Source organism: Roseinatronobacter ekhonensis, from assembly GCF_900499075.1.
GTDB classification, from domain to species: Bacteria; Pseudomonadota; Alphaproteobacteria; order Rhodobacterales; family Rhodobacteraceae; genus Roseinatronobacter; species Roseinatronobacter ekhonensis.
Map to the genome: position 1 here is coordinate 1 of NZ_UIHC01000020.1, position 54574 is coordinate 54574.

Annotated in this window: 58 protein-coding genes, 1 tRNA gene and 1 other annotated feature; of the genes, 33 read left to right on the top strand and 26 right to left on the bottom strand. The window is 61.9% G+C overall.

What is annotated here, in order from left to right; all coding sequences use genetic code 11:
* Positions 1 to 142 precede the first annotated feature (142 nt).
* Entirely contained in the window at positions 143 to 430 is a 288-nt protein-coding gene (locus ROE7235_RS10570) for a universal stress protein (protein ID WP_245963934.1), read from the top strand.
* Here ROE7235_RS10570 and ROE7235_RS10575 read toward each other — a convergent pair.
* Both ROE7235_RS10575 and fnrL read right to left on the bottom strand, forming a co-directional pair.
* Complete coding sequence (locus ROE7235_RS10575; protein WP_121095421.1) at positions 417 to 866, bottom strand: hypothetical protein; 450 nt, start codon at positions 864 to 866, stop codon at positions 417 to 419. The two genes, ROE7235_RS10570 and ROE7235_RS10575, sit on opposite strands and share 14 nt — an antisense overlap.
* Positions 867 to 953: 87 nt before the next feature.
* A complete protein-coding gene (gene fnrL / locus ROE7235_RS10580; protein WP_121095423.1) occupies positions 954 to 1706 on the bottom strand; it encodes a transcriptional regulator FnrL in 753 nt (250 codons plus the stop codon).
* Between the two features lie 52 nt (positions 1707 to 1758).
* Between fnrL and hemN the strand changes: the two genes are divergently transcribed.
* Positions 1759 to 3114 carry an oxygen-independent coproporphyrinogen III oxidase gene (gene hemN, locus ROE7235_RS10585; protein ID WP_121095425.1) on the top strand — a complete coding sequence of 452 codons (1356 nt, stop codon included), beginning with the start codon at positions 1759 to 1761 and terminating at the stop codon, positions 3112 to 3114.
* A 32-nt stretch (positions 3115 to 3146) separates the two neighbouring features.
* On the opposite strand, the gene ROE7235_RS10590 is transcribed toward hemN, so the two are convergent.
* Positions 3147 to 5324 (bottom strand): response regulator, encoded by a 2178-nt coding sequence (locus ROE7235_RS10590; RefSeq protein WP_245963935.1) that lies wholly within the window; start codon positions 5322 to 5324, stop codon positions 3147 to 3149.
* A 228-nt stretch (positions 5325 to 5552) separates the two neighbouring features.
* Positions 5553 to 7508 carry a polysaccharide biosynthesis protein gene (locus ROE7235_RS10595; protein ID WP_245963936.1) on the bottom strand — a complete coding sequence of 652 codons (1956 nt, stop codon included), beginning with the start codon at positions 7506 to 7508 and terminating at the stop codon, positions 5553 to 5555.
* Between the two features lie 301 nt (positions 7509 to 7809).
* On the opposite strand from ROE7235_RS10595, the gene galU reads away from it, so the two are divergent.
* The 4 genes from galU (at position 7810) to ROE7235_RS10615 (ending at position 11898) form a co-directional block, all read left to right on the top strand.
* Complete coding sequence (gene galU / locus ROE7235_RS10600) at positions 7810 to 8694, top strand: UTP--glucose-1-phosphate uridylyltransferase GalU (RefSeq protein WP_121095429.1); 885 nt, start codon at positions 7810 to 7812, stop codon at positions 8692 to 8694.
* Positions 8695 to 8712: 18 nt separating this feature from the next.
* Positions 8713 to 9726, top strand: coding sequence for a UDP-glucose 4-epimerase GalE (gene galE / locus ROE7235_RS10605; protein WP_121095431.1), 1014 nt, complete (start codon positions 8713 to 8715; stop codon positions 9724 to 9726).
* A gap of 61 nt (positions 9727 to 9787) precedes the next feature.
* The gene (glf, locus tag ROE7235_RS10610; protein WP_121095433.1) at positions 9788 to 10939 is read left to right on the top strand and encodes a UDP-galactopyranose mutase; all 1152 of its coding nucleotides are present in this window, start codon (positions 9788 to 9790) and stop codon (positions 10937 to 10939) included.
* Positions 10936 to 11898 (top strand): glycosyltransferase, encoded by a 963-nt coding sequence (locus ROE7235_RS10615; protein ID WP_121095435.1) that lies wholly within the window; start codon positions 10936 to 10938, stop codon positions 11896 to 11898. The genes glf and ROE7235_RS10615 overlap by 4 nt, the downstream gene beginning before the upstream one ends.
* On the opposite strand, the gene ROE7235_RS10620 is transcribed toward ROE7235_RS10615, so the two are convergent.
* The 3 genes from ROE7235_RS10620 to ROE7235_RS10630 are packed head-to-tail and all read right to left on the bottom strand — an operon-like array spanning position 11895 to position 14647.
* On the bottom strand, positions 11895 to 12557 hold the full coding sequence (locus ROE7235_RS10620) for a sugar transferase (RefSeq protein ID WP_121095437.1): 663 nt from the start codon (positions 12555 to 12557) through the stop codon (positions 11895 to 11897). The genes ROE7235_RS10615 and ROE7235_RS10620 overlap by 4 nt on opposite strands.
* The gene (locus ROE7235_RS10625) at positions 12554 to 13384 is read right to left on the bottom strand and encodes an NAD-dependent epimerase/dehydratase family protein (RefSeq protein ID WP_121095439.1); all 831 of its coding nucleotides are present in this window, start codon (positions 13382 to 13384) and stop codon (positions 12554 to 12556) included. The genes ROE7235_RS10620 and ROE7235_RS10625 overlap by 4 nt, the downstream gene beginning before the upstream one ends.
* 9 nt (positions 13385 to 13393) lie before the next feature.
* On the bottom strand, positions 13394 to 14647 hold the full coding sequence (locus tag ROE7235_RS10630) for a DNA polymerase IV (protein ID WP_121095441.1): 1254 nt from the start codon (positions 14645 to 14647) through the stop codon (positions 13394 to 13396).
* 106 nt (positions 14648 to 14753) lie between these two features.
* Here ROE7235_RS10630 and ROE7235_RS10635 point away from each other — a divergent pair, with 106 nt between their 5' ends.
* Positions 14754 to 15917 carry a mandelate racemase/muconate lactonizing enzyme family protein gene (locus ROE7235_RS10635; RefSeq protein ID WP_121095521.1) on the top strand — a complete coding sequence of 388 codons (1164 nt, stop codon included), beginning with the start codon at positions 14754 to 14756 and terminating at the stop codon, positions 15915 to 15917.
* Positions 15918 to 15926: 9 nt separating this feature from the next.
* Here the strand turns inward: ROE7235_RS10635 and ROE7235_RS10640 are convergent, their stop codons facing one another.
* From ROE7235_RS10640 to ROE7235_RS10650, 3 genes are read right to left on the bottom strand one after another with little or no spacing between them, the layout of a single operon-like run.
* Entirely contained in the window at positions 15927 to 16970 is a 1044-nt protein-coding gene (locus tag ROE7235_RS10640; protein ID WP_121095443.1) for an ABC transporter substrate-binding protein, read from the bottom strand.
* Complete coding sequence (locus tag ROE7235_RS10645; protein ID WP_121095445.1) at positions 16940 to 18307, bottom strand: sensor histidine kinase; 1368 nt, start codon at positions 18305 to 18307, stop codon at positions 16940 to 16942. The genes ROE7235_RS10640 and ROE7235_RS10645 overlap by 31 nt, the downstream gene beginning before the upstream one ends.
* On the bottom strand, positions 18304 to 18972 hold the full coding sequence (locus tag ROE7235_RS10650) for a response regulator transcription factor (RefSeq protein ID WP_121095447.1): 669 nt from the start codon (positions 18970 to 18972) through the stop codon (positions 18304 to 18306). Before ROE7235_RS10650 ends, ROE7235_RS10645 begins: the two co-directional genes overlap by 4 nt.
* A gap of 117 nt (positions 18973 to 19089) precedes the next feature.
* On the opposite strand from ROE7235_RS10650, the gene ROE7235_RS10655 reads away from it, so the two are divergent.
* The 7 genes from ROE7235_RS10655 to aroQ all read left to right on the top strand — a co-directional run bounded on the left by ROE7235_RS10655 (position 19090) and on the right by aroQ (position 25658).
* On the top strand, positions 19090 to 20076 hold the full coding sequence (locus ROE7235_RS10655; protein ID WP_121095449.1) for a tripartite tricarboxylate transporter substrate binding protein: 987 nt from the start codon (positions 19090 to 19092) through the stop codon (positions 20074 to 20076).
* A gap of 85 nt (positions 20077 to 20161) precedes the next feature.
* Positions 20162 to 20650, top strand: a complete 489-nt coding sequence (locus tag ROE7235_RS10660; protein WP_121095451.1) for a tripartite tricarboxylate transporter TctB family protein — start codon at positions 20162 to 20164, stop codon at positions 20648 to 20650.
* A gap of 12 nt (positions 20651 to 20662) precedes the next feature.
* Complete coding sequence (locus tag ROE7235_RS10665) at positions 20663 to 22177, top strand: tripartite tricarboxylate transporter permease (RefSeq protein ID WP_121095453.1); 1515 nt, start codon at positions 20663 to 20665, stop codon at positions 22175 to 22177.
* Positions 22167 to 23363, top strand: coding sequence for a CaiB/BaiF CoA transferase family protein (locus ROE7235_RS10670; RefSeq protein ID WP_121095455.1), 1197 nt, complete (start codon positions 22167 to 22169; stop codon positions 23361 to 23363). Before ROE7235_RS10665 ends, ROE7235_RS10670 begins: the two co-directional genes overlap by 11 nt.
* Positions 23360 to 24139 (top strand): citryl-CoA lyase, encoded by a 780-nt coding sequence (locus tag ROE7235_RS10675; RefSeq protein WP_121095457.1) that lies wholly within the window; start codon positions 23360 to 23362, stop codon positions 24137 to 24139. The genes ROE7235_RS10670 and ROE7235_RS10675 overlap by 4 nt, the downstream gene beginning before the upstream one ends.
* The gene (locus tag ROE7235_RS10680) at positions 24126 to 25148 is read left to right on the top strand and encodes an AbrB family transcriptional regulator (RefSeq protein WP_183073468.1); all 1023 of its coding nucleotides are present in this window, start codon (positions 24126 to 24128) and stop codon (positions 25146 to 25148) included. Before ROE7235_RS10675 ends, ROE7235_RS10680 begins: the two co-directional genes overlap by 14 nt.
* Before the next feature lie 72 nt (positions 25149 to 25220).
* Positions 25221 to 25658, top strand: a complete 438-nt coding sequence (gene aroQ / locus ROE7235_RS10685; RefSeq protein ID WP_121095461.1) for a type II 3-dehydroquinate dehydratase — start codon at positions 25221 to 25223, stop codon at positions 25656 to 25658.
* A gap of 15 nt (positions 25659 to 25673) precedes the next feature.
* Here the strand turns inward: aroQ and ROE7235_RS10690 are convergent, their stop codons facing one another.
* A complete protein-coding gene (locus tag ROE7235_RS10690) occupies positions 25674 to 26591 on the bottom strand; it encodes a calcium/sodium antiporter (protein ID WP_121095464.1) in 918 nt (305 codons plus the stop codon).
* A 270-nt stretch (positions 26592 to 26861) separates the two neighbouring features.
* On the opposite strand from ROE7235_RS10690, the gene cysG reads away from it, so the two are divergent.
* From cysG to ROE7235_RS10730, 8 genes are all read left to right on the top strand, one after another.
* Positions 26862 to 28241 (top strand): siroheme synthase CysG, encoded by a 1380-nt coding sequence (gene cysG, locus ROE7235_RS10695; RefSeq protein WP_121095523.1) that lies wholly within the window; start codon positions 26862 to 26864, stop codon positions 28239 to 28241.
* Complete coding sequence (locus ROE7235_RS10700; RefSeq protein ID WP_121095465.1) at positions 28238 to 28537, top strand: DUF2849 domain-containing protein; 300 nt, start codon at positions 28238 to 28240, stop codon at positions 28535 to 28537. The genes cysG and ROE7235_RS10700 overlap by 4 nt, the downstream gene beginning before the upstream one ends.
* 13 nt (positions 28538 to 28550) lie before the next feature.
* Positions 28551 to 30212 (top strand): nitrite/sulfite reductase, encoded by a 1662-nt coding sequence (locus ROE7235_RS10705; RefSeq protein WP_121095467.1) that lies wholly within the window; start codon positions 28551 to 28553, stop codon positions 30210 to 30212.
* Entirely contained in the window at positions 30190 to 30915 is a 726-nt protein-coding gene (locus ROE7235_RS10710; protein ID WP_183073472.1) for a phosphoadenylyl-sulfate reductase, read from the top strand. The genes ROE7235_RS10705 and ROE7235_RS10710 overlap by 23 nt, the downstream gene beginning before the upstream one ends.
* A complete protein-coding gene (locus tag ROE7235_RS10715) occupies positions 30912 to 31304 on the top strand; it encodes a DUF934 domain-containing protein (RefSeq protein ID WP_121095471.1) in 393 nt (130 codons plus the stop codon). The genes ROE7235_RS10710 and ROE7235_RS10715 overlap by 4 nt, the downstream gene beginning before the upstream one ends.
* 115 nt (positions 31305 to 31419) lie before the next feature.
* Positions 31420 to 31476, top strand: a sequence feature (sul1 is cis-regulatory element that is thought to sense ions involved in sulfur or methionine metabolism; They are found in Alphaproteobacteria).
* 47 nt (positions 31477 to 31523) lie between these two features.
* Positions 31524 to 33014, top strand: a complete 1491-nt coding sequence (locus ROE7235_RS10720; RefSeq protein ID WP_121095525.1) for a SulP family inorganic anion transporter — start codon at positions 31524 to 31526, stop codon at positions 33012 to 33014.
* Positions 33015 to 33028: 14 nt separating this feature from the next.
* Positions 33029 to 33883, top strand: coding sequence for a universal stress protein (locus tag ROE7235_RS10725; protein ID WP_121095473.1), 855 nt, complete (start codon positions 33029 to 33031; stop codon positions 33881 to 33883).
* A 99-nt stretch (positions 33884 to 33982) separates the two neighbouring features.
* Positions 33983 to 35203 (top strand): MFS transporter, encoded by a 1221-nt coding sequence (locus tag ROE7235_RS10730; protein ID WP_121095475.1) that lies wholly within the window; start codon positions 33983 to 33985, stop codon positions 35201 to 35203.
* On the opposite strand, the gene ROE7235_RS10735 is transcribed toward ROE7235_RS10730, so the two are convergent.
* From ROE7235_RS10735 to ROE7235_RS10745, 3 genes are read right to left on the bottom strand one after another with little or no spacing between them, the layout of a single operon-like run.
* Positions 35195 to 35866, bottom strand: coding sequence for a class I SAM-dependent methyltransferase (locus tag ROE7235_RS10735; protein ID WP_220669555.1), 672 nt, complete (start codon positions 35864 to 35866; stop codon positions 35195 to 35197). The two genes, ROE7235_RS10730 and ROE7235_RS10735, sit on opposite strands and share 9 nt — an antisense overlap.
* A 57-nt stretch (positions 35867 to 35923) precedes the next feature.
* A complete protein-coding gene (locus tag ROE7235_RS10740; RefSeq protein ID WP_121095477.1) occupies positions 35924 to 38302 on the bottom strand; it encodes a YbcC family protein in 2379 nt (792 codons plus the stop codon).
* Between the two features lie 22 nt (positions 38303 to 38324).
* Positions 38325 to 39887: a proton-conducting transporter transmembrane domain-containing protein gene (locus tag ROE7235_RS10745; RefSeq protein ID WP_121095479.1), complete on the bottom strand. Its 1563-nt coding sequence runs from the start codon at positions 39885 to 39887 to the stop codon at positions 38325 to 38327.
* Between the two features lie 99 nt (positions 39888 to 39986).
* Between ROE7235_RS10745 and ROE7235_RS10750 the strand changes: the two genes are divergently transcribed.
* Positions 39987 to 40853 (top strand): LysR family transcriptional regulator, encoded by an 867-nt coding sequence (locus tag ROE7235_RS10750; RefSeq protein WP_121095481.1) that lies wholly within the window; start codon positions 39987 to 39989, stop codon positions 40851 to 40853.
* A 54-nt stretch (positions 40854 to 40907) separates the two neighbouring features.
* A tRNA-Val gene (locus ROE7235_RS10755) sits at positions 40908 to 40983 on the top strand.
* Positions 40984 to 41327: 344 nt separating this feature from the next.
* Here the strand turns inward: ROE7235_RS10755 and ROE7235_RS10760 are convergent.
* Both ROE7235_RS10760 and ROE7235_RS10765 read right to left on the bottom strand, forming a co-directional pair.
* Positions 41328 to 41513: a hypothetical protein gene (locus tag ROE7235_RS10760; protein ID WP_121095483.1), complete on the bottom strand. Its 186-nt coding sequence runs from the start codon at positions 41511 to 41513 to the stop codon at positions 41328 to 41330.
* Positions 41514 to 41571: 58 nt separating this feature from the next.
* Positions 41572 to 41970, bottom strand: coding sequence for a helix-turn-helix domain-containing protein (locus ROE7235_RS10765; protein ID WP_121095485.1), 399 nt, complete (start codon positions 41968 to 41970; stop codon positions 41572 to 41574).
* Positions 41971 to 42310: 340 nt separating this feature from the next.
* On the opposite strand from ROE7235_RS10765, the gene ROE7235_RS10770 reads away from it, so the two are divergent.
* Complete coding sequence (locus ROE7235_RS10770) at positions 42311 to 42790, top strand: VOC family protein (protein WP_121095487.1); 480 nt, start codon at positions 42311 to 42313, stop codon at positions 42788 to 42790.
* Positions 42791 to 43073: 283 nt separating this feature from the next.
* Positions 43074 to 43688, top strand: a complete 615-nt coding sequence (locus ROE7235_RS10775) for an isochorismatase family protein (protein ID WP_121095489.1) — start codon at positions 43074 to 43076, stop codon at positions 43686 to 43688.
* Positions 43689 to 43797: 109 nt separating this feature from the next.
* Here the strand turns inward: ROE7235_RS10775 and ROE7235_RS10780 are convergent, their stop codons facing one another.
* Both ROE7235_RS10780 and ROE7235_RS10785 read right to left on the bottom strand, forming a co-directional pair.
* Positions 43798 to 44064 carry a chorismate mutase gene (locus ROE7235_RS10780; RefSeq protein WP_245963938.1) on the bottom strand — a complete coding sequence of 89 codons (267 nt, stop codon included), beginning with the start codon at positions 44062 to 44064 and terminating at the stop codon, positions 43798 to 43800.
* A 73-nt stretch (positions 44065 to 44137) separates the two neighbouring features.
* On the bottom strand, positions 44138 to 44734 hold the full coding sequence (locus ROE7235_RS10785) for a TetR/AcrR family transcriptional regulator (protein WP_121095493.1): 597 nt from the start codon (positions 44732 to 44734) through the stop codon (positions 44138 to 44140).
* 88 nt (positions 44735 to 44822) lie between these two features.
* Here ROE7235_RS10785 and ROE7235_RS10790 point away from each other — a divergent pair, with 88 nt between their 5' ends.
* From ROE7235_RS10790 to ROE7235_RS10800, 4 genes are read left to right on the top strand one after another with little or no spacing between them, the layout of a single operon-like run.
* Complete coding sequence (locus ROE7235_RS10790; RefSeq protein ID WP_121095495.1) at positions 44823 to 45227, top strand: hypothetical protein; 405 nt, start codon at positions 44823 to 44825, stop codon at positions 45225 to 45227.
* A complete protein-coding gene (locus tag ROE7235_RS20385) occupies positions 45224 to 45478 on the top strand; it encodes an anthrone oxygenase family protein (RefSeq protein ID WP_220669556.1) in 255 nt (84 codons plus the stop codon). Before ROE7235_RS10790 ends, ROE7235_RS20385 begins: the two co-directional genes overlap by 4 nt.
* 15 nt (positions 45479 to 45493) lie before the next feature.
* Positions 45494 to 45730 (top strand): anthrone oxygenase family protein, encoded by a 237-nt coding sequence (locus tag ROE7235_RS20390; protein WP_220669557.1) that lies wholly within the window; start codon positions 45494 to 45496, stop codon positions 45728 to 45730.
* On the top strand, positions 45730 to 46362 hold the full coding sequence (locus ROE7235_RS10800; protein ID WP_220669558.1) for a LysE family translocator: 633 nt from the start codon (positions 45730 to 45732) through the stop codon (positions 46360 to 46362). The genes ROE7235_RS20390 and ROE7235_RS10800 overlap by 1 nt, the downstream gene beginning before the upstream one ends.
* Before the next feature lie 405 nt (positions 46363 to 46767).
* Here ROE7235_RS10800 and ROE7235_RS10805 read toward each other — a convergent pair whose 3' ends face one another.
* On the bottom strand, positions 46768 to 47721 hold the full coding sequence (locus ROE7235_RS10805; RefSeq protein ID WP_121095499.1) for a LysR family transcriptional regulator: 954 nt from the start codon (positions 47719 to 47721) through the stop codon (positions 46768 to 46770).
* Between the two features lie 92 nt (positions 47722 to 47813).
* Between ROE7235_RS10805 and ROE7235_RS10810 the strand changes: the two genes are divergently transcribed.
* Both ROE7235_RS10810 and ROE7235_RS10815 read left to right on the top strand, forming a co-directional pair.
* Positions 47814 to 48434, top strand: coding sequence for a glutathione S-transferase family protein (locus ROE7235_RS10810; RefSeq protein ID WP_121095501.1), 621 nt, complete (start codon positions 47814 to 47816; stop codon positions 48432 to 48434).
* Between the two features lie 35 nt (positions 48435 to 48469).
* Positions 48470 to 48838, top strand: a complete 369-nt coding sequence (locus ROE7235_RS10815) for a hypothetical protein (protein ID WP_121095503.1) — start codon at positions 48470 to 48472, stop codon at positions 48836 to 48838.
* A 163-nt stretch (positions 48839 to 49001) separates the two neighbouring features.
* Here the strand turns inward: ROE7235_RS10815 and ROE7235_RS10820 are convergent, their stop codons facing one another.
* From ROE7235_RS10820 to ROE7235_RS10845, 6 genes are all read right to left on the bottom strand, one after another.
* Positions 49002 to 49787: an SDR family oxidoreductase gene (locus tag ROE7235_RS10820; RefSeq protein ID WP_121095505.1), complete on the bottom strand. Its 786-nt coding sequence runs from the start codon at positions 49785 to 49787 to the stop codon at positions 49002 to 49004.
* 264 nt (positions 49788 to 50051) lie between these two features.
* The gene (locus tag ROE7235_RS10825) at positions 50052 to 50744 is read right to left on the bottom strand and encodes a DUF4386 domain-containing protein (protein ID WP_121095507.1); all 693 of its coding nucleotides are present in this window, start codon (positions 50742 to 50744) and stop codon (positions 50052 to 50054) included.
* Positions 50745 to 50844: 100 nt separating this feature from the next.
* On the bottom strand, positions 50845 to 51090 hold the full coding sequence (locus tag ROE7235_RS10830) for a DUF2798 domain-containing protein (protein WP_121095509.1): 246 nt from the start codon (positions 51088 to 51090) through the stop codon (positions 50845 to 50847).
* A gap of 1 nt (position 51091) precedes the next feature.
* Complete coding sequence (locus ROE7235_RS10835; RefSeq protein ID WP_121095511.1) at positions 51092 to 51631, bottom strand: NADPH-dependent FMN reductase; 540 nt, start codon at positions 51629 to 51631, stop codon at positions 51092 to 51094.
* Between the two features lie 104 nt (positions 51632 to 51735).
* Entirely contained in the window at positions 51736 to 52368 is a 633-nt protein-coding gene (locus ROE7235_RS10840; RefSeq protein WP_121095513.1) for an isochorismatase family protein, read from the bottom strand.
* A gap of 61 nt (positions 52369 to 52429) precedes the next feature.
* Positions 52430 to 53224: a pirin family protein gene (locus ROE7235_RS10845; RefSeq protein ID WP_183073470.1), complete on the bottom strand. Its 795-nt coding sequence runs from the start codon at positions 53222 to 53224 to the stop codon at positions 52430 to 52432.
* Positions 53225 to 53414: 190 nt separating this feature from the next.
* On the opposite strand from ROE7235_RS10845, the gene ROE7235_RS10850 reads away from it, so the two are divergent.
* Complete coding sequence (locus ROE7235_RS10850) at positions 53415 to 54329, top strand: LysR substrate-binding domain-containing protein (RefSeq protein WP_121095517.1); 915 nt, start codon at positions 53415 to 53417, stop codon at positions 54327 to 54329.
* Positions 54330 to 54393: 64 nt separating this feature from the next.
* Here the strand turns inward: ROE7235_RS10850 and ROE7235_RS20395 are convergent.
* The coding region (locus tag ROE7235_RS20395; protein ID WP_220669559.1) for a hypothetical protein at positions 54394 to 54574 on the bottom strand (181 nt) is incomplete at its 5' end.

Below are 54574 nucleotides of genomic sequence, written 5' to 3' on the forward strand. Positions count from 1 at the left end.
CAACGCGCTCTCGCAACGCAAGTGGATGTGGTTTGCCCATCTGTTATCTCCATATCTGCTCAAAGACATGGAATCATGGATCATGAAGTAAGGGAATCCTGAATCTGGTCAAACCGGACGCGCTCTAAGTGCCGCCGATCTTGTGAATGTGGTAATCATTGACCCGCCTTCGCACGGACAGGAACGCTCGGACCCGGGCGGCTTGCTGACCACAATGATGGCGCGTCACGGCGTGAAAGCAGAAGTGTCGGTTATCGCCAGCGGCGGAGCGGGCGTTGCCCAGACGCTACAACGCCACGCGCGCGACAAGGCCGCCGATCTGCTGGTTATGGGGGCGTATAGCCATTCGCGACTGCGTCAGGCGATTCTTGGCGGAACAACGCGCAGCCTGCTGGCCGACACGAAAACGCCGATCTTCATGATGCACTAGCGGACCGGCGTGCCATCTCTGCCGTCAAAAGCGCCTGCACATCGCGATAAAAGGGTGCCAGTGCAGGGGTGGCATGGCTCAGGTCAGACTCGGTCCGTGCAATGTAGCTGTGCAGGGTCGTTGCGTCTGCAAACCGTAGGTCGCGCAGAAAGCGGTGGGCCTGCGCATCTTCATAGACCACCAGCCCCTCTGGCAGGGTCGCGACATTGCGGGCGAAAGTGGGCGCATCAAACAAGGTCAGGGTCAGAGCAGATCCGCCGCGCACCTGTGGCAACACGCCTTTTTCATAGGCCAAGCCCAGCGCAACCAGCGTCCCAAGAACGGCCAAACCCATCTTGGCGCGCAGCGCAGCAAAAGTCGCCGCGCGATCAGGCTCGGGCGCAGACTGCGATTGCACTGCCACTAGGCTTTCCTGATCTTCGTCCCAATCGAACATCACACTTCCTCGCACTACCTTGCACTCAAAGGTTGCAATCCAATGCGTCCTCAATATGGCAGTGACAAGGCCGGTTTACGGCATGGATCACATCAGGAAGCCGCCGTCCGAATCATCTCCGGTCTCTTCCAGCAGGCGGTCGAAATCAGGGATCGTAATGTGCCGTTTGCCCTCGGTCACGATCAACCCTTCCTTGCGCAAGCTCGACATCTGGCGGCTGACGGTTTCCAGTGTCAGACCAAGATATTCGGACATCGCTTCGCGGGTCAGGGGCAGGTCGAAGCTAAGTGATCCATCGGTCATGGTCAGTTGCAAGGACGCATCCCGCCGCGCGATAATCGTGAGCAGGCTGGAGATTTTCTCGCGCGCGGTTTTGCGGCCCAGAAGCAGCATCCATTCGCGCGCGGCATCCAGTTCGTCCAGCGTCATTTCCAGCAGGCGCTGTCCAATATGCGGCGTGCGCAACATCATGTCTTCAAAAGGTTTTTTACGGAAACAGCACATCACTGTGTCGGTTGCAGCAGTCACATCATATGCAGAGGTTGACCGCCCCGGCCGCCCGATGAAGTCAGACGGCAAAAGCAGTCCCACCATCTGCCGGCGCCCGTCTTCCATGGTTTGCGACAGGGTTGCTATCCCTGTCACCACAGAGGCGACAAAATCCATCGTATCGCCCGCCCAGACCACGGTTTGGCCCGCTTCGAAACTGCGGTAATACTTGATCTGCTCAAGCTGCTCCAGCTCGTCGCTCTCGCAGCGCGCGCACACGGCACGGTGGCGAATGGGACAATCGGAACAATCCTGATTGTATGTTTTCAATGTCGAAGTCGCGCGTGTCATCGGGATTGATCTACATCAAGGAAGTTGTTGAAGTGTCTTGTATACTAGACACATGAAACATGTTTCGCAACTTTCAAAGCTCGGTCTGTTTGACGCACGTGTGCCACGGTATACGAGCTATCCGACCGCACCCCAGTTCAACGCAGACCTGACCGGCAAGACATTTGCCAACTGGATCGGGCAGATCAAACCCGGATCGCAGATTTCGCTTTATCTGCATGTCCCGTTCTGCCGCCGATTATGCTGGTTTTGCGCCTGCCGGACGCAGGGCACCAGTTCTGACGGGCCTGTCGTGGCCTATGCCCAAACCCTAAAGGCAGAACTAGAGATGCTGCGCCGCACCTTGCCGGACGGGGTTCAACTGTCCCGTTTACACTGGGGTGGCGGCACGCCGACCATGCTGCCCCCCGCCGAAATGCGCGCCATCGCGGCGCTTGTTTTCGACATCGCACCCTTGGCAGAGGGCGGGGAATTCTCGGTAGAGATTGACCCCAATGAAATTGACGAAGCGCGGCTGGACGCACTGGCCGAGGCAGGGCTGACCCGCGCCTCTATCGGGGTGCAGGATTTCGACGCTGAAATCCAATCGGTCATTGGCCGCGATCAAAGCTTCGAAATCACGAAAGCCACGGTTGATGCGATTCGGGCACGCGGAATTGGCAGTCTGAACGCCGACATCCTGTATGGGCTGCCGCACCAGACGCCCAAGCGCATTGCCGATTCGGTGCAAAAGCTGCTGACGCTAAACCCCGACCGCGTGGCGCTTTACGGCTACGCGCATGTGCCATGGATGGCGCGGCGTCAGCAAATGATACCCTCCGACACCCTGCCCCGCCCCGAAGAACGGCTGGACCTGTTCGACACCGCCCGCCGCCTGTTCATGTGGGACGGATATGACGAAATCGGGATAGATCATTTCGCGCGCCCCCATGACGGCATGGCAAAAGCCGCCAAAGCGGGCACGCTGCGGCGGAATTTCCAGGGCTACACCGACGATCTGTCGCCGGTGCTGATCGGGTTGGGCGCGTCTTCGATTTCGCGCTTTCCGCAGGGTTACGCACAAAACGCCCCCGCCACGGCGGCATGGAAGAAATTCGTGCAGGCGGATGAATTCGCGACAGTTCGCGGCCATGCCTTCTCGGGGGATGATATTTGGCGCGGGCGCGCAATCGAAGCGTTGATGTGCGATTTCCGCGTCTCCAGCCGCGAGTTGACCGCCGACTACGGCGCGCCGGCGAAGACTGTCGCGGCCTTGTTCGAAACCGCTTGCGCAAAATTCGGACAGTTTGTGGCCCGCGAAGGGGACGCGCTGGTGATCCCGCCCGAAGGGCGCGCGCTAACCCGCATGATTGTCACAGTGTTCGACGCGTATGCTATGGAAAAGACCGGCCATAGTTCCGCAGTCTAATGCGCGGCGGCGCGGGATTCGTCGCGCCGCTGTCAGACCTTGCCCGTTTTGTCTGTCAGGTCAAAGCCGGGCGGTGCGTGGCTTCGAAGCGCGTCGATCAGGGCCGCCTTTCGCAGCGGTTTGGTCAAAGTCGCGTTCATTCCCGCCTCCATTATTTTTGCAATCTCCTCTTCAAGGGCATGTGCGGTCAGGGCGATAATCGGAATGTCGTGCCCCTCGGGCAAAGCGCGAATGCAGCGCGTCGCCTCTCGCCCGTCCATTTCGGGCATTGAGATATCCATAAAGATCAGGTCCGGGCGCGTCTGCATAAAGCTGTCAACAGCCTCTCGTCCATTTTCTGCAAGGGTCAGTTCTATCGGCAGATTCTGCACCATCTTGCTGAACACCAGCCGATTGGTCGCGTTATCTTCGGCATAAAGCACCCGCAGGCACCTTTCAGGCTGTTCGGACGCTTCCTTAGGGACGGCAAAGGCCGGCGGACATACCGCGCTTTCAGGTGCCGAAACATCCGCACCCAACAACCGGGCTGCCGACACGCAGAGTTCGCGCCATAAAAGCGGCTTTGACAGCGCGGTCAGTTTGGGATCGGTCGCGACCAGCGGCGCGGCATCGGTTATTGCAGCGCAAAGCAAGACAACTGGACGGTCCGGCAGCACCGCACGCAGTTTCTTGAGCACCGATATGGGATCAACCTCTGACAGATCATTGTCGAGCACAACAAGGTCAGGCCCGCCCTGACCGGCCAGCCGCGCCGCGGCCTCTGGCTGCGTTGCAGTGGTTGTTTTGACATGCGCCGACTGAAACTGCCGCTCTATAATGCCGCGGCTGATGAGGTGATCGCTGACCAACAGCACTTTGGAAATAGCTTTCGGCAAAGCGGGTTGTGGCACCATGCGCTCCGCCCCCGGCAGCGCCAGCGAAACCCCGAAACACGACCCGACCCCAAGCTCTGATTCCAGCCATATTTTACCGCCCATCAACGCAATGATCCGCTGCGTGATCGCAAGCCCAAGCCCGGTCCCTTCGAACCGACGATTGGCGGCTTCTTCGACCTGCCGGAATTCCCCAAACACGCGTTCTTGGTTCTCGGGCGCGATACCGATGCCCGTATCCTCAACCGTCAGATGCACGACATGGCCGTCGCCCGACACGCCCACACCAACTGCGCGCACCAGCACATAGCCGCTATCGGTGAACTTGACTGCATTGCCGACCAGATTGGTCAGCACTTGCCGCAAGCGGCCCGGATCGGCGACCAGGTCGCGCGTCAGGAACATGTCATAGTCAAGGATAAGCTCTATACCTTTGGCGCGGGCGGAGGGTGCCAGCAAGGTCAGCACTTCATGGATGGTTTTCTCCAGATCGAACGGTTCGGGATGCAGTTCCATCCGCCCCGCATCCATCTTGGAAAAGTCCAGAATGTCATTGATGATGGTGACAAGCGCTTGCCCGCTGGAGCGGATCGTATCGGTGAACATGGCCTGTTCTCTGTCGAGGTCGGTTTCCGACAGCAAATCCGCCATGCCGACAACGCCGTTCATAGGGGTGCGGATTTCATGGCTCATATTCGCAAGAAATGCGGATTTGGCGCGCGCGGCAGCTTCGGCGCGTTCCTGCGCCTCGATCAGTTCGGCCTGATAGCGCAGCGCTTCCGTAATGTTGCGCACCAATGACACATAGTCGCCATTGGGCACACGCCGGTCCATCAGGCGCACGCTCATGCCGTTGCTGAAATGCAGCTCTACCGGCGAGATATGCGGCGAGGCCCAGCGCGCAAGCATGTTTTCAACCCAGATGGCCGGGTCTTCGCCTTGTAGGATCGCCAGACCTTCATAGGCGCAGATTTCAAGTATGCGGGTATAGCGTATGCCGATCCCCACCTCTGGATAATCCCGGAAGACGCCCAGATAGGCCTGATTGGCCATCACCAGACATTGCGCGCTGTCGAACACCGCGAACCCGTCTGGCATGGTTTCGATCGCCTCTCGCAGGCGCAGATTGGCCAGATCCACCTCGGAATGGGCAACTTGCAGATCTTCCGCCGCCTTGACGTTCACACCTTCCAGCACAACCGCGTGCTGGCGCACGATGTCCAGTTCCTGCCGTTGTGCCATTATCTGTTCGGACAGCGAATAGGCATGGCCGCGCAGCTTGTCATTCGCGGTCTTCAACTCTTCGCGGACCTGCTCATACAGGCGCTCGGCGCGCAATCTTGCGCGACGTTCTTTGGTTAATAAATCTGCAAAACGAACGGGGACTGTCATACCGCCAGCAATGGTCAAACAACTGATGTGGAGTATTGTCGGCAGTCGTGAATATGGTCTTAATGGCGGCGGTTCGGAACGACCCCAAAACATTGGGCGACAAGGTCGAATCGGCATCCGTTTCAGACCGCAAATTCACGGGGCGTGCCGCCTGCGACACGCGGTCGGCTGGGCTTACCCAAGCTGTTGCGCAGGATGATCGGGCCGCTGTGCCAACAGTTCCAGATCTTCGCACACCCAGTGCATCAAAGCCTGTCGCGCCTCTGCCTCGTCGCCACGTGCCAATGCCCGGCGCAGTATATCGAGTGCTCGGTCAATATCTGCGGATGACAAGCCTACCTCTTGCGCAACAAAGATTTTCGGATGTTCCGTGGGTGTATGCTGTCGTGTAATCGAAAGCTCCTCGGACAGCTTTTCGCCGGGGCGCAGGCCGGTGATCTCTATGTCAATATCGCCCATCGGGTTCTGGGCATCGCGCACGGAGTAGCCTGCGGCCTCTATCATCCGTCGGGCCAGATCTGCCACGCGCACTGGCGCGCCCATGTCCAGAACGAACGCCTCACCGCCCTGCGCCATGGCACCGGCCCGCAATACAAGCTGCGTGGCTTCCTGGATGGTCATGAAATACCGCTCTACATCGGGATGGGTCAGCGTCAGGGGACCCCCACTGGTAATCTGTTCCTGAAACCTTGGAATGACTGACCCGGACGAGCCCAGTACATTGCCGAAGCGCACCATGCAAAACACCGTGCCAGGCTTGCCAGACGCCGTTCCGGCCTTGCGCGCCAGATCTGCGATGGCCAGCTCAGCCATCCGCTTGCTTGCCCCCATTGTGCCTTCGGGGCGCACCGCCTTGTCGGTGGAGACCAGCACAAATCTTTCAACGCCCGCCGCCTTCGCGGCACGCGCCAGTATCACAGTGCCGAACAGGTTGTTGGCAATGCCCGCCAAAGTGTTCGCCTCGACCAGCGGAACGTGTTTATAGGCGGCAGCATGGAGAACGCCCTGCACCTTATGCGCAAGCATGACCGCATGCATGGCCCTCCGGTCGGTGACGCTGCCCAAGACCGGAATGATCGTGCACCCGGTCTTGCGGTTCATATCCTCAAGCTCGCGATGGATCTGGTAGAGCGCGTGCTCGCTCGACTCCAACAGGACCAACCTTCGCGGGTTGCACAAGAGCAGTTGGCGGCACAGTTCCGACCCGATCGACCCGCCCGCGCCTGACACCAGCAGCGATTTTCCGGCATACTCGTTCCAAGCGCCCGCCAGCGTTGAATGCAGTGCTTTGCGCGTCAGAAAGGCATCCGGCAGCGCCTGCTTCAGCGATCCGACAAGTTCCTCTTCCCCGACCAACTGCGCGAAAGATGGCAGGCTTTGAACCTCTAGCCCTTTGTCTGTCAGCCGTCGGGCGATCCGCGCCATTTTGGGCGCATTGACCGACGGCATCGCCAACAAGACGCGGCGAACCTCTTTCTGGCTGGCAACCGTGTCGATCTGGTTTGACGGGTAGACCGGCAGACCCGCAACGCTGACGCCCTGCAACGCCATGTTGTCATCTATAAACCCGACAACGCGCGTGCCGCGATCCGGGCGCAAGGCAAATGCAAGCTGCATTCCGGTGGTTCCCGCGCCGTAGATCAAGACATTGGTTACGGCAATGTCGATGCGGTACAGCGCCAACACCACTTGCAACATTAGAAACCGGGCCAGAACCGATCCGATGATAAACAGGCAGGCGAGCAGAACCGGCCCGGCACCGGAAACGGTTGACGGCTGCATAAGTTGAACCGCCCATGCCGCGATGCCGACGATCACACCCAAAACGGCACTCAGGCCCATTCCGCGCGCCTCGTAGGATTTGAGCTGCACCTTCGGCAGGCCCAATATCCAGGAACCAAGCGCCGTGACCGACAGCAGTATCCCGAGCGCCGGAATCGGCTTCACCGGCGCGAAAGAGGAACCAGATCCTGCGGTATTCAGGACAGCGACCAGAAAGAAGGCGATGGAAACCGTGGTGAGGTCTATCATCAAAAGCAGGATTTGCTTGTGGCTACGCCGCATGTCCCGCAATTCGACAAGCAGTCTTGGAATACCCAGCCTGCCTTTGAGATAGTCGTTAACCAACATAAAAGCGCCTTCGCAACACGACAAACCCGTGGCATACCCTTGGCGCAGCGGCAGTCGCGCGGGCTTTGCCGTCAGTCGCGTATCTAAAGCGGTTCACGACCGGATTACAATCCGACGCTGCGCCGGGCTGGTCTGCAAAACGGACCGCACAGGCTAAATCAGGGATCAGCGGGATCATGCGCCGGGCCATTTGGCGTTTACAGCGCAGGGCGATATAAAATCTGGCATGCACCTTGCAGGTTGGCGGCGCTTCTGTGTAGGTGGAACCACGTTTTTCGAACACACCCTCGTGGGAGAGCCTATGTCCAGAATAACCAAAGCAGTTTTCCCGGTGGCCGGACTTGGAACACGGTTTCTGCCCGCCACCAAGGCGATGCCAAAAGAACTACTGCCGATCATCGACAAACCCATCGTGCAATACGCGGTCGAGGAAGCAGTGGCAGCGGGCATAACCGAGCTGATCTTTGTGACAGGCCGCAACAAGCGCGCTGTGGGCGACCATTTCGACGCTAACCTAGAACTGGAAGCACAGCTAACCGCCAAGGGCAAGACAGAGCTGCGCGACATGGTGCGCAATATCGTTCCAGAGGGTGTGGCCTGTATTTTCGTGCGCCAGCCCGAACCGCTTGGGCTGGGTCATGCCGTGCTATGCGCGGCGCCCGCTGTGGGCGACAACCCTTTCGTGGTATTGCTGGCCGATGATCTGATGCAGGGCGAAGAATTGCCGACCGCGGCACTTGTGCGTGCCTTTGGCAAGAAGCCGCAGACCGTGTTGTCCGTATCCGAGGTGGCCAAAGAGGACGCGTCGAAATACGGCATCCTGAAACCCGGCGCCGTGGATGCCGACGGGCTGATCGCGGTGGATGGCATTGTCGAGAAACCGGCAGTCGATGACGCGCCATCGAACCTTGCGTCTTTCGGGCGCTATGTGTTCACCGCAGAGGTTTTCGATGTGCTGCGCGGCCTGAAGCCCGGCGCAGGCGGCGAGATCCAGTTGGCGGATGCGATCGACCAGATGGCACGGGCTGGCAAGGTTGCAGCCATCACAAACCCCTCGCGGCGCTACGATTGCGGCGACAAGTTCGGCTACCTGACCGCGATTGTCGATGTCGCCCTCGCAGATGCGGATTATCGTGATCGCTTTCTCGATCTGATCCGTGACAGGATCGCGCACTCCGCGCCCTGACCCTGCGTGAGGCATACCGTGACCGAGGGACCAAACGGCGCAACAGATAACAAGGTCGTTCTGGTAACGGGCGGCGCGGGCTATATCGGCTCTCATGCGTGCAAGCTATTGGCACAGCAGGGCTTTGTGCCGGTTGTCTATGACAGTCTGACCACCGGATGGGCGCAAGCGGTCAAATTCGGCCCACTGGTTCAGGCCGATTTGTTGGACCGCGCCGCGCTGGATGCCGCGTTTGCGCAATACCGTCCCTGCGCGGTCGTGCATTTCGCAGCCCTTAGCCAGGTCGGGGAAGCGACGCGCGATCCGGGCTTGTATTGGCGCAACAACGTATGCGGGTCGTTGAACCTGATAGAGGCGATGGTCGACGCGGGCTGCCGCAACATGGTCTTTTCCTCGACCTGTGCCACCTATGGCGATCAAGACGGCGTGGTGCTGGACGAGGACAGCGCGCAGCGACCGCTCAACGCCTATGGTGCCTCTAAACTCGCCGTCGAAGGAATGCTGCGCGATTTTGGCACCAGCCATGGCCTGAACTCTGTTATCTTCCGGTATTTCAACGTGGCCGGCGCCGACCCGGACGCCGAGATCGGGGAATGGCACCTGCCAGAGACCCATCTGATACCGGCCATGATAGAGGCGGTCGCCGGTGCGCGACCTGCCCTAGTCATCAATGGCAACGACTACCCGACGCATGACGGCACCTGCATCCGCGACTATGTGCATGTGATGGACCTTGCCCGCGCGCATGTTCTGGGGCTGGACTGGCTGCTGAACGGGCGGGAAAGCCGCGTGTTCAACTTGGGCACCGGTGTCGGCTTTTCTGTCGCGGAAGTGATTGCGCAATGCCGCGCCGGCACGGGGCGCAGAGTGCCGCATAGCTACGGCCCCCGCCGCGCAGGCGATGCCGCCGCGCTTGTCTCTGGCAGTCGTCGCGCCGTAGAGGAACTGGGCTGGACGCAGGAACGCTCATCCCTGAAGCTGATCATCGAAGACGCGTGGCGCTGGTATCAGACCGGGGGCTATTCGGGATAAGCCCGCAACCGTGTTATAGCGCGCGGTCGACACGGTATATGGACGAACACGGAAGGTAAGAATGACACGAAAGTCACTTCTGATGGTCGGCGCCGGGCTTTCGGGTGCCGTTCTGGCACGCGAACTCGCGCAGGCGGGGCACCGTGTCACGGTGTTGGATGCGCGCGACCACGTCGCCGGAAACTGCCATACGCAGCGCGACCCCGATACAGGCGTTTTGGTGCATGTCTATGGCCCGCATATCTTTCACACGGATGACCAACAGGTCTGGGACTATGTCAATCGCTTCGGTCGGTTTCGCCCGTACACGCACAGGGTCAAAACCACCAGTGGCGGGCGTGTGTATACCATGCCGATGAACCTGCACACGATTAACCAATTCTTCGACATGGCACTGTCCCCGCAAGAGGCCCGCGCGCTTGTCGCGGCCAAGGCGCAAACCCTACCCGAGCCGCCGCGCAATTTTGAAGAGCAGGCTTTGTCCATGCTGGGGGCGGACCTGTATGAGGCATTCTTCAAAGGCTACACGGCCAAGCAGTGGGGCTGTGACCCGACAGCGCTTCCCGCCGCGATCCTGAAACGGTTGCCTCTGCGCTTCAGCTATGACGACAACTACTTCTTTCACCGCTATCAGGGCATGCCCGAGGACGGGTATACACCGATTGTCGCCGCTATGCTGGACCATCCGGCGATCACAGTGTCGCTGAACACGCGCTTCACCAAAGACATGGCGCGCGGGTTTGACCATGTGTTCTATTCCGGCCCGCTGGATAGTTGGTTCGGGCAGGATAGCGGCGCATTGGGGTATCGCACACTGGATTTCGAACGCCTGACCCATGACGGCGACTATCAGGGCTGCGCGGTCATGAATTATGCAGATGCCGCGATACCGCATACGCGGATTACAGAGCACAAGTATTTTGCGCCATGGGAAGAGCATGCGCGCTCTGTGTGCTACCGAGAAGTCTCTCGGGCCTGCGAGACAGAGGATATTCCCTATTATCCGATACGGCTGGCAGAGGACAAATCGCTCCTGTCGGATTACATCCGCCGCGCACGGAAAGAAACCGGCGTTACCTTTGTCGGGCGGCTTGGCACCTATCGCTATCTGGACATGGATGTCACCATCCGAGAAGCGCTGGATTGCGCAGCAATGTTCCGGGACCACGCCGCCCACGACCAAACCATGCCCGCCTTTGCGGTGACCCCGTGACCCAGGGCGCGCCCCGCATTTGCGCGGTGGTCGTGACCTATAACCGTCTGGCCAAACTGAAGCTGGCGCTGGCGCGGCTGCTGGCTGAACCTCTGGATCATATCGTGGTGGTCGACAACGCGTCGGATGATGGGACGGCGGCCTATCTTGCAGGGCTAAACGACTCGCGGTTGGACAATCTGCGGCTGGAGCGCAATATGGGCGGTGCCGGAGGGTTCGAGGCAGGCTTGCGCCACGCCGTCGCGCAGTACGACCCTGACTGGGCGCTGTTGCAAGATGATGACGCGTGGCCCGACCCCGGCGCGATCAGCGCATTTCGCTCCGCCGATACGTCCGAGTGGGATGCCGTTGCCGGCGCGGTGCGCTATCCCGACGGGGCAATCTGCGACATGAACCGCCCGCTTCTGAATCCGTTTCGAAACCTGCGTGTGTTTTTGCGCACTGCGCTTGGCGGTGGCAGGCGGGCGTTTCACATGGCCGATGACAGTTATGACAGCACTGCCCCTGTGCCGGTCGATGGCGGCGCATTTGTCGGTCTGTTCCTGTCACGCCGCGCAATCAAACTGGCGGGCTACCCGGACGGGCGCTTGTTCATCTATGCCGATGACGCCCTGTATTGCCTGACCCTGCGCAAAGCAGGCGGGCGGATCGCCTTTCTGCCCGCGCTGCGCTTTACCCATGACTGCACCAGTTTCGACGCGGGCGGGGCGCTTGTTCCGGATTGGAAAGTCTATTTCTACCACCGAAACGTGCTGATCTTGTATCGGGCGGCAGCAGGTGTCCTGTTTTGGCCGGCCATGCTGGTCATCTTGCCGAAATGGCTGATACGGCTTTGGTCGGGAGGCGACAACAGGCGGGACCGCGCGCGCCTTATGCTATGGGGCCTTCGGGACGGGTTGCGCCGTGACACGCATCTGACTCTGGCCGGCCTGCAATCAAAGCTGGCGCGCACCCGCTAAAGGCGCGCCGGATGATAGGCCGGACGGCGGCGCGGCAAACGCCTGCCCCGCGCCCATCCGGCCGATCGCACCACAGTCAGCGCAATGAGCCATAGGTCCAGCCCCATGTTGGCATGGGCCTGATACAACAGATCGATGCGCGCTTTGCGCGCAACGCAGCGACGGGCATAGGTGGCGTCGGTATCCTCCGGGGTTGCGCAATCGCGCAGGATCGCCTCTTCGTGTCGCGCGAACACCAAAGATGCGAGCCCCGTCACACCGGGCCGGGACCGCAACACACGCGCATACAGGTCGGGATACGTCTCGACATACTGGCGCAACGGCGGGCGTGGTCCGACAAAGCTGATCTCGCCGCGCAGGATATTCAGGAATTGCGGCAATTCATCCATCCGCAAACGCCGCAGTTTGCGCCCGAAAGGGGTGATGCGGGCGGATTTATCCCCGCCCGATACTCCCGTATCTGTTGCGACAGTCCGCATGGTGCGAAACTTCCAAAGCGTAAAGGGTTGGCCGGGTTTGTGCATCCGCTCGGACCCATAGAACAGCGGTCGACCTTCACGACGCCATTGCAGCACGACGATCAGGCTGAACACCGCAAAGGCAGCCGGTGACAGCACTATCGTGAAGCCGATATCGAACAGGCGTTTGGAAAGCGTCATGCCGGGTCTGTCGGGTGATTGACCGCCCAAGTCAAGCGCCACTCTGCCACAAGCGTGTCGGGTGCGCTGCTCGCGATCGGGCACAGGGTTTGCAGGCGGTCAAGACCAAGACCCAATTCCGGCAGTGCCGTGGCTGGCGCTGGCTGCCACGTCCACCGCACCGCGGCTGCACGCAGAAGCGACTCCATGCCAATCAATCCCGGCTGCGCGACATTCAGAACCGGTGGCAAATGCGTGGGATGGCAAGCCAGCGCGCCCAGAACGCGGGCCAGCGTCTGAGGCCCGATATAGGCGCGGCGCGGCGCGGCACCGTCTGGAAACTGGTCCAAACAGGGCACGCGCCCGGGGCGCAGGCCGCCCAGCAATGCGTCAGCCCCCGCAACATTGCCAATGCGCAGGCAGGTCACGTCCAGCCCATGCGCTTCGGCAAACGCGGCTTGCTCCATTGTCAGTTTCGACGCGCCATATGCGGTCGCCGGATGACATGCATCGCTTTCATCATGCGGTCCAGGCGCGGCCCCGTATACCGCCGAACTTGATGCCAGAAGTACCCGACCGGCCCCAAGCCTGCGCGCCGCCCCCAGCGCAGCACGTGCCAGATCGGTATTGCACCCCAATCCGTCGCCAGAAGTAACCCCCGACAAGCACAGGACAGCGTCGATTGGACCGCAATCGGGGACCGGACCCGTCATAGGGTCCCAAAACAGGCCCCCGACAATCGGGGTGCCGCGATACTGCCACACCGGGCCAATGGCCAAGCCTGTCCAGAACTGCCGCAGATAGGCGCCGATCCGCCCGCTTGCCCCCATAACCAGAACTCTGTGCATCCGCTCTCCCTAGCGCAGGCTGCGCCCCTTGATGACCGCGTCCGGCCCGAACCGCTGTCGCAGCCTGTCGATGGTGCGTTCGGCCTCGGCCCGTTTTGCCGCACCTTGGTCCAAAAGGTCCAGTGCAAAGCCCGTGCCGTCATCGGCCACCAGTTCTGATATACCGACGCCGATCAACCGGAACGGCGCTTTGTCCAGCGCGCCCAATAGCAAGGGGCGGGCCGTGCGCCAGATGGTGTCCGCCAGCGCGGTGGGGCCGTCCAAAGCGTGGCGCCGTGTCAGGCTTCGGTGGTCGGCGCGCTTTAGCTTGACCGTGACAACCCGCCCGGCCAGACCACGCGCTTTGGCGCGGCTGGACACCTGTTCGGCCAGCCGCCACAGATGGCCTTCCAACAGGTCCGGGTCGGACAAATCCACCCCGAAGGTGGTTTCCTTGGAAATGGATTTCACCGCCCGGTCGGGGCTGACGGGCCGCGCATCCTGCCCGCGCGCAAGGTCATACAGCCGCATCCCCATCGACCCGAAACGCGCGACCAGATCTGCACGCTCCCAGCGCAACAGGTCGTCGATGGTGGCAATGCCAGCGCGGTCCAACTGCGCGCGCGTTGCGGTCCCAACGCCCCAGATAATGCCCACAGGTTTGCCGCGCAGGAAGGCTTCCGTGTCGGCCTGCGCGATCACCGAAAACCCGCGCGGTTTGTCGAGGTCCGAGGCGATCTTGGCCAGAAACTTGTTATGTGACAGGCCAATGGACCCGGACAGTCCCAACTCGTGCTCCATCGCGCGCACGAGCCGCGCCAGCATCACGGCGGGCGGCGCACCGTGCAGCGCAGCCGTGCCTGACAGGTCCAAAAACGCCTCGTCCAATGACAAGGGTTCAATCGCGGGGGTAAGTTCTTCCATGAGGGCGCGGATGTCGCGCGAAGCTGCCGTATAAGCCTCGAACCGAGGCTTGACGACGACCGCTTCGGGACAAAGCTGCAACGCCTTGAACATGGGCATGGCAGAGCGCACGCCATGAATGCGCGCGATATAGCAGGCTGTTGTCACCACACCGCGCCGACCACCGCCGACGATCACCGGCTTGTCGCGCAGTTCCGGATTGTCGCGCTTTTCCACGCTGGCATAAAACGCGTCGCAATCCATGTGGGCGATGCTCAGGTCGAACAACTCTGCCCCCGCCACAACGCGGCGGCTGTGGCAGCGCGGGCAACGCGGCCCGCTCGGGAATTGGGTCAGACATTCGCGGCACAGGGCAGGCATGGGCGCAGATTAACGCGGGTGCAGGCGCGTGGCGAGGGACATTGCATCCACTGGACCATTCCGCACGCGGCTTCTAGTGTCTGCCCAAAAGGGAGAAAACAAGATCATGCGCATTCTGGATATCTGCGAGGTGACGCAGCCCATCGCGTCGCCCATTCGCAATGCTTACATCGATTTCAGCAAGATGACGGCCAGCCTTGTCGCTGTTGTCACCGATGTGGTGCGCGACGGGCGGCGCGTGGTGGGCTACGGCTTCAACTCTAACGGGCGCTACGGCCAAGGCGGGCTGATCCGCGAGCGCTTCCGCGACCGGGTGTTGCAAGCCGACCCCGCATCCTTGCTGGACGAAACCGGCGACAATCTGGACGCTCATAAAATCTGGGCCGCGATGATGGCCAATGAGAAACCCGGTGGGCATGGCGAGCGGTCCGTGGCGGTGGGGACCATCGACATGGCGGTGTGGGACGCGATTGCCAAGATCGCGGGCAAACCGCTGTTTCGGCTGCTGGCAGAGCGCTTTGGCACGACGGCAGACCCGCGCGTGTTCGTCTATGCGGCAGGCGGGTATTACTACCCCGGCAAGGATGATACCCAGCTGCGCGCAGAAATGCGCAGCTATCTGGACCGGGGCTACACGGTCGTGAAAATGAAAATCGGCGGCGCGCCCTTGGCCGAGGATCAGCGCCGGATCGAGGCCGTTCTGGACGAGATCGGGACACAAGCGCAACTGGCCGTCGATGCTAATGGCCGGTTCGATCTGGAAACCGCCATCGCCTATGCCAAGATGCTGCGGCAATATCCGCTGTTCTGGTATGAGGAAATCGGCGACCCGCTGGATTACCAGCTGCAAGCCGCCATGTCCGAATTCTACCGCGGACCGATGGCCACGGGTGAGAACCTGTTTTCCCATCAAGACGCGCGTAACTTGCTGCGCCATGGCGGCATGCGCCCCGACCGCGACTGGCTGCAATTTGATTGTGCGTTGTCTTACGGGCTGGTCGAATACCTGCGCACGCTGGATGTGCTGGACCAGTTGGGCTGGTCGCGCCGGCGCTGCATTCCGCATGGCGGGCACCAGATGTCGCTGAACATTGCTGCCGGGCTGGGCCTTGGCGGGAATGAAAGCTATCCCGACCTGTTCCAGCCTTATGGCGGCTTCCCCGATGGGGTGCAGGTAGAGGACGGTTATATCACCATGCCCGACCTGCCCGGCATCGGGTTCGAGGGGAAATCCGACCTTATTGCAGTGATGCGCGATCTGGCAGAATGAGCGCGCGGGTCATTGCGGCAGCGGAGGGCGCTGCTCCATCGCGTTTTCCCATTCGGCCAGAAACGCGCGGCGGTTCAGGGGGTCCAGATATGTCAGCAGCGCGGGGCCGAGCTTGATCGGACCAAAGCCCAAGGACGGCCCTTCCACCGTTTGGCTTAGCGGCGGAAGCGGCCAGCCATCCGGCGTTTCGCGCAGCGCCAGACGAAGCAGCATATCGACCATCATACCTGCGAGCAGGGTTTCCTGCGCGCCAGCGGGAATGAATACAGTGCGCAAAATGACATTGGCAAAGTCCTGCATGCGAATGACCTGAACACGCCCCTCAGACCCACGCGCCAGTTCTTCTGCCGCGTAGCTGCCAAGCACATTATATGCCAGCGCCAACCGCCCCGAGGCGACATCGTCGATCATTTGCGACGAACAGCAATAAAAGCTGGTGCGCAAGCGCCCCATCACCTCGTTCAACCGCCAATAGGCATCGGTCGAGCGATCCTCTTGCGTGGCGAATAAATAGCCGAGACCGCTGTCTCGGACGTCATATGTGCCCAACCCATCCTGAAATCGGTCGGGATTGTCGCGCAAGGCGGCGATCAGATCCTGCCGCGTGGTCGGCAGTTCCAGACCCGCGAACCGCGCAGTGTTGATAACGACGACAGCCGGTTCGGTGGTAAACGCAAAGATCAGGTCGCGCCAGCGCGCCCAGTCGGGCAGTGCATCGGTCTGGTCCGAGCGATAGGGCAGCGCGAACCCGTCATTGACCAGTTGGAATTGCAAATCCATCGCGGAGGAAATGACAAGATCGGCCTGTGCGCCATCGCGGATCGCTTGATGCAACACGCTGGATGACATCACGCTATAGTCCACTGCCACCTCGGGGCGCTCTGCCTGAAAGGCGCGGATATAGGGTTCAAACACGTCCAGATCAGTGGTCGATACCACCCGCAGAACACGGTCGGATGTGCCGGGAAAAAAGCGGTGATCCTCGATCTCTTGGGCTGTCGCGGGCGCACCAAGCGACAGGATCAAACCAAAGGCAAGACAAGCGAAACGCATGCGCCACTCCCATTTTCACAATTCTCCAGTTCCAGCCGCCCACCATGGGCGCGCAGAACCTCGGCAGCGATGGTCAGCCCAAGCCCGGACCCGACCACACCCGCAACATTGCCGCCCCTGCGGAACCGTTCGGTCAGCACGTCCATCGGGCCATCACCCAAGCCCGTTCCCTGATCGCGCACACGCAGCCGCGCTTGCGCGGCGTCCAGCACGATCTGTAGGCTCACCGTCGTATCCTCGGGAGAGTATTTGATGGCATTGTCCAGCACGTTGCGAATGGCGCTGTCCAGCAGCACGGCATCGCCCCGAATGGGCGCGGGCGTCAAGTCGAGCGTGAACTGTATGTCGCGCATCGCCGCCGTGGGCTCCAGCGCGGCGGCGGTCTGGCGGGCCAGATCGGACAGGTCCAAGCGGTCGCGGGCCAGATCCTCGACCCGGTAGGCCACGGTCGCATGGTCCAGCAATTGCCCGGCAGAGCGCGCGCTTTCATCCACCGCGCGAATGATCCGGCGCAAACGCTCTTTTTCAGCTTCATCGGATACGGTGCGCAGCGCGATTTCGGCCTGTGTCCGAACCGTGGCCAAAGGTGTGCGCACACGGTGCGCGGCCTCTGCGATAAAATCCTCGGACCGGCGGATAGACAGGCGCAGCCGCTCCATCAGGCGGTTCAGCGCATCGAGCAACGGCGCAAGATCAGCGGGTGCGGCCCGCAGCAACGGGCGCAAATCCGACGGCCCCCTGCGCGACACCGACGCCGCAATCAGGTTCAACGGACGCAAAGACAGGCGCGCCGCGATCGCCGAAAGCGCCACCGCGACGAAGAAAAAGGCCACGGAAAGCAGGCCCGCCAGCCGCGAGATATCTGACGTAACCGCATCGACACCGTCACGGGTTTGCGCAACCGACACCGTCACTGCCACCCGTTCCATCCCGGCCAGCACCAAACGCGTGACCGATGACATGCGGATTTCGGCCCCGCGATACTGGCCTGTGTCGAACACCACCTGCCCGATTTCGCTTGTCGCCGGGGCCGGTAGATCATCATAACCGGTCAGCACCTCGTCTGCGGCGATAACGCGGTAAAACACACGGTCCTCGCTGATCGCTCCCAGCATGGCAAAGGCCGCGTAGGGCAGTTCCAGCCGGACCTCGCCCTGCTCGCTGCGCAGGGTTTCGGCAATGGTGGTGGCAGACGCGGCCAGCACGTTATCCTGCGTGCGCGCGGCGGCTTGCGCGGCAAGGCTTGTGACCATACCCCAGCTTAGCACCGATAGCGCGGCGGCAACCCCCGCCAGCAGCAGCGTCAGGCGTTGCCCGATAGAGGCGGTCTGTATCATGGCGCGTCGGTATCCATGCGGTAGCCAAGACCGCGCACCGTCTCTATGCGGAAGCCCATACCGTCAATGCGGCGACGCAATCGCCCGACATAAACCTCTATTGCGTTCTCGGTCACTTCGGCATCATAGGAAAACAGATGATCCATGACCTGTGCTTTCGACAGGATCTGTCCGGGATGACGGGCAAAAATCTCGAGCAGACGAATTTCCCGGTTGCGCAAATCTATGGTCTGGCCGTCATGCTCCAAGGTGCCTGCGGCCGGGTCGAACTGCGCCGGGCCCAGCGCGATCTGGTTCCGCGCCAATCCGCCACGGCGGCGCAGCACGGCACGGCAGCGCGCTTCCAGCTCCAGAAAATCGAACGGTTTGGTGATGTAGTCATCCGCGCCCTGATCCAGCGCGCCCACGCGGTCGGAAACCTGCGCCCGCGCGGTCAGCATGATGACGGGCGTTTCCAGATGGGCGCGGCTGCGGGCCAGAAAATCACGCCCGTCGCCATCGGGCAGCATGACATCCAGCAAGATCAGATCATAATGCGCGACTGCCAGACAATCCTCTGCCGCGGCCAAGGTCGCGGCATGGTCAATCGCATGACCATCCATCGCCAGCCGTTTCACGATGCCGTCGGCCAGTTCGGCATTGTCCTCTACCAGCAGGTAGCGCACCCGATTGTTCCTTGTGATGTGACGCGCCCGTGCCCCGTGTCAGGCTTCTGTCAGCTTTCTGTGTTCTGCAATGACCATGGGCGGCAGAGGACCGCCTGTCAAATGGGAGGACTACCAATGAACACCTTTGGGTGGACCCGTCGCGCGATCATCGCAGCGGCAACCGCAACCGTGGCACTCGCAGGCAGCGCGCAGGCGCAAGACATGCAAAAGATGGATGCCGTGCATTTCCTGATCCCCGGTGGCGCTGGCGGCGGCTGGGACGGCACTGCGCGCGGCACGGGCGAAGCGCTGGTCAATTCTGGCCTGGTCGGCAACGCGACCTTCGAGAACATGTCGGGCGGCGGCGGCGGTGTGGCCATCGGCAACCTGATCGAGAACGCCGCTTCCAGCCATGGCACACTGATGGTCAACTCGACCCCCATCGTGATTCGTGCGCTGACCGGCGAAATCGCACAAAGCTTCCGCGACCTGACCATGGTTGCCGGCACCGTGGGCGACTACGCAGCTATGGTCGTGACCAATGACAGCCCGCTGCAAAGCATGGAAGACGCGCTGGCCGAATACCGCGAAGACCCGCTTGGGTTTGCCATTGGCGGCGGTTCGGTTCCCGGTGGCATGGATCATCTGGTCGCAGCCATCGTGATGCAGGGCGCGGGCGAAGACCCGACCGCCTTCAACTATATCGGCTATGACGCGGGTGGCGAGGCCATGGCGGGCCTTCTGTCGGGCGAGATCGACGCGCTCTCGACCGGCTTTTCCGAAGCCATCGCACTGGCAGACCAAGGCGAAGTGCGCATTCTGGGCGTCACCTCGCCCGAGCGTGTGCCCGCCTATGACGCCGCGCCCACCTTTGCCGAGCAAGGCATCGACGCGCAATTCGTCAACTGGCGCGGCTTCTTCGCGGCCCCCGACCTGCCCGCAGAGCAGCTGACTGCCTATCAGGACATGCTGGCCACGATGATGGAAACCCCCGAGTGGGAAACCGTGCGCGCGCGCATGGGTCTGGTCAACATCTACCGTCCCGGTGACGATTTCACCGCGTTCCTGGAAGCACAGGAAAAGCAGTTGGGCGACCTGATGCGTGATCTGGGCTTCCTCTGATCCCGCAACTCTGATCGCGGCTGGCCTGCCCCTGGGCCGGGCCAGCCGCACCGTTTTCAAACACCACGAATAAAGGGGATGACAGATGGCGCTCGATCGCTGGATCGCGCTGGCCTTCATCGCGCTGGTGTGCGTGTATGGCTACGCGGCTTTCTTTACCATGGATGACAGCCTGCCGCCCATCCTGCGGCGAAACCCGATCTGGCCGTCCACCTTCCCCAAGATCCTGACCATTCTGGGCCTGATCGTGGGGTTGATCGTGCTATTCACCCCAAAACCCGGTGGCCCAAAGCCTGCCAAGGACGGCGCGATAGACCTGACGCGACTTGGCGATTACCACATCTGGCAAGCCGGGGCACTTCTGGTGCTGATGGTCGCCTATGCGCTGACGCTGCGCCCGCTGGGTTTTGTCGGCTCGACCATCGGCTTTCTGGTGCTTGGGTCGGTCCTGCTGGGCGAGCGGCGCATTCACATCCTGCTGCCGGTCGCGGGCATTGCCGTCGGGTCCATCTGGTATCTGGTGCAAGAGGTGTTGGGGATATTCCTGCGCCCTTGGCCCGCCATGTTCATGTAAGGGGACACTGCAATGCTTGAAGGTTTGCTGATCGGCCTGTCTGCCGCGATTTCCCCGTTCAACCTGATGATGGTGGTCATGGGCTGCCTGATAGGCACCCTGATCGGCATGTTGCCGGGTCTGGGGCCAATGTCCATCATCGCCATCATGATCCCAGTCGCCATTGGCATCGGCGACCCCACGGCGGCGCTGATCCTGCTGTCGGGCGTCTATTACGGTGCGATCTTCGGGGGCTCGACCAGTTCCATCTTGCTGAACGCGCCGGGGGTGGCGGGCACCGTGGCCTCCAGTTTCGACGGCTACCCAATGGCGCGGAAGGGGCAAGCGGGCAAGGCGCTGACCATCGCCGCCATCGCCAGCTTCGCGGGCGGCACCATTGGTGCCGTGCTGCTGATGATCTTCGCGCCCGCACTGTCGTCGGTGGCACTCCTGTTCCATTCGGCCGAGTATTTCGCGCTGATGGTTGTGGGCCTGTCGGCCATCGCGGCATTCGCGGGCACGGGCCAAGTGGCCAAGGCGCTGATGATGACCATTCTGGGCCTGATCCTTGGCACCGTCGGCGAAGGGGCATTGTCGAACATGCCGCGCTTCACCTTCGGGATGATGGACCTGCAATCGGGCTTTTCCTTCATCACGCTGGCCATGGCCATGTTCGCCCTGCCCGAAGCGCTTTTTCTAGTCATGAACCCCTCACGCGCTGCGACGGGTGACAGTGGCAAGATCGACAACCTGCGCATTTCCAAGGAAGAAGCCAAATCCATCGCCCCGGTTATCGGGCGGCAATCGATTCAGGGCTTTTTCATTGGCGTCCTACCGGGCGCAGGCGCGACCATTGCCAGCTTTCTGGGCTACGCCGTCGAACGCAACATCGCCAAGGGTAAGGAGCAGGAGGAATTCGGCAAAGGGTCTATCAAGGGCCTCGCCGCGCCGGAATCTGCCAATAACGCGGCGTGCACCGGTTCTTTCGTTCCGTTGCTGACGCTGGGCATTCCGGGATCGGGCACCACGGCCATTCTGCTGGGCGCGCTTCTGGCGCTGAATGTCACACCGGGCCCACGGCTGATGACCGACACGCCCGATGTGTTCTGGGCGGTCATCATCTCAATGTATATCGGCAATCTGGTGCTGCTCATCCTGAACCTGCCGCTGATCCCTTATATCGCCAAGATCCTGACCATTCCGCGCACCTTCCTGATCCCGTTCATCCTGTTCTTCACTTTGATGGGCAGCTATCTGGGGCAGAACAATTCCACGGAACTGCTGATCCTCGTGGGCTTTGGCGTGATCGCGACCATCCTGCGCTTTGCCGATTACCCGCTGGCACCGCTGCTGATCGGGTTCATCCTTGGCACTATGCTGGAAGATAACTTCGCGCGCGCAATGCAGCTATATCGCGGCTTCGGGTTTATCCTGGAACGCCCGATGACGCTCGGTTTGCTGGTGCTGGCAGCGCTGCTGGTTCTGTTGCCCAGCTACCGTGGCTACCGCGCGCGCAAACGGGCCGAGGGCGTGGCTGATGGCGACTGATCCGCTGCGCGGGGTTCAGGTTCTGGACCTGACCAACGTGCTGGCGGGGCCGTTTGCGTGCCATCAACTGGCGCATCTGGGCGCAGAGGTCATAAAGGTCGAAGCCGTGGGGCGCGGCGATCTGGCCCGCAACTTGGGGGCCGACCCGGAGTTGTCGGCGCGCGGCATGGGCATCAGCTTTCTGGCGCAGAATGCAGGCAAACGGTCGATCACGTTGAACCTGAAGCACCCGCGCGGCAAAGAAGTGTTGCGCAAACTGGTGCAAAGCGCCGATGTGCTGGTCGAGAACTTCCGCCCCGGCGTGATGGATCGGCTGGGGCTGGGATATGACGCGCTGAAGGTGAAAAACCCGAGGCTGGTCTATTGCGCGATCTCGGGCTTTGGGCAGACCGGGCCATGGGCAGACCGCCCGGCCTATGACCAGATCGTGCAAGGCGCGTCGGGCGTCATGTCGGTGACGGGAGAGGCCGACGGCACCGCCACCCGCGTCGGCTACCCACTGGCAGACACCGTGGGCGGGCTGACCGCTGCGATGGCCGTTTGCGCGGCTTTGAACGCGTCGCCCCGTGGCGCGTTCATCGACGTGCCCATGGTCGATGCGGTGCTGGCAACCATGGGCTGGGTGGTGTCGAACCACCTGATCGGCGGGGTCACACCGCAGCGGCAGGGCAATGAGAACCCCACATCCGCCCCGTCTGGCGCGTTTCAATGCGCCGATGGGTTGTTGAACATCGCCGCCAACAAGGATGAGCAATGGCACCTGCTGGCCAACCAACTTGGCCGCGCTGACCTGCTGGACACCCCCGATTTCGCTACCCGAGAGGACCGCAAACGCAACCGCCTGCGCCTGCGCGCAGAGTTGGAAACCGTGCTGACCACCCGCCCCGCGACCGCGTGGGCCGATGCGCTGAATGCAATCGGCGTGCCTGCCGGGGCCGTGATGACCGTGCCCGACATATTGCGCCATCCGCAGATTTCGGGGCGCGACCTGCTGGCGCGGTTCATGGACACACCGGGCCTTGACCGCGCGATAGAGCTGATGCGTGTGGGCGTCATGCTCGACGGCGAACGCCCGTCTGTTGCCACGCCACCGCCCGCTTTGGGCGCAGATAGCGCCGACATCCTGAAGGCATTGGGCTATACCGCCAATGACATCGAATCCCTGCGCGCTGAGGGCGTGACATGACTGACGGCAAAGACGTGGCGGATTGGTGGCGCACCGCCATCATAGACATGGAACCGGGGCGAATTCACTTGCGCGGGCACCCGGTGCAGGATCTGATCGGCCATACAAGCTTTGCCCAGATTATCTGGCTGCTGGTCATGGGCGAGAAGATTGACGGCCCGCGTGCGGCCTTGTTCGAAGCCGCGCTTGTGGCCGCTGTGGACCATGGCCCGCAAGCCCCCTCTATCGCCGCCGCGCGCATGGCGGCGACCTGCGGCGTGGGGTTGCAATCTGCCATGGCCACGGGGCTGAACATGCTGGGCGATGTGCATGGGGGCGCGGGCGAACAGGCCGTCGCACTCTACCAGCGAGCGCTGGAGAGCGGGCCGGATAATCTGGCGCAAACCCTTAATACATGGCGCATGGAACATGGCAGCTACCTGCCGGGCTTCGGCCACCGCTTTCACAAACCCGTCGACCCGCGCGCGCCGCGCCTGTTGGCGCTGGTGGATGATGCGGCCAGTCAGGGGGCGGTCGGCGGCCAAATCGCCATGATCGCCCGCGCAATCGAACGCCATCTGGTGCAGGAACGCGGCAAACCCGTGCCCATGAATATCGACGGCGCAACTGCCGTCATCTATGCCGAACTGGGCTGTCCGCCGCCTTTGGCGCGCGGCTTTTTCGGCCTGTCGCGCAGCGTTGGCCTGCTGGCCCATGCGTGGGAGCAGACCGAACAGGGCGGGCGGAACAAGGGGCCGACCCCGCCCGCATACAGGTGGACCTATGATCCGGACTGAAGGCGCTGCTCTGCAAACAGTGCTGACATTGACGATAGGCACCGCTGGCGCTGGACTGTTCTGGGCTGTGGGCTTTCCTGCCTACGTGCTGACAGGGCCTGCGGCGGCGGTTTCGCTGGCCACATTGCTGGGCGCACCGACCCATATTCCATCGCTTTTGCGCGATACGGTTTTTGTTCTGATCGGTTTGTCCATTGGCAGCAGCGTCACGCCAGAGGTGCTGTCAACCGCGCTCAAATGGCCCGTCTCGCTTGCAGTGCTTGTAGTAACGCTTGTTGCGGTTGTGTTTGCCGCACGAACGGTTCTGATGCGCGGGTTTCGCTATAGCCGCAACACCGCGACACTGGCCGCAATGCCCGGTCATCTGAGCTTCGTTCTGGCCCTGTCCACCGACCTGAAGGCCGATGTGCCACGCATTGCGCTTGTGCAAACCGTGCGGGTCTTGCTGCTGACACTGCTGGTGCCGGTCCTGATCGCGCTTTGGGGCGTCGAAGGAACAAGCATTCTGGCGCAGTCAGACCATATCAGGCCAGTCGCGCTATTGGTGCTGTTCCCGCTGGCAGTCGGCATGGGGCTTGTGTTCCAGCGGTTTCGGGTGCCGGCGGCGCTGCTGATCGGTGCCATGGCGGTCTCTGCCATCGGCCATGGCAGCGACCTGACACCCGGCATCATGCCGCCCGCGCTGACCACAATCGCCTTTGTCTGCATGGGATCGCTGATCGGAACGCGGTTTCGCGGGTTCGACCGTCGCGCCCTGCCCGGCGCGCTTCTGGCGGGCACGATCACCACCCTGATCGCGTGTGCGGTTGCGGCAGTCGGCGCGCTTCTGGCGGCCGAACTTATCGGCTTGCCCGCTGCCGCGCTGCTATTGGCCTTTGCCCCCGGCGGGGTCGAAGTGATGGCGGCCCTTGCCATAGAAACCGGGCTCGAACCGGCGCTTGTTGCAGCCCATCATGTGTTCCGGTTGTTTGCGCTTGGATTGCTTATTCCGCTTCTTGTGCGGCGGTAGCACGTCTTTTGCTTGGCCTGACGCGTGGTCTGCGGCTACAACGCCTCCACCAGCCCTGAAAGGACATGCCAGATGCCCCGGCCTATCTATTTTCTGAACGGTCCCAACCTGAACTTGCTGGGCCAGCGCGAACCTGATGTCTATGGGCGGACAACCTTGGCCGATGTCGAAGGCGCTTGCCGCGCTCTTGGCGCGGAACTGGGGCTGGAGATATCATTCAAGCAGTCAAACCACGAAGGGCAGATCGTGGACTGGGTGCAAGAGGCGCGCGGCACGGCGGCGGGCATTGTCATCAACCCCGCCGCGCTGACGCATACTTCTGTCGCGGTGCTGGACGCGCTGAACAGTTTTGACGGTCCGGTCATTGAACTGCATATCAGCCAGGTCCACAAACGCGAGGCGTTCCGCCATCATTCCTATGTCAGCCAGCGTGCAGATGCGGTTATGGCGGGTTTCGGGGTGCATGGGTATGAGCTGGCATTGCGTCACATGGCGCAGCTTTTGGGCTAGGCGAACTATGGCAGCTCATCCCTGTGCAAGCCACAGATAGGCACTATAGGCCAGCAGCAGCGCCGCGCCGCCGCTGCGCCCGACGCCGGAGCGCACCAGCAAAAGCACGGCGAGCAGACCCGACGCCGCCAGCATGACCGGCAAATCCAGCACCAGGAACCGATCTGCCACGGGGATTGGGGTAATGATAGCCGTGGCCCCCAAAATGCCCAGAACGTTGAAAATGTTGGACCCGACAATATTGCCGATCGCGATGTCCGACTGGCGGCGCAAGGCAGCAATACAAGACGTGGCCAGTTCCGGCAGGGATGTGCCGACTGCGACAATTGTCAGGCCAATGAACGCTTCAGACAGCCCGAACGCCTGGGCAATGTTGACCGCACCGTCCACCAACAACCGCGCGCCCAGCATCAGCGCCGCCAGACCAAAGAGCAGCCATGCCAAGGCCTGCCACACGGGTTTCGGCGGCACGGCGACATCAGGCTCGGGCGTGCCACGCGGGGCCAGATAGGCCCAAGCTAGATATGCCGCCAAACCGGCAACAAGCGCCACACCGGCCAAACGGGGTATGACCCCCATCCAGAACAGCGGCAGCAGACATAGGGCGGCGACGATCATCACACCCAGATCACGGCGCAACGTCTGGCCCGTGACCCGAATGGGCCAGATCAGCGCGGTAAGGCCCACGATGAGCAGAATATTCCCGATATTCGACCCCACGACGTTGCCGATCGCAATATCCGGCACGCCGCGCAACGCAGCATCGACAGAAACCAGCAGTTCCGGCGTGGATGTGCCGAAACCGACAACGGTCAGGCCGATCAACATGGGCGGCATGGCGAGCGTTCGTGCAATATCCACAGCGCCGCGCACCAGCGACTCGCCACCAAGCAACAGGCCCAGCAAGCCGGCGCCCAACAGTATCCAGTCCATGAAGATGTCCCTTTGTCTTTGACGCAACAGCCTTCCGGGCCGTTGTCACGCGCAAATGGGAAGCCTGTTGCCGGAAACAAGCCCCGGTCGATTTCGCGCCTCGTTCCGAGGATGATCCATCCTTGGAAACTTATCAACCTTGCGCTGTTTTCGGTGGTCTTGTTTTGCAATTTGCCGAATAATGAAGAACATATTTCCTTTCTAAAGGCACTATATGGCATTTTTCAGGATTTTGTTCCATTTATTGCATTGAAAGCCCAGAGGATGCAGATGCAACATTTTCCGATTTTCCTGAACCTGAATGGCGCGCATGTCGTGATCGGTGGCGGCGGAGAGGCCGCTTTGGCGAAGCTGCGTCTGTTGCTGAAAACAGAGGCCCGGATCACGCTATGCGCATCGGCGTTTCTGCCCGACATCATGGCTTTGCGCCCGCGCGTGACGTTAGTGCACCGTCCGCTTCTGGGATGCGATCTGCATGACGCGCGTCTGGTCTATGCCGCGACGGAGGATGACGCGCAGGATGCGCGCATCCGTGCTCTGGGCCACAAGGCGGGCGTTCTGGTAAACGTGGTCGATAATCTGGATGCGTCCGATTTCATAACCCCCGCCATTGTGGACCGTGACCCCGTGGTCGTGGCCATCGGCACCGAAGGCGCTGCGCCCGTGCTTGCACGCAAGATCAAAGCCGGGCTGGAGAGCGATCTCCCCGCCAGCCTTGGTACGCTTGCCCGCATCGGCAAGGCGTTTCGTCCGATGGCAGAGAATTTGCCCATGGGCGCGGCACGGCGCGATTTCTGGGCCGAATTCTACGACCGCGCAGGACCGGACGCACTGGCCCATGGCGGAGAGAGCGACGTGCGCGCCGTGCTCGATGGTTTGCTGGCCCGCCACATGGCGCAAGAGCCTGCGGCGGGCAAAGTGGATTTCGTCAGCGCCGGACCGGGCGACCCCGACCTTCTGACGCTCAAAGCGCGCAAGTTGCTGGATCGCGCCGATGTTGTCATTCACGACCGGCTGGTGAGCGGTGCAATCCTTGAGCTTATCCGGCGCGAGGCGCGGATCATCGCCGTTGGCAAAGAGGGCTATGGCCCGTCTGTGCCACAATCCGAGATCAACGCAGCCTTGGTCGAACATGCCGGACAGGGCGCGCATGTGGTCCGGCTGAAGGGGGGCGATGCCAGCATCTTCGGACGGCTGGACGAGGAAACAGACGCGCTCGACGCCGCAGGGATCGCGTGGCAGGTCATCCCCGGTGTGACGAGCGCCAGTGCCGCCGCGGCCAGCCTTGGCCAAAGCCTGACACGGCGCGGGCGCAATCGCGACCTGCGGCTGGTCACGGCGCATGACATGAAGGGCTTTGCCGAAGCCGACTGGCGCGCGTTGGCTGCCCCCGGTGCCGTCACGGCGCTATACATGGGCAAACGCGCTGCACGGTTTGTGCAGGGTCGGTTGCTGATGCACGGCGCCAGCCCTGCGATGGATGTGGCGATTGTCGAAAACGCCTCTTGTCCCGACGAGACGCGCCTTCACACCGCCCTGTCCGACTTGCCACAGGCAGCCGCCAACCTGCGCGGCCCCGCGATCATCCTTCTGGGCCTGCCGCCGCGCCGTGCCGCCCAATCCCAAAGCAAAACGGAGCTTGCCTTATGAGCCGCCAATTCACCCCGTCCGTGCTGACCGCCAATGACCTGCTGGAGGGCGATGTGATCTATCTGGATCCTGCCGACCGGTGGGTGCGCGAGCTTGACCGCGCGCGTCTGTTTACCGATGCCCGCGCCGCCGCCGAAGCCTTGGACATGGCCGAGGGCCAGCAGGACCGGCTGGTAGGTGCGTATCTGGCCCCAGCCATCGCCGCGCCAGAGGGCCCGCAACCCGGCCATTTTCGCGAAGCATTCCGTGCGCAAGGCCCGTCCAACTACGCCCATGGCAAACAAGCCCAAGCCTAGCAGGAGCAACGCCATGTATACCTATACAGAATTCGACCACGACTTTCTTGCAACCCGCAACGCGCAATTCCGCGCGCAGGTGGAGCGCCGCTTGTCGGGCGCTTTGACGGAGGATGAATTCAAGCCCCTGCGCTTGATGAATGGCCTCTATCTGCAACTGCACGCCTATATGCTTCGGGTTGCCATCCCCTATGGCACGCTGTCCAGCGCCCAAATGCGCAAGCTGGCCGATGTGGCCGACCGCTGGGACAAGGGCTATGGCCATTTCACCACGCGCCAGAACATCCAGTTCAACTGGCCGCGCTTGCGCGACGTGCCCGATATGCTGGATGCGCTGGCCGAGGCCGGATTGCATGCCATTCAGACATCAGGCAATTGCGTGCGCAACGTCACGGCGGATCACTTCGCGGGGGCCGCAGCGGATGAGATCGCCGATCCCCGGCCCGTGGCGGAATTGCTGCGCCAGTGGTCCACCGACCACCCGGAATTTCAATTCCTGCCGCGCAAGTTCAAGATTGCCATCACCGGCAGCCCGCGCGACCGCGCCGCGACCCGCGCGCACGACATCGGGTTGCGGATGGTCACGCAGCAGGGCGTGCCGGGGTTCGAGGTCAGCGTGGGCGGCGGTCTGGGCCGCACGCCCTTCATCGGGCAAGTGCTGACGCCGTTTCTACCCGAAGCTGACCTGCTGCCCTATGTCGAAGCGATCCTGAGCGCCTATAACAGCTACGGGCGGCGCGACAACAAATACAAAGCCCGCATCAAGATCATGGTGCAGGAATTGGGTGTGGACGAAGTCCGCGCCCGCGTGGACCGGCGGTTCAATGCGCTGCGGGCCGAATGGAAAGGGGCAGACCGCGCTATCCTGCGCGACTTGCAGGCAGAGTTCGCACCGCCAGCATTTCGCACCACGAATACCGGTGCCTATGACGACGCCCGCCAAAACGACCCTGTGTTCCGGTCGTGGACAGAGACCAACCTGCACCCGCACCGTGCCGCGGGCTACGCCATTGTCACCGTCAGCCTGAAAGCGCATGGTGCCACGCCGGGCGATGCGACAGCCACGCAGATGCGCACGCTGGCAGACCTGGCCGAAAGCTACGGCCATAGCGAATTGCGCATCAGCCACGAGCAGAACGTCATCCTGCCGCATGTCCATAAATCCGACTTGCCCGCGTTGCATGCAAGGCTGCGGGCCGAAGGGTTGGCCACGGCGAATATCGGGCTGATCTCTGACATCATCGCCTGCCCCGGCATGGATTACTGTGCGCTGGCCACCGCGCGCTCCATCCCTGTGGCGCAAGATATCGCGCAGCATTTCGCGGCGCGCGAGTTGGATATCGGCGCGATGAAGATCAAGATCTCGGGCTGCATTAACGCCTGCGGCCATCACCATCTGGGTCACATCGGCATTCTGGGGCTGGACCGCGCAGGCGTGGAAAACTACCAGATCACGCTGGGTGGCGACGCAACGGAAGCGGCGGCACTTGGGCAACGCACCGGGCCGGGCTTTGCCCACGATCAGGTCATCCCAGCGCTGGATCGGCTGATGAACGCCTATCTGGCGCTGCGCGACGGCCCATCCGAGACCTTTATCGACACGTTGCGCCGCTTGGGACACGCCCCGTTCAAGGCCGCGCTTTATGAAAGGGATGAAGATGCCCGCGCCGCATGACGACCTATTGCGCCCACTTGCCCATCTGCCCGCGCCCGACTTTCTGGCCCGCGCCGTTCCACGCGTGGGCAAGGTTGCAATGGTGTCCTCTTTCGGGGCGGATTCGGCGGTGCTGCTGCATATGGTGGCGCAGATCGACCGCGCGCTGCCGGTGATCTTCATCGACACGCTGGCGCTGTTCCCCGAAACGCTGGCCTATCAGCGCGATCTGGCGCAACATCTGGGCTTGCGCGATATTCGGCATGTCACCCCCGACCGTGGCGCGCTGTTCACCCACGACCCGGATGCCCTGCTGCACCTGTCGGACCGCGAAAGCTGCTGCCAGTTGCGCAAGGTCGAACCGCTTGCGCGCGCATTGCACGGCTTTGACGGCTGGATCACCGGGCGCAAGCGCTATCAGGCCGAAACGCGTGCCAGCCTACTGCCCATAGAGCGCGAGCCTGAAACAGGTCGCATCCGTCTGAACCCGCTTGCGGCGTGGACTGCGGCGGATATCGCCGCCTATCTGGACCGCCACGCCCTGCCCCGCCACCCGCTGGTGACGCGCGGCTATCCATCCATCGGGTGCCAGCCGTGCACCAGCCCGGTTCGGTCGGGCGAAGACCCGCGCGCGGGGCGGTGGCGCGGATCGGCAAAAACCGAATGCGGAATTCATTTCACGGGCGGCATGATGCACCCCGACAGGAAGGACAGCGCAGCATGAGCGTTCTTGTCAACGACCACGGCTTTGCCCCTGTGGACCACCCCAATGACCCCAACAAAATGCTGGATCTGGGGCCGGAAACCGACCCGGACGCCCTGCCCTGTCCAGCCGAGGGCATCGCAATGGTGCGGGTGGCTTTTCCCAGCGTCGCCGATGGGCGCGGCTTTACCATTGCGCGCAGCTTGCGGCGCATGGGCTATCAGGGCCGACTGCGTGCTTGCGGTCAGATCATGCCCGACCAATACGGCATGGCGCGCCGCGCCGGCTTTGACGAGGTCGAGATAGACGACACCCGCGCGGCCCGCCAGCCGCAAGCAGATTGGCTGGCACGGGCGGACTGGCGCGCGGACAGCTATCAGGCCCGCCTGATGCGGCCGCCCACAAACTGACGCTTTATCGGGCACAGCAAACATGACCGCACGTCTGGAAGGGGCGCGCGGCCAGACCATTCGCAAAACCGTGTTGCCCTTTCAGGCCGAACCCGTTACGCGGCAACGCAGCGAACATGGACCCGGACACAGCTTCGGGTGGCTCTTCCGGCCGCCTATCCGCCGGATAACGACAGAACCGCGGCGCGCGCGCGACTGCCGATCACGGACCCTGAACAGATGATTTCATTCGATGCTTATCGCAGCCAATGGCTGGGCAATATCCGCGGCGACTTGCTGGCGGGGCTGGTGGTCGCGCTGGCGCTTATCCCCGAGGCCATCGCCTTTTCCATCATCGCCGGGGTGGACCCCAAGGTGGGGCTTTATGCCAGCTTTTCCATCGCCGTTCTGGTGGCGATCACGGGCGGGCGGCCCGGCATGATTTCGGCGGCGACCGCCGCGACAGCAGTGCTGATGGTGACGCTGGTCAAGGATCACGGGTTGCAATACTTGCTGGCCGCGACCGTTCTGGCGGGGCTGATCCAGATCGCAGCGGGCATCCTGAAGCTGGGCTTCGTGATGCGCTATGTCTCGAAATCCGTGATGACCGGCTTTGTGAATGCGCTGGCGATTCTGATTTTCATGGCGCAACTGCCCGAGCTGGACCCGCGTGATGTGACCTGGCTGACCTATGTGCTTGTGGCATTGGGGCTTGCGATCATCTACCTGTTTCCACTTCTGACCAAGGCGATCCCGTCGCCGCTTGTCACAATCGTGGTGCTGACCGGGCTGGTCGTGGCACTAGGGCTGGATGTGCGCACCGTTGGCGATATGGGCGACTTGCCCGACACGCTGCCCGTGTTCCTGCTCCCCGACATTCCGCTGACGCTGGACACGCTGATTATCATCTTGCCCTATTCCGTCGCCGTGGCCGTCGTCGGCCTGCTGGAAAGCCTGATGACGCAGAACATTGTCGATGACCTGACCGACACCAAGTCGGACCGCAATCAGGAATGTATCGGGCAAGGGATCGCCAATACCGCGACCGGCTTCATCGGCGGCATGGCGGGATGCGCGATGATCGGGCAGTCCATCATCAACGTCAAATCCGGCGGACGGGGGCGGCTGTCGTGTTTCATTGCGGGGGTTTTCCTGCTGATTCTTGTTGTCGGGCTTGGCGATCTGGTCAGCATCATTCCCATGCCCGCGCTGGTGGCGATCATGATCATGGTGTCCATCGGGACGTTTTCATGGTCGTCCATCGGCAATCTGCGCACGCATCCGCGCTCATCCTCAATCGTAATGATCGCAACCGTTGTGACGGTCGTCTACACCCATAACCTTGCGATTGGTGTGCTGGTCGGCGTGCTTTTGTCGGGCATCTTCTTTGCCGGCAAAATCGCGCAACTGTTCAGCGTACGCTCTGACATCAGCCCCGACGGGCGTGTGCGGACCTATCACGTCGAAGGGCAGTTGTTTTACGGCTCTGTCGAGGATTTCATGAACGCCTTCGATTTCCGCGAAGCGCCGGACCGCGTTGTGATAGACGTAAGCCGCGCGCATATCTGGGATATTTCCTCTGTTCAGGCGTTGGACATGGCTATCCTGAAATTCCGCCGCGACGGCGCAGAGGTCGAGGTCGTGGGCATGAACGAGGCCACCGAAACGCTGGTGGACAAGCTGGCCATCCATGACAAGCCGGGCGCCATGGACACGTTGATGGATCATTGAGAGGGGCGGAAATAATGACTGGGAAGATTATCGCACTGGTTGACGGGTCGATCTATTCGGAGAGCGTCTGCCACCATGCCGCATGGATCGCCAAAGCCACCGGCGCGCCGGTCGAACTGATCCATATTCTGGGCCGCCGCGACGCACCCGAGCAGCGCGACCTGTCAGGCGCAATCCGTCTGGGCGCACGAAGTAAACTGATGGAAGAGCTGGCCGATCTGGACGCGCAGCGCGCCAAGCTGATGAACCACCGCGGCCGCGCCGTGCTGGAAGACGCGCGCGCCATCGTGGACCAGGACGGCGTGACCGACATCACCACCCGCCTGCGCCACGGCGACGTTGTCGAGGCGATTTCCGAGATCGAGGCAGAGGCCCGCGTCATCCTTGTCGGCAAGCGCGGTGAAGCTGCCGATTTCGCCAAGGGACATCTGGGGTCGAACCTCGAACGCATTGTGCGTGCAGCGACCAAGCCTGTCCTTGTCGCCGCCCGCGCATTCCAGCCCATCCGCTCTGTGCTGGTGGCCTATGATGGCGGGCGGTCCGCCATGCAGGCTGTGGATCACATCGCGCGCAGCCCGCTTTTCGCGGAACTTGCGGTCACAGTCGTGACCGTCGGGCCCGAGAGCGCAGAGGTTGCAAAAGGTCTGACCGATGCCAAAGCCCTGTTGAAAGCCGCCGGAATCAATGCTGATACACGCGTGCTGCCCGGCCAGCCCGAAACCGAGCTGGGCAAATTGGTCGAGGCCGAGGGGTTCGGCATGGTTGTTATGGGGGCCTATGGCCATTCGCGCATACGCAGCCTAGTCATCGGATCCAGCACCACGGAAATGGTGCGAAGCTGCAAGGTGCCCGTGCTGTTGATGCGCTGAGCGGCTTGTGTCCACTAAAGCGTTGTGACACATGTTAACGACTAGCGATTGCGCCCCACCGTCCGGACCGAATGATCTGTCTGGCATCTAGGCCATGTCATGCGAAACAGTTTGCACTTTCTGAAAACCAACCTGCGCTGGCTGGGGGTCGGCTTTTTGCTGACCTTCGCGTCGGCCTTCGGGCAGACATGGTTCATCTCGCTCTTCGCGGGCGAGATCAAAACCGTATATGGCCTGAGCGACGGTGCATGGGGCAGCTTGTATACATTGGCCACGCTTGCCTCTGCCGCCCTGCTGTTCTGGCGCGGGTCACTGGCAGACACGGTGCCGCTGTCGCGCCTTGCGCCGGTCATGACGCTGTTGTTTGCGGGTGCTGCGTTGATGATGGCAACGGGCCAGTCGGTCTGGCTGTTGGGCGTGACCGTGTTCCTGCTGCGGTTTTGCGGGCAAGGCATGTTCACGCATATGGCGATGACAGCTATGGGCCGCTGGTTCGACGCTACGCGCGGGCGCGCTGTGGCGATTGCCAATCTGGGCCACCCGGCGAGCGAGATCACGATCCCGCTGCTGGTCGTGCTACTGATTGCCGGCATTGGTTGGCGGCCCACATGGGTTGGCGTGGCGTTGGTGCTTATGCTCGCGATTGCCCCCATCCTGTGGGGTGCCCTGCGCAACGACCGCACACCGCAAGGCATGGCCCATTCCGACAGCATGACAGGGCTGCAAAACCGCCACTGGACCCGCGCCGACGCGCTGCGCCACTGGCTGTTTCCCGCGCTGTTGCCGGTGCTGCTGACACCCGGCTTTATCGGGACGGTGGTGTTTTTTCACCAAGTGCATATCGCGGACGTAAAGGGCTGGAGCCTTGCGCAAATGGCGCCGGGCTATTCGGCGTTTGCCACGGCCACCGTCGCATCGTCCTTTCTGGCAGGCTGGGCCGCGGACCGCTTCGGCGCGCACCGTCTGTTGCCTGTGCTGCTGGTGCCGATGGGCTTGGGCGTGGCGCTGATCGGACCGGCTGAAAATGTCGTTCTGTGGTATGTGGCGCTTGGCGTGATCGGCATGACCCAAGGCACGGCCAGCGCGCTGTGGGGCGTGTTGTTCCCTGCGGTTTACGGCACACGGCATCTGGGCGCGATCCGGTCGCTGGGCACCACGATCATGGTGTTTTCTACCGCGATCGGGCCGGGCATAACCGGCGTGCTGATAGATGCAGGGGTCGATTTTCCCGCGCAGACGCTGGCCATGGGGCTTTGGTGTCTGACTTTAGCCGCAGGTTGCATCTGGGTTGCCCGGCGCTTGGACCGCGAATTAGCCTGACGGACGCTGCAATAGCGCCACGTCCTTGCACGGAATCTCGCATCGCCACCCCCAATCCTGCGCCAGATGACGAAAGGTTGCGTCACGGTAGAACACCACATGCGTGGGGTCCGCGCGGTATTGCCAGCGCTCGAAGCGCGCATCCTCGGTCTGGAAACAGGTCATCACCGCCAGCCAGCCGCCGGGGCGGACCAGCGCGCGCAGCCGCGCAAATTCCGTCACCGGTTGGTGGAAATGCTCGGCCACTTCGGTGCAGGTGACAAAATCATAGGTCTGCGACAATGGCGCGGGGTCAGGCGCGAAGAACGGATCATACAGCGCCACGCGATGCCCCGCCTCTTGCAGCATCGCCGCCAAGGCAGGACCGGGACCACACCCATAGTCAAGGCCCTGCGCCTGCGCCGGTAGTCGCGCCAAAAGCGGGTCGGCCAGTTTTGACAGAAACCGCCGATAGCCCGGATCATCGACCGTATTCTCGTGCGTCAGGTAATAGGCGTGCTCTTCTGCCGCCGTCAGGAAATGCGCAGGGTCCAGAAACCGCGCCTGACAGGTCGGGCAACGCCGGTAGCGCCGCGCTGCCAAGGTCATGAATTCCACAGCGGGACCAAGGCACACGGGGCAGGCCAGATCGGCCCGCCCCGGTGTCGCTTTATCGCTATCCATGGCCACCCCCGTCACATCCATCATCCGCGATAGCGCGGGACTGCGGGGTCAGCAAGCTCAGGCGGCTTTAGCCTGCAAAGCTGCCCCGTCCCAAACACGCCCCGGACGATAGCGCGCGGCCACTTTGCCACCTTCCAGCGCGAACAGGTGCAGCCACCCATTGTCGAACAGCGCCTGCACGTCGGGATGTTTTTGCAGGATATCAGAGATCGCCTCGGTCGGGGCCTCGATCATCACCGATAGGCGCAAGGGTTCATGCGCCAGCGCTTCGCCGTCATGGATGCTCTGCCACGGCAGGCCGGGGCGCAACACGCCGCCATTGCCCTGCACCACCCCGATGCCGCCGACAACATTGTGGATCAACTTGTTACCGCCGCCAAAGGCATGCGGCGCCACGCTGGACCCGTAATATTGAAGGCTGATCCAGCTTGCGACCACGACGGGTGCGGTCAGGATCAGCTCCAACGTGGCAAAGCCCGCATCGTCCTGCCAATCATAGCTGTGCAGAAACGCCCGGCCTTGCAGGTCGGCGTGCCGCGTTACGCCCCGCGGCGCGGCAATAAAGGCCGCACAACCCGCAAGCCCCCATTCGGGCCGCAGTTCCGCCCAGTTGGCGGCGCGCGCGGTTACGCTTTGCGCTGTGGCACCGGGCAGACGCAGCGCCCGCTCGGCCCGTGCCTGCGCGCCCGCCGCTTTCAGCCAGCGGCGGGTTTGCTCCAGCCGGTCTTTGTGCGACTTTGCGGGGCAGTCGTCATAGAGCGTGATTTCATCCGTCGTCGTGTCATGCAAACCGGCGACAAACAGAACATCCTCCGCCACGGTAATCCCGTGCTCGGGCAGCCCGGCGCGCGTTTCAGGGTCATTCAGCAGGATCGCCAGCATCCGCGCCGACATCTCGCCCGTCTGGCCCGCGCAAGCGCCGCAATGATAGGCACTTTCATGCGGATTGTTGGTCACGCTTGCACCGTGGCCCAGCAACAAAACCAAGGGCGCATGGTGCTTGGTCATGCTCATCGCGGTCAGCACCTTGGCACCGATATCGGCCTTTTGTTCGGCGGTCAGACCGCCCTCGATCTGCGGGGCGGGCGATTTTGCCGCTTTCACCCCGTCCAGCCCTAACGCGCCCTTGACCAGCTTCCAGCCATAAAGCGGGCCAGCGGATTCGACAAAGGCGAAGGACGACACCGCCGCCTGCCGGAACCGGCCCCATGCGCGCAATGCCCGCGCCGAAATCCGCGCATCTTCCTCGGCCTTGGGGCCAGCATGGCTGCACGCAGTCAGCGCGGGGTTCAGCAGAACCGGCAAATGGATCTGCGTCTGGTCCGTGCCATGGGGGCGGTGGGCCAGGGGCAACCCGAAGAACCCGGCAAACCCAATGGTGTCGATGGCAGTATCTTGCGCCTCGAACGCGCGGCGGAACACTTCGGACCGCACGTCGATGCAGAACGCCGCCTGCACCTCTGGCCGACCGTTCGTGACGTCCAGCCCGGTCATGGCCGCACTCAGGCCGCGCTGATGCGCGCGCTCGGCGGCCTCTTGCAACACGGCATCGACCACCTGCGCGGGGCTGGGCACCAAGGGCGCGGCATGGGCGGCGCGGGTCTGCACCCAAGGCTGTGACGCTTGCGGGGCAAGCTCCAACAGCGCCTCTTCCCAGACCAGTCGAATGGCCAGAAGGTCGGTAATGGTGCTATCCGTCGTGCCCGCAAGCTCTGCCTGCCACAGCAACCAGCGCGCGTGCTGCGACCAGCCGCCAATATCCATCAGCAACCGGTGGAAAACCTGCTCGGCGACATCCTCGCCCAAGCCCAGCCGCTCGGAGGCGCGCAGGATGGCGCGTTCCGGCGTATCGGGGGCGCTGGCGACATGGGCGCAAAACCCGGTCAGCCCGGCAATTTCGGGCGTCAGGTCATGCGTGGCCCATTCGCGCCACCCGGCAAAGGCCGAATGGCCGGGCGCGGGCGTCCAGAGCGCTTGGCCCCTGTCGAAATACCCAGCCGCCCAAAGCCCGAAGCACCGGTCGATCAACGCGGGCCAATCCGTGCCCGTCGCCGTCGCAGCCAGATGTGCCACCGTGGGCAGCGCGCGCGGTGTGGGGCTGTCGATGGCTAGCTGGGCATGCAACGCCGCCAGATCGGCGGGTTTATTGATGTGGGGGCAGGCCGCCAGCGCCTCTGCCAGATCCTCATCGGTGATCGTGCCCTCAGCCACGGCGCGCGCGTAGTCGGACCGCGCACGGGTGATCCGCACGCCCGCGACCCGCGCCAACCGCGCGCTGGCGGTCGCCAAATCCTCGCCGGTCTGGCCCATGAACGGGTTGACCGCGACCGTGGCTTCCAAAGGAAAAGCCGGTGGGATGTCGCGCGCCGCGGCCTCTGCGGCTTTCAGAATGCCCGAGATATGGGCGGAGCTGAACTGGCTCTGCTTGTGAAACATTGTCTCTTCTCCTGTCATGATGTCAGGCTTTCCGGCCAGCGTGACGGTGGGTGCTCAAACCGCCGATCAGACGGTCCAGAACAGCATTCAGATACAGACCGTTTGCGATGTGCACGCGCAGCCCGGCCGTGGCGGGGTGGTGTGCCCAAAGCGGGAACAGTGCCTGCGCAATCGCTATCAACCCGAAAGAGGCAAGCGCCAGCACGATCAGCGCCCATTCCAGTGCACCGGGCACCGGCGGCGCGGGCAGATGCGGCCCCCAGAGCGCGCCTGCCGCGACATGCAGCGCGAAATAGGCCACCGCCGCAGCAAGCGATGCAAGTGCCGTGCGCTGCGTCAGTGCGCGAGGCGCCGCGTCTGCCAAGCCTTGGGCGACAAGATAGGCCACCCCGAAGATCAGGATTGCGCCAAGCGCCAGTGCCTGCGCCGATTTCGTACCAGCCACGGCACCGAAGCCCAGCGCCACCACTGCGTAGATCGCCAGCGCCAGCAAGAAGGCCCGCGCCACCGCGCCAAGGCCGGGCACCGCGATCGGACCGGGACGGTTGATGCCGACAACCGCCCGCACCGCACCGCCAGAGGCAAGGAAGGCATGCGCCTTATACAGCGAATGCGCCACGATATGCAGCAGCGCGAGCGTCCACAGCCCCAAACCACATTGCAGCAGCATGAACCCCATCTGGCTTACGGTAGACCACGCCAGCGCGGTCTTGACGGCACTTTGCGTCAGCATGACCATGGCGCCGAACAGGGCGGTGAAGCCACCCAACATAACCAGCGCGGCCAAAGCGCCGGGGCTGGCCTGAACGACATCGGCCATACGGATCAGAAGGAACCCGCCCGCATTGATGATGCCCGCGTGCAGCAGGGCTGAAACCGGCGTAGGCGCTTCCATCACCTCTGTCAGCCAGCCATGGAGCGGGAAGGACGCGGTTTTCAGCGCCGCCGCCAGAACAAGCAAACCGGCTGCCAGATGGCCCGCCAGCGGCAGGCCGCCTTGTGCGACGGTGCCGAGAGCGACCACGTCAACGGTGCCAAAGGCCTGCCACAGACACAGCGCGGCCAGCACCAGCGCCGCATCGCCCGCGCCCCAGACAAGGGTGAACTTGGTCGCCGCGCGCCGTGCTTCGGCCCGGTCGTCATAGAACAGCAGAAGTTGCCTTAAAGCCACACCAATGGCGATGAAAGAGCCGATCAGCACCGGCAGACTTCCCGACTGGACAAGCACTAGAACCGCGGCCAATGCGATCAGCATCAGGCCGTGAAAGCGGCCCTCCTGCGCCTCGCCATCCAGATAGCTGCGCGAGTAACGCACCACGACCCAGCCGACAAAGGCCACCAGCAGTGTCATGGTCGCGCTGGCCGCATCCATCCGCAGGGAAAACGCGCCCGTGCCAATGGTTTGGGCGCTGCCCATCCCCAGTTGCACAGCACCCAACGCGGCCAGCGCCAACGCGCCAAGGGCGGCGGCTTCGGCCAGTTGCGGCACATAGGCGGGGCGACGGCCCGGACGGGCGAAGCCCAAGGTCGCCACCGCCAGAACAAGCAGCGGGGCAAGGTGGCCCAATGGCAATAAGGTGGTCATGTCAGCCCTCCATTCCGAATTTACAGCTTTGCGGATAGCACTTGCCAAACTTTCAAAAAATTACATATTATTTGGCTAATTGTTCTATTTTGTGAAACTATGCTCAACCTGCACCATCTGCGCCTGTTTCGCGCCGTCGCGACCGAAGGCACGCTGACCGGCGCGGCGGGGCGGCTGAACCTGTCGCAATCCGCGCTGTCGACGCAGATCAAGTCGCTAGAGGCGGCCTTGGGCCACGACCTGTTCGAGCGGCGCGGGCGCGGGCTGGTGCTGACCGAAGCCGGACGCATCGCGCTGGAACATGCCGAAACCATCTTTCGCACCGCCGAAGACCTGTCCGCCACCTTGCGCGAGCGGGGCCAGGTGCGGCGGGCCTTGCGCGTAGGTGCGCTTGCAACCTTGTCGCGCAACTTCCAGATGCAGTTTCTGGAACCGCTGGTGGGCCGCGAAGATGTCGAGGTTATCCTGCGCTCCGGCAACCAGAGCGATTTGTTGCGGGGTCTGGATGCTATGGCCTATGACGTGGTGCTGACCAATCTTGCGCCCGCGCGCGATGCGGCCAGCCCGTGGCGGGTGCAGCGTTTGGCGTCGCAACCGGTCAGCCTGATCGGAACACCTCTTCGTGCCGCACGCGCGCCGTTGGCCCTGCCAGAGTTGCTGACCTATGCGCCCTTGGTCCTTCCCACGCCCGAAACCGCGCTGCGCGCGGCGTTTGACGGGCTGATCGACCAGCTTGGGATTACCCCGAACATCGCCGCAGAGGCCGATGACATGGCCATGCTTCGCCTCCTGGCACGGGCAGATGCGGGGTTCGCCGTGCTGCCGCCAATTGCCGTGAAGGACGAACTGCGCCAGGGACTGCTGGTCGAGTTGAAACAGTTTGACGGGATTGACGAGACCTTTCTGGCCATCACCCGCACGCGGCGTTTTCCCAATCCGCTCGTGACAGAACTTTTGTCGGTGTAATCAGGTGCAAGCGATCTTGCGCAGCCCCGTGAAAGCGGTTAAATCGCGCGCCAAGGGTGATTAGCTCAGTTGGTAGAGCGCTTCGTTTACACCGAAGATGTCGGGAGTTCGAGTCTCTCATCACCCACCATATACATCATAAAATACAATGACTTAGATAGAGCCCGTGTTGACTTTGTGTAGCACTATGCGGTCTTGATCGTGTAGCAATCTCTCACACTGAAGCTTGCCCGACATGGTCTCATGCACAACGTTCCTGTGCAGTGATTCTGGGAACCGGATGAGCTTTTCTCAACCAGCGCCCCATCCCGCTTGAAGTTCATATCGTCCATTGCGCTGATGCTGCTGATGCTAAGCTTCGCCAGTCACATGACATAGCGCGGAACCAGACCAGCTGACCCCGCGCTTCACCAAAACACACCAGCGCTCGCAATCAGGAAATCCGAAAAGGACGACTAGTTCCCCGCCCATGGATCACGTGCTGTCCAGCAACTCCCGCAGCGCGCGCACCCGCGCGGGCGTGATACTAGGGTCACTTCCACAAGAAATGATCCTGATGAATTCGATCCACGCCTGTTCGTTGCGTGTCAGCTGCTCCCATGACCCGCTTGGGGCCGTCGGAAGCGTGAATATATACGCATCGCTGCTGTCTTCATTCATGCTGACTGGCCCCCCGGGCCCGTGGTCCCATGTGTCATTGCTGTCAAACGAGGATCGCTCATTTGCCGAAAATCCCCCGCAATGCTGCGCGCGAACGCGCGGTGAGACGCGGATCGGTATTGTCGGACGCGTCGCGAACTTCCATCAGCCACCCGATTTCGTTCGCGGTTGCTGGCGTGCCAAAGATATCGATGATGGCTTTAGCTGCCGTTGCGCCCACAGCCTGGTCCAGCGCCATGCGCATCAGATAGGCCGGATCGACTTCAAGCGCCCGTGCGAGCGAGGGCACGCGATCCAGCGGCACCTTGTTCCTCCCAGATTTCAGCAGTGACATGAAATTGGCGTTCACGAAGCCCGCTTCTGCTGCGATCTCAGCTTGGGTTTTTCGGTGTGACAGATCCCGCACGCGGTCCGCTATGAAGCGTGCGGTCGGGGTGTTTTTGTAAGGGTTGGTCATTGGTGTCTCGCTGGTTTTTGGTTGCAAGACTTACTTACCGCAGCAGATCAGAACATTCGGGTGGGGATATTGCACGGATGTTTGGGTCAGCGGCGTGACCGAAGTCTTAGAAAAATGACGCTCTGATCATGGGGATGCAGCCGGTGCCAGCCGGTTGGGGACGCCGCAATCCTCCACCCCCGAGACGATACACAAAGCATCTGGGCTGAAGCTGGCTTCTTGAGACGGTAATCTGATTGAGACATGACAAGCTGGCCAGCATTACATCGTTCGAGCGGCTAAACTTGCGCCAATCTCGGCCCGGACATAAGCTGTCACAGTAAATCGAGGGGTTACAGCCATGGACAGCATGACCAAGCCTTGCATCGGGCACACGCATTTGAAGGTCGCTGACCTTGAGCGTGCGATTGCGTTCTGGCGCGATGTGATGGGCATGAACCTGATGCAACGCTATGGCGATCAAGCCGCGTTCTTGTCATGGGGCGGCTACCACCATCATATCGGGCTGAATACCTGGCATAGCGCCGGTGGCACGCCGCCGGGCAAGCACCATACGGGGCTTTTCCACGTCGCGCTTCTATACCCTTCGCGCAAAGCGCTGGCCGGCGCCGCCAAGCGCGTCGCCGATGCAGGCGTCAACATCTATGGCCATGCCGACCACGGTGTATCCCTCGCGCTCTATTTCGACGACCCGGACGGCAACGGGATCGAGATTTACTGGGACAAACCGCACGCAGACTGGCCTTGGCAAGAAGACGGTAGCCTAAAGATGGGGAATGACCGCTTCGACCTGGGATCGTTCTTGGCGGAGGCGCAATGAATCAGTGCACCGGTCCGCAACAACCGAAGGCACTGGTGAAGAACCGCGTAAATCCAGCGGCATAGCGGAAGCTGGCTGTGTTGGGCAAAGTGGATAGCTCACGCGATCGGCCCAGTCCGGCCGTTCGAAGCGACCGCCGGTGCGGCACCGCAGCGTCACCGAAACGGCCGTTCATACCCACCGCAGCATTTCCAACAGCCCGAGGTCGGCAGAGCGTCCAAAACGGCCATCTGTGGTTTTTGTCCGTGGTAAAAGGTAAGCTTGTGGACGGGAGGGGACCGCCATGAATGAAACGGAGATTTATCGAAAGCAGCAAATGGGTGGGCAAATTGGCAAAGGTAAGCGAACCGCGTTGATAATTGTCGACTTTGTGAATGGGTTCATTGACCCTGAAATATTTGGAGGCGGTAACACCCTCGAAGCAGCAGACGCGACGATCCCTGTGCTTGCTGCTTTCCGCGAGAGAAAGCTGCCGGTCATTTTCACGCGCATCGTCTACGCTGAAGACGGGTCCGACGCAGGTATCTGGTGCGAGAAGGCGCCAAGGCTTAGTGAACTGACGGAATCCAACCCAGCCAGTCATGTTGTTGATATCTTGGCACCGCGCTTCGGGGAAATTGTCATTCGCAAAACGCAACCTTCGGCGTTCTTCGACACCAACCTTGGATCTCTTCTACGAGGTCAAAACGTGGATGCCATCACTGTAGCTGGAGCGACCACCAGCGGGTGCGTCCGTGCAACGGTGGTCGATGCAATCAGCGCGAATTTCCGTCCGACAGTTATATCGGATTGCGTAGGTGATCGCGCTCAGGGGCCGCACGAGGCGAACCTTTTTGATATACAGCAAAAATATGCGAACCTTGTTCGATCAACCGAACTGGGCAGCGTTCTTCTTTGACGTTTCGGACGACCATTTAAGGCTCGAAGGCAATGCATGTCGAAGCGAGAATTCGCCACCTTTTCACAAATGGATGATTGCCAAAAGCTGGCCGATCAGTCTCGTTGCATCAAACGTTGAGTTCTTCACTCTCGCGCTGGATAGACCATTCGATAAGTTCTGTCCAAAGCGTGCGGGCCAAGCCGGGGTCCAGCCCCTTTTCCGAGGCGGTCGCGCTTACCTTGTCCAGAACCTCGGCCACGCGGTCCGTGGTCCTCGCCGGCAATCCTTCGATCTTCTTGAGATCAATCGCGCGGTCGATGTATCGGCTTCGGCTGACCAGCAGTTTGATCAGTTCGACGTCGATCGCATCGATCTGCGCGCGAAGCTCGGACATGAATTGACACGTTTCAGGCGGTTTGACTGTATCCATGATTTTCGTCCGATCTTTGGTTTGAGAATAGGTGTGTCTAACCCAGCAGCTGCCTGAAGTAGCGAACGGCCCGTGCCGAACGTTCCTTGCAGAATTTCCTTGAAGGGCGCGGCTGGCGACCGATCACGCGCCGGATTTGCAGGTCTCCGATCAGCAGATCGAGGTAGAGCCCGACAGCTTCGCCGGTCTCATCGAAGTTGAGCTGACCTTCGTTCCTGGCCCGCAGAAGCACCCGTTCGAGAAGCGGAAAAACCGCCTCACGACCGGCCTTCGACAGCGTCGCACCAAGCTCGCCGCTGCTGTCTGCGGCTGCCGCGCGGTTCAAGGCGACGGCCCGGTCGCCGGTGAGCAGGTCGAGCAGTTTCGGGCCCAGCGTGTCCAGGATCGACATCGCATCGTGGTCCGTTTCCAACTCCGCTTCGAGATGGCTTTTCACTTCGGCGGCGTTCCGGGCGACCAACGCCTGAAACAGGCCCTGCTTGTCGCCGAACCAGTTGTAAAGCGTCTCATTGGAGGCGCGCGCTTGTTTGGCGATGCCCAGCATCGACGTGCCGCCATAGCCCTTCGCCTCCAGGACCTCATAAGCAGCCGCCTCGATCTGCTGCTGGCGGATAGAGCGTTTTTCTTCGCGCATTCTCGTCTCCGGCATGTTGACAGCATCCGTAACTTACATTACGGATATGTGCAACCGTAACTGTAATTACACCTTTGGAGGTGCTCGAATGACCCAATCCGACCGCTACGCCGTCGCCGCTCTCGCAACGCTGATCCTTCTTCAGGGTATCATGCTGTCCGCACTCTATGCCGGGATCAGGCCGCATCCGCCCTCGGCCACACCTCTCTTCGGTATTGCGCCCTTCCTCGGCGCCTCCGTGTCCATTGCCGTCGCGGCCATTATCGTGCAGCCCCTGACCAACGCCGCGGGCCGGAGCCTGAGTGTCGTTGCCGCGCTCACCGCACTCGTCTCCTTTGGCCCACAGAAATACTTCGATGCGCAGTTCGGTCTGATCTGGCCTGCGGTGATCCTCGGCCAACTGGCTGCGTTGGTGGTGATCGTTCAAGTGTTGCGCGGGATCGGTCAGCGCGAGACCTGCGTGGCGTTCTCGACAAGAGCCGAGCACGCATGATGGCACACCTTCTGGTGCCGATGTCGATGCTTTCGCTTCTGGGCATCGGCGCAATCTTTGTGTTCTTTTACGCCTGGGTCTGCTCGACCATGTGGGGACTGGACGCAACCGACCCGCACGTCGCAATCGCCGCGATGCAGGCGATGAACGCGTCAGTTCGCAACGCGGTGTTCTTCCCGGCCTTTTTCCTCACGCCCATCTTGCTGGGCCTGACGGCAGCTATCGCATGGTCTCGGGACCGCCGCCTGTAGGCAGTCCTGTTCGGGTTGAGTGCCGCAGTCTATTTCTGCGGCGCCTTCCTCACAACAGCGCTGATCAACGTGCCTATGAACGAGGCGCTCGCCCAGGTGGCCGTGCCATCCGATACGGAAACCGCCCGCCGGATCTGGCAGGATTACTCTGCACCCTGGCAGACTTGGAATACGGTCCGAACCGTTTTCAGCGGCATCGCATTGGTGCTGACAGGCTTGGCTATCCTTCACCTGAAACAGGAGAACACTTGATGGAACTTTCGCTTTTCGCCTTTGCCCTGATGGCGGTCGTCGTCGTGATGACGCCCGGACCGACGGTCCTCCTGGCATTGTCCAACGGGTCGCGCTTCGGGGTCTCCCGCGCAGGCTACGGAATCCTGGGGGCTGCGATTTCCGACGGCGTCCTGATCGCCGCGGCGGCGCTTGGCCTTGGTGCCTTTCTTGCCACGTCGGCTGTCTTGTTCACGGTGGTGAAATGGCTCGGTGTGGCATATCTTGTCTGGCTCGGTGTCCAGATGCTGCACTCCTCTGGCAAGATCGGATCGGTTCCGGCGCAGACAACGGGAATGGGGAGTGGCCAACCGCTGCCGATCTTCAGGAAAAGCTTCCTCGTGGCGGTGACGAACCCGAAAGGATACCTGTTCTTCACCGCTTTCCTGCCGCTGTTCCTGACGCTGTCGGACCCGTTGATCCCACAATATCTGACGCTGGCGCTCATCTTTATCGCGGTCGATGTCGCGGTGATGGTGGCCTATGCCAGTCTGGGGTCCAGGGCGATGCTGCTTCTGAGTGATCGAGGCGCGCTATGGATGGACCGGACCTGTGGTGGAACCTTGATTGCCTTGGGAACGGCCCTTTCGCTCATCCGCCGCAGCGAGGTTTGATCCGCCCGGCAGGACGTCATCGACATCCATCAGAACTGCATGAATTTAGAAGAATGGGGTCGCGGCCAACCTGCCAGGGCGCAGCCTCGAAAACCAAGAGGCGGACCCTCATCGCTGTCAAGACCGGCCCAGACCGGAGATCCGCCGAGTTGGCTATCGCTGCGGTGCAGCTTCCCCAAACCGGTCATCGATGGCGTCGCGCCGGATGGTCTGGCAGGCCAAAGTCAGCAGCGCGGACGAAGTTAGCATTCGCTGCAACTGCTCCAATAGCCGTCATCGGCGCTTCATTATGACAGCGATCACAACCTCAGGTGGAGGCCAGACCGTTACTGCAGTGAGCGAGAAGGTCCAACAAAAGGTAGGACTCTGCCACGCGCAGATTGCGTAGATATGGCGATGAAGACCTCAAACAGTCGCCATGCGCAATCCTGTGCCAGACCAATATGTAGCTTGTTCACTTGTGATGGCTGCCTCGAATATCTGGCGAAGCCACTGACCACTTTCATCCTCGCCCAAGCGTGTGCTCCAAAATAAGGCCATCGCCATAGTCGGTATCGGAAGTGGGCAGTCCACGCGCTGAAGGGAGAACGCCTCGCAGGTTCGTTCAAGGGCCAAAGTCGGCATAGTGGCGATCATATCGGTCTTCTCAAGCAGCGGCGCCACAAGGCCGAAACTTGGGACGCTGGCTCCGATCCGACGGTCTATGTTGCTGGCGGCGGCGGCCTCGGCAACTGGATTGCGGGTCACGTCACAAACACTGACCTGCAAATGCGGCCAGGCACTCCAAGCCGCGCGATCCCAGCGCGCAAGTGCAGGATGCCCCCGCCGCATATAGCAGCCCCAGGGAAGCTCACAGATCGGGTGGCTGCTGACTCCCTCAATCTTTCGGGCTTTGTGCGGCATCAGTGCGAGATCAATCTGACCTTCTGCCACGGCAAGCAGGCTTGCGTTTGTCGGCACAGACCACTGTATCTCGACATGCGGGGCCTCACTGCCGATACCCTGCAAAAGGTCAGCCACCCAGTGGATGGCAAAATCTGGCAAAACAATGCGAAAGACCCTGCGAGACGTAGCCGGATCGAAGGTCTCCTTCGACTCGAATGCCCGCGCCAGACCTGCCAAATGGGGGCGCATACTTTCATCGAGGTTGATCGCAAATGGCGTGGGCTCCATGCGTCCGCCCATCCTGACCAGCAGCGGATCGCCGATCTGAGCCCGCAGCCGCGCCAAGGCATGACTGATGGCGGGCTGTGTCAGCCCAAGCCGATCAGCGGCGCGCGACACGCTGCGTTCATGCATCAGCATGTCGAAGACAACCAGCAGATTGAGGTCGAGTTTTTTTAGATCAATCCTGTGCATGGCCGATGCTCAATGTTCATTTCATTATCATGCATGAATAGCATACAAAGATGTTGAAATAAATATACCTCATATTGAGAACGGAGTTGCCGATGACAAAACTGTATTATTGGCCGGGCACTTGCGCGATGGCCTGCTGGATTGCGCTCGACTGGGCAGAGGCGGACTTTGAACCCGTGAAGGCCGATCTGTCCTCCGAGGATTATCGCAGGGTCAATCCGCTTGGCATGGTGCCGGCGCTGGATATCGGCGGCAACCGTGCGATGACGCAGGCGGACGCGATCCTTGGCCATATCGCGGAGCAATACCCTGCCGCAAGGCTGGGCCCAGTGGACGACACGCAGGGCCGTTTCGAATTTGCCGAGACAATGGCGTTTCTGACTGGCGACTTTCATCCCGCCTTCTGGCCCTATTTCGGCCCGCAGCGCTTTACTGCCGATCCGTCGTCCGACGCTACCGACCAAGTGCGCGCCGCGTCTTATGCGCGTATCGACCGCGTGATGACCCATCTCGATGGGCTTGTGAGTGCCGATGGTCATGTCTACCGCAACCACCGGACCGTCGCCGATTGCTATGCCTACGTCATGGCCAGATGGACCGACAAATTCCCAAAGTCCTGGAGGGACTACGACCATATCTCTCGCCTGTTCGAGATGATGGAGAGTGACCCGATTGTGGAGGGTGCGCTGCGCAAAAGCGGCACAATCATTTGACACTGTAAACCCAATCGAAAGCGAGGAAATCGATCATGTCAAAGAAAGTATTGTTGGTCGGCTGGCACCATTCAGCAGTGGACTTTTCCAAGTTTCCGGGGCTTACGGCGGAAAAACTGGAATCCGCTTTGCTGGCCGACGAGGCAGCATTGCGCGACATGGGGTATGACGCCCGATGGTGCTTTCTCTACAGCGCCAAGACCGCCACAGCGGAAATCACAGAAGTGCTCGGTTCGGAATCGTTTAACGTCATTCTGATCGGCGCCGGTGTTCGCAAGGTAGATGAGCATTTTCTTGTGTTCGAGGCGCTGGTAAATGTGGTTCACGAACATGCGCCTCAGACGCGCATTGCGTTCAACACCAACCCGGCGGATACGGCGGCCGCAGTGCAAAGATGGGCCTGAAAGCGGCGTTATGGACGCGTCTATAGGTCATTTTTTTAGCGGTTTTCGCCAAAATCGGAGTTTTCGACACAATCGGCCCATGCCCGACATTCCCAGGACGTCCATTGCCGCGGTGCAGCTTCCCTGAAGCGGTAGTTCGGGACAGGATATTGGCCGGAAATAATCAATCTGTCTTCGGCGCCGCCGCCGATCCGGCGAGTAAGCCTCCGTCGATATTGAGCTCGGCCCCGGTCATGTAGGCGGCCTCATCCGAGGCCAACATGACGGCGAGGGCGGCGACCTCGTCGGGATCACCGAACCGGCGCAGTGGTGTGTCCGCGACGAAGGCCGCCATGCGCGCCTGACGATCGGGGCCGGTTCCCAGCATCGGCTCCCACATCGGGGTCAGGACGGCGGCGGGGTGGATGGAGTTGCATCGGATTTTGAGGCCCCGTTCCGCGCAATAGAGCGCGACCGACTTCGTGTGATTGCGCACCGCGGCCTTAGACGACGCATAGGCCGCCGCGGCTGGGATGCCCACGAGCCCCGAGCGAGACGAGATATTGATGATCGACCCCGAGCCCCGGGGGCGCATCGCACGGATCGCGTAGCGGCATCCCAGGAAGGTCCCGTCGAGATTGACCGCATGCACCGCCCGCCAGTCTTCCAGGCTGGCGGTCTCGGGGTCGTGTGGGCTCAGGGCCTCCTCAAAGCCGGTTATGCCTGCGTTGTTAACCACCACGTCGCATTGGGGCCATGCCTCGGCCATCGCCTCCCAGTCCTGCTCTGATGCAACGTCGAGGCGCATCGCCTCTCCACCGATTTCGCCGGCGACATTGGCGGCGCTGGCTTCATCCTTGTCGGTTACGATAACGGTTGCGCCCTCCCGGGCGAAGGCCCGCGCGATCGCGGCCCCAATGCCGCGCCCCGCGCCGGTCACGATGCAGATTTTAGTGTTCAGTCGGAGCATGATTTTCCTTTCAGTCCAGGGCGTGGTCAGCCTGCGGCACGATCAAATGTCGATTTCAGTAGGCAGTCCATACAAGGGTAAACAGTGCAGGGATGTTGCAAGGCAACGCGATATGTTTGGCGACGCTGATCCAGCCAAGTAACGCCTTGTCTTGGAGACAGTTCATCGAGCTTGGCGACGGCGGACATAGGTTGATCCCTTCGGTTCTTAGCAAGGCCCGCGGCGTGTCGAGCCGCGCGCCGATCGGCAGGCCGACCGCCTGCGTCAGGCGCCTTGTATCCGCCGATGCCGCGTCCAACCTGAGAGCAGCACAAGGCAGAATGCCCCCTCGGCCAGGACGGTCACACCATAGGCGGGCGTGAAGGCGTCGAACAAGACAGGCGCGAAGAACCTCAGCGAACTTCCAACGAGGTAGACGATCCCAGCCGCGGCGATCCCGGCCCCGATGATGCGCGGGAACAGGCCCGAGACCCAGATCAGGATGCCGGTCAGCAGGCTGTTGATCGCGAAGAAGATGAGTCCGAGGTCGTAGCCATGCGCATGCAGGTTCAACGCGTGAAGGGCCATCGCATTTGCCTCCGGGGTGGCAAGGCCGGGCGCCCCCGTGATCAGGAGAAGCGCGGATTGCATGTGCATCAGGTTCATGGCGATCATCACGGACTGGATCAGTCGCAACACCATCGCAGCGAGCGCCAGGATCGGCGCGACCGGGCGGAAGATGACGTAAAGCAGGATGGCCAGCGCCGCATCCGCTGCCGCCATGACGATATCCGCCGCGATGGCCATTCGGAAGGTGCCGACGGCATTCCGAATGGCGCTCGCGGTGGCGGTTGGATCGCCGAATTCTACAAGTGGGCCGCGGAGCATGATTTCAGCACTGATGCCGCAGGCGATAATCACCAGGTAGAGCAGTCCGGCGAGGCGGAGGGTGGCGGGGGATCGTGTAGAATACGTCATGTTCGGGTTTCCTTTTAGGGCCTTTGTAAGGCCGATTGGGCCGGCGGCTTGCACCGCACCAAGTCCGGAATGGCTATGCCTCCTTTCCGAACCTGAACGATCATGGCCAGGCGTTTGCTGCCTTGTCGGCCAACTTGCCCGAGAGAAGGCGGAGCCTGTCTCCGAAGACCATATCCAGCGAGAACGCGATCGGCAGGGCGATCAGAATGCTATGCCCCCAGACTTGCAGCCACTGAATTGAGAGTCCGAACTCCAGGAAGCTGAACACGCCTGACAATGCGATCGACATGAAGGACGACATGACCAAAGAGCCTGAGAGTCGCTGCGCCTGCTTGCGATGTAACATGTCAGGCCACCTCTTGCAGGGCCAAAGCCGTGGCCGCTTCGATCAGGTCTGCCAGCGCGCTCGCCTCCGCTATGCGCCCGGTCTCGGTATCGAAGACGTCGTAGAAATTGGCGACGGAAACCGCCGCCTTCAGGTCCGCCCCGAAGAATCGAGCTGAGCTTTTCGCGGATGCCAGCACGCTGCCCGCTCCCCCGGGACCCGGCGAGGTCGCGAGGAAGACCGTCGGCTTGTTCTGGAACACCTTTTCATCGATCCGGCTCGCCCAGTCGAAGAGGTTCTTGTAGGCGGCGGAATAGGATCCGTTGTGTTCCGCAAAGGAGACAATCAACGCGTCGGCGGCGCCGATCTTCTCGAAGAACGCCTTAGCCGCCGGGGGGTGGCCAATCTCCTTCTCGAGATCTTCGCTGAAGATCGGAAGATCGTAGTCGCCCAGGTCCAGGACCTCCATCTCGGCCTTGGGGACCAGTGTCGCGGTAAACCGCGCCAGGGCCTTGTTAATGGAAGTCTTTCTGTTGCTTGCACCGAACGTCAGGATTTTCATGGGGGTTCTCCAGTCTGAAGGGATTAGTTTTCGTCGATTTGATATGAGCAAGGCGGCGCCCGCCCTGCGTTTCCCGCATGAGGTGAGGGCCGCCTCGACCGTGATCAGGCCGCCTTGTCGGCGGGCACCGCGCTGGCCCGGACCTGTCCGACCAGCATCGCCCAGTCCATGTCGAGCGCGCTGTAGACCTCGCCGGCGACCGGGCGGGCGTTGTCGGCCAGGATCTCGACCATCAGGCTCGCGCCATCGGCGACTACCACGCCAGCCTGCGACAGGCGCAGCAGCCCGGTTTCCCGCTTGGTCTGGCTGAACGTGCCCGAGGCATCCATCGCGACATAGGCGTTGTAGCCCTTGCGCTGCGCGGTCATCGCCGGGAAGGCGGCGCAGACCTCGAGCGACACTCCAGCAAAGATGAGGTTCAGCTTGCCCGTTGCCTCGATCGCCGCGGCCACGCGCGGGTCATCCCAGGCGTTTACAGAGGTGCGGTCGATAAACGCGTTGTCGGGAAGCGCTTCGACCAGCTCGGGAAAGGCGGGTCCCCAGAGCGTCTCGGCCGAGGTGGTGGTGGTGACAATCGGCAGACCCAATGCCTTGGCGGCCTTGGCCAGCCCAACGACATTGTGCTTGAGCTCGGCGACCGGATAGTCTCGCACGCCGGTCATCAGGCCGACCTGGTGGTCGACCAGGATGAGCGCGGTGTTGTCCTGGGTCATGGGTTCGGGATTGATATAGGTCATCTTGATTTCCTCATTCTTTTAAGTGGGTTGGTTGGGGTTTCGGTTCAGGGTGAAAGGGAGCTCAGTCGACAGAGCCCAATTTGCCGGCAGCGTGGGCGGCGATGACGGCCTCCAGTTGATCCGCGTCACGCATCGCGAACGGGCCCTTCTGCACGAATGGTTCGCGCAAGGGCGTGCCGCCCAGGAGGACTGCCTGACCGTCTTTGTCGCTCAGCAGGCGGATTTCCTCGGCACCGTGGGTGACCAGCGCTGCTTCGCGGCTCAGCGGGTGGCGTGTTCCGTCGAGCTCGACCTCGACCTCGCCGCGGATGAGGTGCAGCCAGGTTGCGTCTCCGGGCGCAGCACGATGGGTGAACTGGCCTCCCGCCTGCAGGGCAATATCGAGAACGGTGAAGGGCATGGCGGGCGGGGTGGCACCGACGACGCCGTTGCTTCGGCCGGTCATCACTCGCACCCGATGGCCCGGGCCTTGGATAACCGGCATCTCCGTGGCGGCGACATGGCGCGCGGCGGGGGCGTCCATCTTCTGCGCGGCCGGCAGATTGACGAAGATCTGCAGAGCGTGAGTGCGCGAGCCGGGCGTGGGCGCCTCGTCATGCACCGCGCCGCGGGCGGCCTTCAGCCAGTAGAGGTCTCCCGGGGCGAGTTCGATGTCGTTGCCCAGCGAGTCGCGGTTGCGAAAGCTGCCGGTGCTGTCCTCGAAGAGCACGCTCACCGCCGAGATCCCTGCATGGGCATGGGGTGCGAAGGTCGGCTCGGTCATGGTGAAGTGATCGACTATGATCAACGGGTCCATCAGCCCATCGAGCTGGCGATGGATGAAGCTGAGCGCCTCGAAGCCCGTGCCACGGGTCATTGTCTCCCCGTGCTGAACCGCGGCGATCGTGGCGCGGGGAGCGTGGGTTCGAAGTCTGTGTTGCGTAGTCATATTCGCCTCCTGTGCTGAATATGAACCTACGGATGGGACGGGATGCGGAGAATACGTTGATTTTGGAACCCTCCGTTCTGTATTTAGAACCATAGAAGCAAGCGAGATCGGCGGCACCATGGACCTCAATCACGCCTACTACCTCGTGCATGTCGTTGAGAAGCAGGGGTTCTCGGCGGCAGCTCGGACGCTGGGCATTCCCAAATCGCGGATCAGTCGGCAAGTGAAGACCCTCGAAGAGACCCTTGGCACGCGTCTCCTGAACCGGGATTCACGACACATGTCGCTGACCGAGGCCGGCGAAGCCTACTACCGTCATGCCAAGATGGCGCTGGACTGCATGGTGGCCGCCGAAGCGGCGGTGCGCAAAGATAAGAACGCGTTGGAGGGCACCGTCACCCTGTCCTGTTCAGTCGGGGTCGCGCAGTTCGCGCTCAGCCGGATCCTGCCGCGCTTCCTGGCCGAGAACCCGAGCGTCGTCCTGCACCTCCAAGCCTCAAACGACTATTCCGACATGATCGGCGATGGCATCGACCTGGCCATCCGGGGCCATGCCAGGCTGCTGCCCGACTCAGGCCTGATCCAACGGCGCATCACGGATGTCCCGTGGCACCTGTTTGGTTCACCCGGCCTCGCGAAACACCTCGGGGCTTCCGCGTCGCCGACCGACCTCGAAGGCCAGGCCGGTCTTGCGCTTGGCTGGCGCCCCGGGAGCAGCGCCTGGTCGTTGCAGGGAGCTGGTGGAAGCACCGCCTCGGTTCCATACGCCGTGCGGATGCGCTGTGATGACATGGTCTCCCTGAAGGAGGCGGCCGCGGCAGGGCTCGGCGTGGTGGCCCTGCCGGCCTATGTGTGCGCCGCGGATGTCGCGGCAGAGCGGCTGAGCCGCCTGCTTCCGGACTGGACCGCTGGATTGCCGGAAATCAGCCTTCTGATGCATGAGCGTCGAGGTAACCCGCCTCAGGTCGACGCCTTCGCAGCCTTTCTGCGCCGCGAATTGCCGGATGTCATGAACGGTGGCAGCAGAGTGTAGCGACCCTCCTTTCGTGTTGACCATACGGATGCTGGTGCAGGCGGGGGGGACGGCTGAAGGTCCGCTATCGCAATGGATCCCAGTTGCACTCGCTTCTGCGGCGAACTTCCGGAATCCGCCGATTCTGTGGAAAAACAGACGTTTGCGAGCGCAGAAATAGTCGTTCCAAACCGGGCGCGCGCGCCTTTCCTGTCAGGCTTTGCGCATTTGCTGCGGCGCAGGAAAGATCTTGGCTAATTTGCGGA

Coding starts and splice junctions, on each gene's coding strand:
- aroQ (WP_121095461.1), top strand. CDS start 25,221: ATGCCCCGGCCTATCTATTTTCTGAACGGTCCCAACCTGAACTTGCTG.
- ROE7235_RS10660 (WP_121095451.1), top strand. CDS start 20,162: ATGGCGCTCGATCGCTGGATCGCGCTGGCCTTCATCGCGCTGGTGTGC.
- ROE7235_RS10845 (WP_183073470.1), bottom strand. CDS start 53,224: ATGACCCGTGGCACGGGCTTCGAGGCGCTCAGCTTCATCCATCGCCAG.
- galU (WP_121095429.1), top strand. CDS start 7,810: ATGTCCAGAATAACCAAAGCAGTTTTCCCGGTGGCCGGACTTGGAACA.
- ROE7235_RS10645 (WP_121095445.1), bottom strand. CDS start 18,307: ATGATACAGACCGCCTCTATCGGGCAACGCCTGACGCTGCTGCTGGCG.
- ROE7235_RS10635 (WP_121095521.1), top strand. CDS start 14,754: ATGCGCATTCTGGATATCTGCGAGGTGACGCAGCCCATCGCGTCGCCC.
- ROE7235_RS10830 (WP_121095509.1), bottom strand. CDS start 51,090: ATGTTACATCGCAAGCAGGCGCAGCGACTCTCAGGCTCTTTGGTCATG.
- ROE7235_RS10770 (WP_121095487.1), top strand. CDS start 42,311: ATGGACAGCATGACCAAGCCTTGCATCGGGCACACGCATTTGAAGGTC.
- ROE7235_RS10840 (WP_121095513.1), bottom strand. CDS start 52,368: ATGACCTATATCAATCCCGAACCCATGACCCAGGACAACACCGCGCTC.
- ROE7235_RS10815 (WP_121095503.1), top strand. CDS start 48,470: ATGTCAAAGAAAGTATTGTTGGTCGGCTGGCACCATTCAGCAGTGGAC.
- ROE7235_RS10715 (WP_121095471.1), top strand. CDS start 30,912: ATGAGCGTTCTTGTCAACGACCACGGCTTTGCCCCTGTGGACCACCCC.
- ROE7235_RS10835 (WP_121095511.1), bottom strand. CDS start 51,631: ATGAAAATCCTGACGTTCGGTGCAAGCAACAGAAAGACTTCCATTAAC.
- ROE7235_RS10765 (WP_121095485.1), bottom strand. CDS start 41,970: ATGACCAACCCTTACAAAAACACCCCGACCGCACGCTTCATAGCGGAC.
- ROE7235_RS10710 (WP_183073472.1), top strand. CDS start 30,190: ATGAAGATGCCCGCGCCGCATGACGACCTATTGCGCCCACTTGCCCAT.
- ROE7235_RS10620 (WP_121095437.1), bottom strand. CDS start 12,557: ATGACGCTTTCCAAACGCCTGTTCGATATCGGCTTCACGATAGTGCTG.
- ROE7235_RS10705 (WP_121095467.1), top strand. CDS start 28,551: ATGTATACCTATACAGAATTCGACCACGACTTTCTTGCAACCCGCAAC.
- ROE7235_RS10690 (WP_121095464.1), bottom strand. CDS start 26,591: ATGGACTGGATACTGTTGGGCGCCGGCTTGCTGGGCCTGTTGCTTGGT.
- ROE7235_RS20385 (WP_220669556.1), top strand. CDS start 45,224: ATGATGGCACACCTTCTGGTGCCGATGTCGATGCTTTCGCTTCTGGGC.
- ROE7235_RS10665 (WP_121095453.1), top strand. CDS start 20,663: ATGCTTGAAGGTTTGCTGATCGGCCTGTCTGCCGCGATTTCCCCGTTC.
- ROE7235_RS10775 (WP_121095489.1), top strand. CDS start 43,074: ATGAATGAAACGGAGATTTATCGAAAGCAGCAAATGGGTGGGCAAATT.
- ROE7235_RS10680 (WP_183073468.1), top strand. CDS start 24,126: ATGATCCGGACTGAAGGCGCTGCTCTGCAAACAGTGCTGACATTGACG.
- ROE7235_RS10745 (WP_121095479.1), bottom strand. CDS start 39,887: ATGACCACCTTATTGCCATTGGGCCACCTTGCCCCGCTGCTTGTTCTG.
- ROE7235_RS10760 (WP_121095483.1), bottom strand. CDS start 41,513: ATGAATGAAGACAGCAGCGATGCGTATATATTCACGCTTCCGACGGCC.
- ROE7235_RS10670 (WP_121095455.1), top strand. CDS start 22,167: ATGGCGACTGATCCGCTGCGCGGGGTTCAGGTTCTGGACCTGACCAAC.
- ROE7235_RS10595 (WP_245963936.1), bottom strand. CDS start 7,508: ATGTTGGTTAACGACTATCTCAAAGGCAGGCTGGGTATTCCAAGACTG.
- ROE7235_RS10720 (WP_121095525.1), top strand. CDS start 31,524: ATGATTTCATTCGATGCTTATCGCAGCCAATGGCTGGGCAATATCCGC.
- ROE7235_RS10780 (WP_245963938.1), bottom strand. CDS start 44,064: ATGTCCGAGCTTCGCGCGCAGATCGATGCGATCGACGTCGAACTGATC.
- fnrL (WP_121095423.1), bottom strand. CDS start 1,706: ATGACACGCGCGACTTCGACATTGAAAACATACAATCAGGATTGTTCC.
- ROE7235_RS10725 (WP_121095473.1), top strand. CDS start 33,029: ATGACTGGGAAGATTATCGCACTGGTTGACGGGTCGATCTATTCGGAG.
- ROE7235_RS10785 (WP_121095493.1), bottom strand. CDS start 44,734: ATGCGCGAAGAAAAACGCTCTATCCGCCAGCAGCAGATCGAGGCGGCT.
- ROE7235_RS10630 (WP_121095441.1), bottom strand. CDS start 14,647: ATGCCTGCCCTGTGCCGCGAATGTCTGACCCAATTCCCGAGCGGGCCG.
- ROE7235_RS10735 (WP_220669555.1), bottom strand. CDS start 35,866: ATGGATAGCGATAAAGCGACACCGGGGCGGGCCGATCTGGCCTGCCCC.
- ROE7235_RS10700 (WP_121095465.1), top strand. CDS start 28,238: ATGAGCCGCCAATTCACCCCGTCCGTGCTGACCGCCAATGACCTGCTG.
- ROE7235_RS10810 (WP_121095501.1), top strand. CDS start 47,814: ATGACAAAACTGTATTATTGGCCGGGCACTTGCGCGATGGCCTGCTGG.
- ROE7235_RS10750 (WP_121095481.1), top strand. CDS start 39,987: ATGCTCAACCTGCACCATCTGCGCCTGTTTCGCGCCGTCGCGACCGAA.
- ROE7235_RS10825 (WP_121095507.1), bottom strand. CDS start 50,744: ATGACGTATTCTACACGATCCCCCGCCACCCTCCGCCTCGCCGGACTG.
- ROE7235_RS10850 (WP_121095517.1), top strand. CDS start 53,415: ATGGACCTCAATCACGCCTACTACCTCGTGCATGTCGTTGAGAAGCAG.
- ROE7235_RS10640 (WP_121095443.1), bottom strand. CDS start 16,970: ATGCGTTTCGCTTGTCTTGCCTTTGGTTTGATCCTGTCGCTTGGTGCG.
- ROE7235_RS10740 (WP_121095477.1), bottom strand. CDS start 38,302: ATGTTTCACAAGCAGAGCCAGTTCAGCTCCGCCCATATCTCGGGCATT.
- ROE7235_RS10655 (WP_121095449.1), top strand. CDS start 19,090: ATGAACACCTTTGGGTGGACCCGTCGCGCGATCATCGCAGCGGCAACC.
- ROE7235_RS10790 (WP_121095495.1), top strand. CDS start 44,823: ATGACCCAATCCGACCGCTACGCCGTCGCCGCTCTCGCAACGCTGATC.
- ROE7235_RS10805 (WP_121095499.1), bottom strand. CDS start 47,721: ATGCACAGGATTGATCTAAAAAAACTCGACCTCAATCTGCTGGTTGTC.
- glf (WP_121095433.1), top strand. CDS start 9,788: ATGACACGAAAGTCACTTCTGATGGTCGGCGCCGGGCTTTCGGGTGCC.
- ROE7235_RS10820 (WP_121095505.1), bottom strand. CDS start 49,787: ATGCTCCGACTGAACACTAAAATCTGCATCGTGACCGGCGCGGGGCGC.
- ROE7235_RS10625 (WP_121095439.1), bottom strand. CDS start 13,384: ATGCACAGAGTTCTGGTTATGGGGGCAAGCGGGCGGATCGGCGCCTAT.
- ROE7235_RS10675 (WP_121095457.1), top strand. CDS start 23,360: ATGACTGACGGCAAAGACGTGGCGGATTGGTGGCGCACCGCCATCATA.
- cysG (WP_121095523.1), top strand. CDS start 26,862: ATGCAACATTTTCCGATTTTCCTGAACCTGAATGGCGCGCATGTCGTG.
- ROE7235_RS10730 (WP_121095475.1), top strand. CDS start 33,983: ATGCGAAACAGTTTGCACTTTCTGAAAACCAACCTGCGCTGGCTGGGG.
- ROE7235_RS10575 (WP_121095421.1), bottom strand. CDS start 866: ATGTTCGATTGGGACGAAGATCAGGAAAGCCTAGTGGCAGTGCAATCG.
- ROE7235_RS10800 (WP_220669558.1), top strand. CDS start 45,730: ATGGAACTTTCGCTTTTCGCCTTTGCCCTGATGGCGGTCGTCGTCGTG.
- hemN (WP_121095425.1), top strand. CDS start 1,759: ATGAAACATGTTTCGCAACTTTCAAAGCTCGGTCTGTTTGACGCACGT.